Below are 55,043 nucleotides of genomic sequence, written 5' to 3'. Positions count from 1 at the left end.
TTCCTGAACTGCGATGTGGCCGAGGCAGTGCGCATCGGCCTGGAGGCCGCCGACGGCAAGAACCTCGAAGTCCTCTCCCCGACGATCGGCCGCCAACTGCTCGAACGCGGCCTGATCGACGAAATCAACCTACACATCGCACCCGTCCTGCTCGGCGACGGCATCCGGCTGTTCGACAACCCCGGCGGGCAGCCGATCCGGCTGCGCCACTCCCACGGCTCACAACCCTTCGCCGAGATCGATGTGCGGTACCACCCCGTTACGGAAGCGTAGGCGGCATGGCAGCGGCTCGTCCGGGCAGCTCAAGTTGCAGTACAGCCAGCGGCCTCGACCCGCCCTCGCTCGAACTCATCACTGAGTCCTGTCGCAGCAAATCAATCCCGTTGCGCCATTCCCGCATCGACCCGACTGTGTCTCTACGGCTGCAGCCACAGCCTGATGGTCGTTGACCTGTCGAAAGGACCTCATGTCAGCCGTTGTTGTCGTCGGTGCGGGAATCGTCGGCTCCTCAGTGGCCTACCACCTGGCACGTCGAAGTGTCCCGGTCACCCTGCTCGAGCAAGGACCTGCACCGGCCACCGGGGTCACCGGAGACTCCTTTGCCTGGATCAGCGGCTCGGGAGGCCATTGGCCCGGTGGTGCGAAGGACCTCCGCGAGTACGCCTTGGCGGACTACCGACGCCTGGAGCAGGAACTGCCCCATGTCGCCGTCCGCCGGACCGGCTCGCTGGCCTGGGCCGACACACCGGCTGAGGACTCACGGCCGGGGCCAGGCCAGTTCCGTATTGGGCGAAGTGACGTCGCAGCGCTGGAGCCCAACCTCCGGCACCCACCCGACCATGCCATCCATACCCCGAGCGACGCGGGCGTCGACCCGACAGCATTGGCCCACGCACTCGTGACAGCCGCCTGCGCTCATGGAGCAACTGTGCTCTACGAAACCGCCGTTACCTCCTTGGAGGTAACCAACGGACGCGTAGAGGGAGTGCTGACGTCGACCGGCCTCCACGCCGCCGCTACCGTCGTACTCACGGCCGGAACCAACATCCCCAAGCTCTGCAAACCGCTACCGGCCGACTTGGCTATTGCTGCCTCCCCAGCCACCCTCGCCCGGGTCACCGCACCGCCTGGCCTGGTCAAGACCATCGTGGCCAGGCCTGATTTCGAGGTACGAGAAGTTCGGGATGGCAACCTCTTGCTGGTCGTGCCACACACGGAAGGCGGAGCTGCAGCGTGTGAGCAGGCCGCGCAAGACACTCTCCAGCGCGTGAAGGCAGCCTTCCAGGGAAGCGACCAGTGCCGCCTGCTGGGCTACCGCACCGGCAGACGCCCAATGCCTGCGCACGGGCCCGTCATTGGCTACGCGACGAACGATCGATCCGTCTACGTCGCAGTCATGCACTCCGCCATCACCCTGGCGCCCACCGTCGGACGGCTCATCGCAGACGAACTCGTAACCGGCAGGCCCGCCCCCGAACTACGGCACTGCCGCCCACGCGCCCACTGACATCACTTCCCGATGGCACGGACACAGCCAACCGACGCTAGCCCGACAGCTCTTACCCCATCGCCCCACGAGGCCCGCCCGGCCTCATCGGTCAGGCGGGATTCACGGCGGACAGGGCTCCTGTTGTACGGGGGCGAAGCACCGCGCTGAGGGCCTCGCTGGACGGGGTGCTCAGACAGTGGCCAGCTGGAGTTCCCCGTACGGCCACCCTGGAGACGTAACTGACGTAGCTGTTCGTCATCGGGTTACGCAGGACCGTGCCGCACGCGATTCTTGCAGGAGCCCGGCCCCAGACGCCAGAAGGGAGCCGGGGCCCTCAGCTCAACCGTTGTTGCGCGTCCAGCCGCCGTCAGCCGACCGACGACCCCGCACAGCTCACCGCCAGACAACTGCCACACAACTCCCCACCGCTGTAGCGTCTGAAGACCATGTCGGCAGTGGAGAGCGGAGCGGGCCCATGCACAGCGCAGACGATCGGATTGACACCACGACTGCACACTCGGCGCGGGTGTACGACTACATCCTTGGAGGCAAGGACCACTACCTTGTCGACGCAGAGGCAGGCGACGCCATGTGCCGGCACTGGCCGGCGCTGCCAGTGCACATGATGGAGAACCGGCGCTTCATGCACCGTGCCGGGCGCTTCCTCGCCCAGGAGCAAGGTGTCCGGCAGTTCCTCGACATCGGCACCGGCCTGCCCACAGCCCCCAACCTGCACGAGGTGGTGCAGGAGGTGGCACCGGAGTCCCGCGTCGTCTACGTCGACAACGACCCCATCGTCCTGGCTCACGCCCGCGCCCTCCTGCAGAGCTCGTCCGAGGGGGCGACCGCCTACGTCGACGCTGACATGCACGACCCGGACGCCATCCTGGACAGTCCCGAATTCCGTGCGCTGATCGACGTGAACGAACCGGTCGGCCTGATGATCATCGGCATCCTGCACTTCATCTTGCCGCCGGACGACCGGCGTTTGGTGCAGCGACTGCTCGAACCGCTGCCGTCGGGCAGCTTCCTGGCGATGACCATCGGCACCGCCGACTTCGCGCCCGAGGAGGTCGGCCAGGTGGCCGAGGAGTACGCCCGGCAGGGCATGCCCATGGCACTGCGCGACCTGCCGACCACCACCTCCCTCTTCGACGGGATGGACCTGATCGACCCCGGAATCACCCAAGTTCACAAGTGGCGGCCGGGCCCCGAACAGGACGGCATCGACGACCGGGCCATCGCCATGTACGGGGCGGTGGCACGTAAGCACTGACAAACTGACAAGTCGCGTCACCCCGGGGGCCTCCCTCGATGCAGTTGCTTTGAGGGCGGCGACCCGGGGGGGGGTGACGGGTCGGAGAAGATTGAGTCGCAGGTTCTCGCGCACAGGGTCGCGACACAGGGCCAGGACGAAGTACACGACCAGCCGCACTGGTGGGAGGCGGCGGCGTTTGTTCGGATCGGTCGTGCTCCGAGGTCCCGGGGGCGCCCTCGTCCTGGAGCGAACTCCGGGCAACCCGCTTGGTCGTGGGTCGTCCGGCGGTGGCACTATCTGTGGGGTGCCCCCTTCCATTCAGATCGGCCCGTACACCGTCGTCGCGCTCGCCGACGGGGAGGGCCCTTTCTTCTCCCCCAGGTCGGAGGCGTTCCCCAGTGCCACCGCCGAGCAGTGGGCGGCGGCCGACCAGATCGATCCCGGCGCGCTCGATGCCGACGGGCGCTGGCGGCTCCAGTTCCGCGCGTTCGCGATCCGCAGCGACCAGGGCGTGACGCTGGTCGACGCGGGGATCGGCCCGGCCGACAGCCCGGCGGCCTCATGGGCGCCCGTGCCCGGAGCGCTGCCGGCTTCGCTGGCCGCCGCGGCTATCGATCCATCGGAAGTCGACACCGTCGTGCTCACGCACCTCCATACCGACCACGTGGGCTGGGCTGTCGTCGGCGGCGAGCAGAAGCGGCCGTTCTTCCCGAACGCCGAGTACCTGTTGCAGCAGGCCGAACTCGACGCGATCGAGGAGGTCAACCCCCAGCTGCGGTCCACCGTGATCGACCCGCTCCGCAAGACCGAGCAGCTACGGCTGCTCAACGGCGACACACCACTGCGCAGCGGCGAGCGCGTGTTCGCCACGCCCGGTCACACGCCCGGCCACCAGAGCGTGCTCGTCGCCTCCGGGCGCGAACTGGTCGCCGTCACAGGCGACTTGCTCGTGCACGCGATCCAGCTGCTCCACCCCGAACTCGCCTACGCCCACGAAATGGACCCTGAGCAGGCAAGGGCCTCAAGGGAACAGGTGCTCCACAGCCAGGCCGACAGCACCCTCTACCTCGCCACCCCGCACCTGACCGAGCCGTTCATCGCCCGCTGACCTAGCCGGCGGCGGGCGTGTCCGCACTAGCGGGGAGGCCAGACTGTGCCGGTTCAACCGGCACTAGCAGCACACGTGGCGCGGCCGCGTCACGCGACCGCGGTCCCCTCGAGCTCGACCATCTGGCCGGGGATCGCCAGCCGCGTCACCCCGAGCATCGTGGTGGTCGGCGCCACCCCCGCGGCGCCCAACCGCGCCGCAAGCACGCCGTAGTGCTGGAAAAGCAGATCGACGTCGGTCGTGTAGACGTTGAGCCGGACGAGGTTCGCGGGAGACATGCCGGCCTCGCCGAGAACGGCCTCCAGGTTGTCGATGCTCAGCGCCAACTGCGCCGCCATGTCACCGTCATGCTGGGGCTTGCCGTCGCCGTCCATCGCGGTCTGCCCCGAGATGTACAGGGTCCGGGTGTGCCCGGAGACGACCTCACCCTGGTTGAACCCCATATCCACCGACCACGTCACCGGGTTGACCGCCGTTCGTTCCATTGCCACGTCAGCTCCATTCGATTCATTTCGATTCATGGGGAGTACGTACGGCCATCGGCTCGGTAGCCGTTGGCTTCGACGTCGTGCAACCGAGCCTCGCAGCAAATCACGACACCCTTGGTCATGTATTTCGATAGCGTTCTCGTATGCGCGCCGACCGCTTGGTTTCGCTGGTACTGCTGCTGCGTCAGCGCGGTCAGTTGACCGCGGACACACTCGCCCGCGAACTGGAGGTATCCACCCGCACCGTGCTGCGCGATATCGAGGCCTTGTCCGCCGCCGGTGTCCCGGTCTACGCCGAACGCGGCCGGCACGGCGGTTTCGCGTTGTCGCCCGGTTTCCGCACCGAGCTCACCGGACTGAACCACGACGAGGCCCTTGCCTTGCTGACCGCCGGATCGGTCCGCGGCGAGCAGACATTCGGCCTCGGCCCGGCGCTCGTTTCGGCCATGCGGAAGGTGGTCGACGCGCTGCCCGAAAGCCATCGGGCCACCGCGAGCGACGCGGCCCAGCGATTTCTCGTCGATCCGGAGACCGACCTGCTCTCACGTCGGCTGGTCACCGAGGAGGTGCCCGACACCACCATGCTCGTAGTCCGGCGCGCGGTGCTCAGCGGACACAAGCTGCGCATCCACTACGCGGCCACCGACCAGCCACCACAGTGGCGCACGGTCGACCCGATCGGACTGGTCACCGCACGCGACCGGAGCTACTTGCTGGCCACGAGATCCGGCGCGGACCGCACCTACCGGCTGTCGCGGGTGTTGGCCGCCGAGGAACTCCCCGAAGCGGCACAGCGACCCAACCGGGTCGATCTGGACCGGATATGGCGGGAACGCTCCGCGCAGTTCCTCTCCGGCAGCGACCACATCACCGTGCTTGTACGGGTGAACCCGGCGCGGCGGGAGGAGTTGCTGGACACCGCGCTGGCCATCCGCGCAGAAGAACCCGACGCGGACGGCTGGTTGCGGCTGGAAGCGACCTTCCAAGATTTACGACATGCCGAATGGGCCCTGTGGCAGCTCAGCACGGACGCGGAAGCCCTGGCCCCGCAGTCGCTGCGCACCTCACTACGCAACCGCGCCACCGCGATTGCCACCCGCTACGGAGATTCGGAGGGACGGTACTGAGGAACGATGGGGAACACGACCCATCGGACAGGCCCAGGGGCATGTATCGAATGTCGGCCGCTGCCCCGGTCATGCTGCAATCGCGTCCTCACCGGCCAGGAACGGATTCAGCAGCTTGAGCAGGGCGTTGGGTCGGTGCAGCGGGATGATGTGGCCACAGTCCTCGATGACGTGGCCGGTGAGGTCGTCGGTGACGGGTCGGAGTTGGCGTTCCAGTGCCGTGCCGACAGGTTGGGCGCCCAGCGCCATGGTCGACACCGTCAGGCGGGCGGTGGTGACGGCCTGCGAGATCTGCTGTGCGCTTTCCGGCAGGGCCCGGTAGTACGAGAACGCGCGGCTCAATGCGTGGCTGCCCGTGTATGCGTGGACAAAGGCGTCCCGGATGGTCGGGGGCACTCCGTCGCCGAGCGTGCCGGTGTGCAGGAACCAGTCGATGTAGGCGGCCTCGTGGCCTTCCAGTACGGTCTCGGCGAGGCCGGGCGCGGCGGTATGGAAGCCGAACCACCACGGAGGCCCGTCGGCCAGGAAGTCCTCGGCGCCGGGTAGCCCGCCCAGCACGGACTCCATGACGACCAGGCGTCGGACGAGACCGGGGTGGCGTAGGGCGAGGAGGAAGGCCGCCGGGGTACCCGCGTCGATCCCCACTACTGCGGCAGAAGACACGCCGAGCTTGGCGAGAAGCGCTGCGGCGTCCTCGGCCAGGGTGCCGGCGTCGTACCCGGAGGCGGCCGGGCTGCTCGCGCCGAATCCGCGCAGGTCCGGCGCGATGACGCGGTAGCGGTCGGACAGGTCGGCCATGATGTCTGTCCATAGCTCCCAGGTGTGCGGAAAGCCGTGCAGCAGCAGGACGGCCGGGCCAGATCCGGCGAGGGCAACGTTGAGTTCGACACCGTTTACAGGGACGCGTCGCAGTTCGGGCATGGAGGGACTCCAGGGGTGGGGAGAGCCGGGGTGGGGTGGTGAGGAATGGTGACAGGGTCACGCTAGGGAACTAGCCTGGTCCTTCCAAGACGGCACTTTCCCATCAGGTGGTGAGCCCCGGGTGACCACGTCCATGCCCGGCGAACCCGGTCGGCGGCCCGGTGAGCCCGGCGAGCGTGGTGATCTGCTGGACCCGCTCTGCCCGACCCGCCAGTTGCTCGACCGTATCGGTACCAAGTGGACGTCGATGGTGGTCAAGGTGTTGGCCGAGACGGATCCCGGCGAGCTCCGGTTCGCGGAACTTCGGCGTCGCATTCCGGGCATCTCGCAGAAGATGCTGTCTGTCACGCTGCAGAGCCTGGTCCGCGATGGCTTGGTCGCGCGCCGTGTGGAACCCACAGTGCCGCCCGCCGTCCACTACCGACTCACCGAGCTCGGCCTGTCCCTCGAAAGGCCGCTCTCCGCCCTGCGGGTCTGGGCCGAGACACACATGCCGGAGATCGACCGCAGTAACCGGCTCGCCGAGGCCCGACAGACTTGACGGGAAGAGCGAGGGTCACAGCCATGCCACTCCGCTCTCCCCCGACCAACTACCGGGGAGAATGCGGAAGTTGCCACGCCTGCTCAGACTCGTCGCTCGACCGACCCACAGGATTCATCAGCCGCCATGAGACAACACGGAGAAAGTCAGCACATCTCAGTTGATTGCCACTGAGACTTCAGGCCTGGTTCGCTGAGCACAAGGAACGCTTGCGCTCCCGCGGAATTACCTCTGACCTCCAGCGGTCGCCCGACGATGACCGAGACAAGACCAGCGCGTGGATGGCGCTCGAAACCGATGCCCGTTTCGCCGTTCTCATCGTCTGGAGCAGCGGGGAAGCCGAACTTGAGTATGGGGACGTGGCAACCGACCTGGTTCGACAGCAGCATCGTGATCTCCGTACCTTTCCGGACCTCCTCGACGCCATCGAGACCATCTACGAATGGATCCACCCGAAGAGCGAGTAGTCCCCTGAGCCAGCCATCTCCGACAGGCGGACACGCAGACAGGCGGGCAAGCGGACGGAGATCCCGTCTCTGCGGGGCGGTGGGATGTCAAACTGCCATGCGTAGCCAGGTGTTCCCTGCTCGAAGCCAGAGGGAGCCGTCACGGCCTTGGCAGCAGCGCGCTACGACTCGGTCGGGCACCCGAATTCTGCGGCGGCTGGTCACTTGCCAGGTGGTGCCGTCGAGTTCGGCACGTGTGAGCTCGACGGATCGCTTGTTGTGGTCCCTGCGGGAGAACATCGCTCGGTTGCCTCGGACCGCGAAGCCGTCCGGAGCGGGGACAGGGCTGCGGTAGCTGACGACGTCGCCGGTGGATGGAGTGATCTGCGTCAGGTAGGTGCCGCCTCTGCTGTTGCCGGAGTACCAAACGAGCCATACCTGTTTGTTCTCGGTCGCGGCGGTGCAGCCCTGCAGTGGGTGGTCGGGCAGCCGTCCCTCGGGAGTCCAGGACGCCTGGCCCAGGGTGTTCCAGCCCGCGAGGCCCGCTCCCGACTCCGGGTGGCCGCCGTATATGCCCTCATCTCCGTAGGCCGTCCAGATTCCTCCGTCGGCATCGGTGACCAGGGCAGGTATGTCATCGCCGACACAGAACTCGGCTTCAGGCGTACCCGTTGGGGAGAACACCACAGCGTTGGGTCTCCAGAATTCCTCGGGCTCGTTCCGGAACGTACGGCCGCTCACCAGCAGGAGTCGGGAATCCGGGAGCAGGGCCAAGTGGCTGGGGCGAATCCGGATGTCCTTCACCAGGGTGCGCTGCTCCCTTTGGCCCGTGACGGTGACCAACTCACCGGTGAACGGGATTTCCGGCCGCCACCCGGGCCAACCCTTGACGTAACGGCTGCGATCAAGGTGCCGCCGGTGCACCAACAGGACCGCTAGCTCTCCGGCCGCCCCGACACTCCACCAAAGCGCCCGGCGTCCCCGAACGGCATCAGCAGTGGGAAGCCGCCACACTTCGTGCGTCTCGGCATCGGAACGAGCAGTCATACGACGGGAATTCATTGGCAGTCGCCTCTAGGACTCCGGGAGCTGAGCCGCCCGAAGAGCGCTACCTTACCGTCACGGTCGAGTTGTGCCTCGAAGTCGGCTCATGGTCGTGAGCCGTCCGCGTGGGCGAGTGCGCTGGGGGTGCGGCAGCCGACGATCGCCGGTGCCTCCTGGGCGAGTGTGTCGTCGGTGAGCGCCTCCACCATGAACAGTGCGAAGTCAACTCGGCGTGTCAGGTTGCTGGCCAGCACCGCGTCACCCACGTGCCGGCTCCACACGGGCAGGCCCTGGCTCTCGCCCTCCTCCAGGGTGCTGCCACGTACCACCGTCCACCGGGTGTCGCTGGCGAACACGCGGCGGCACGCCTCCACTTGGTCGTCCAGCTCGACGGCGCGGACGAGCTTGGCCAGCACAGCGGCGATGCGGACGGCCGCCCGGAACGTCCACGAGTACGTGTCCTTGCCGTCGCGTGTGATGTGCCAGCCGCAGGAGAAGACCAGGCTCGCGCCCGGCCGTGCGTGGTCGAGCACCGCCTGCGCCGTGCCCGACGCGTACTGCTGCACACCCCAGGGCGCCAGCACCGTCAGTACCCCGTCGCACCCGGCGACCGCTCGGCGGATCACGTCCGGGTCGTTCGTCGGCCCGGGGACGATGGTCATCCGGCCTTCGAACTCGGCCAGCTTCGGCACGCTGCGCTCCCGGCAGACGCCGACGACCTCGTAACCCCGTTCCAGGGCGTGCCGGACCATGTACTGCCCGAGCTTCCCCGAAGCTCCGACGATGCAGACCTTCTTCATTCGCTCCGTGGTCATGGCGCAGCCCCTCCGTCGGTATGCCGCCCTTATGCTGTAAGGCAAGCTAGCCTTATGCTGTAAGGCAGTCAATTGGGGCGGGAAGAAGAGGAAGCGGGAGAGGGAGATGCGGATGCGCGACGGAGGCCAGAGTCGGCGCGGGGCGTCGGCACGCACCCCGCTCAGCCGCGAGCGCGTGATCCGCACGGCGGTGGCAGTTGCGGACGAGAAGGGCTCGGCCGCGCTGACCATGCGGGCCATCGCCCAACCTCTGGGAGTCGAGGCGATGTCGCTCTACCACCACGTCACGGGCAGGGAGGACATCCTCGACGGCATGGTGGACGCGGTGTTCGGTGAGATCGACCTGCCGCCGCGCGACACGGACTGGAAGAGCGCCATGCGCCACCGAGCGGCCTCCGCCCGTGCCGTGCTCCGGCGCCATCCGTGGGCCGTCGCCCTGATGGACTCGCGCACTCGGCCCGGCCCCGCGACCCTGCGCCATCACGACGCCGTCATCGGCGCGTTGCGCACCAGCGGGTTCTCCGTACCGATGGCCGCGCACGCCTTCTCACTGATCGACAGCTACCTGTACGGCTTCGTCATCCAGGAGCTGAGCCTGCCCTTCAGCAGCTCGGCGGAGCTGGACGAGGTCGCGGGCGCCATCCTGCGCGAGATGCCCGCCGACGCCTACCCTCACCTCACCGAACTCGCCACCGAGCACGCCCTCAAGCCGGGCTACGACTACGCCGACGAGTTCACCTTCGGCCTCACCCTCATCCTCGACGCCCTGGGCCCGGACGAGGATGCGAGCGCCTAGAACTGTCACTCTGGCCGGGATGCCGCACAGCGGCTACGTTCCCGCTCGTGGCAGATTCCTATGCGGGGCTTTCTCACCACTACGACCTGATCATGACGTCCGGCTACTACGACTACGACGCGTACACCCGGACCCTCCTCGATCTCATCCAAGACCGTCGAGTGCTCCTTGAGGTCGGAGTGGGGACGGGGCTGGTCTGCGAGAAGCTCCTGCGGCGGGCGGACACGGTCCTTGTGATCACCGGCATCGACCACACCGCGAGCATGCTCGCCCAGGCCAGGTCGAGGCTGGGCAGTCGCGTCCGCCTGATCCAGCAGGACGTGCTCCACATGGCACCGACCACCCAGAACGCCCAGTACGCCCAGTACGCCCAGTACGCCCAGTACGCCCAGTACGCCCAGTACGACGTAGCCTTCTCCGTCGGCGGTGTCTGGTACCACATCCACGACCAGGGCCAGAGACAGGGCAAGGGCCACACCATGCTGGGCAGCCATCTCCTGTCGAACGACGACAACTTGCAAGCCCTGGCCCACCTGCACGCCGCCCTACGGCCCGGCGGCATTCTGCTGCTGGCCGCCCAGGGCCCCCACGTCAACCACCACCGCGAACTGCCCGGCGGACTCCTCTACTCACAGCACACCCAGGCCCTGGGCGACAACCGGTTCATCAAGGACTACTTCGTCAGAAAGCACGGCCGGACCGTCGCCCACCAGCGCTCCCCTTACCGCCTCTTCACCCAGGACGAGGCCAACTCCCTGATGGAACAGGCCGGTTTCCGGCACGAACGCGTCAGCGACGACGGGCTCTTCCACCAGTACGCCCGGCGATGAAGCCCTCGCGCGTCCCTGGCTTGGTCCGGACGTGCTCTATTTGTTCGCGGGTGAGTCGAGGAGATCGGTGACGAATTTACGCAGGCGGCCTGCGCGTACGGGCAGTACGCCGTGGATGACCTGGGCGCCGTAGGCGACGGCTACGCCGGGCCCGGCGTCGGTGATCCAGCGGCTGCGTGCCGCGTCGCGCAGCCACTCCGGTTCGCTGTCGTGCTGGTGGACGTCCGGACCTGGTGAGTGCGGCAGCTTGTGGGTGAGTGCTGTGCCCGGCTGGAAACCGTCTGCCTCACCGGCCACCGCTCCGGTCCAGACGCCGTCGTGGGAGGTGGTCTCGATGTAGAACTCTCCCCCGGTGTCCGCCTCTTCGAGTACGACACCTATACGACCGATCCGGTGCGGGATGGTGCTGAGGGCGGGGATGCCGTCGAGGTGCGTAGGGACTCGGCCGCCGGAGGTCAGTTCGGTGTAACCCCAGTCGGCGCACGCCTGGATGGAGGGCATGGCCCGTTGGATGGCGGGCAGGGCGCGTTCGGTGGCGTGCCGCAGGAGTTCCTGGGCGGATGAGGGGGCCAGGACGACTTCGGCCTGGAAACGCGGCGTCCAGCCGGTGGTGTGCTGCTCGTCGTCCATGATCTTGCGGAGCTGGGACAACTCCTCGGGGGTCAGGAAGTCCTCTACGGTCTGCAGGGCGAGCGTTTCGCTGATGTGGATCACGGGCTCTCCTTCGCAGGGGAAGCTACGGGCTTCTTCGCCCACCCTCCTGACGGACAGCGACCGGGTCCACGTATCGCGCCAGGCGCATCGGAGCACGCCTTGCCGGCTTGCGCGCCGTGCCGCGCTTGCGTACGTGGCCGCGGATCGCGCGGGAGGGGACGCCTTGCCGGCCAGAGCCAGGCCCGCACCGGCTGCCTAGTCGTGGAAGACCGTGGTCGCCGCGAGCGCGGCACGCTCGGTCGTAACCCGGTTCACCGGCGCGGTCTCGTCGGCGTAGCCGAAGGAGACGCCCACGAGCAACTTGCCCCCGCTGACGCCCAGTTCGGATCGGACGGTGTCGGCGTAGAAGCTCAACAGCCCCTGTGGGCAACTGTCCACGCCGTACGCGGTCATCGCCAGGAGCAGGGTCTGCATGTAGGCGCCGACGTCCGCCGCCAGCCGCGCCCCGCCGTCACCCGTGACGAAAACGAAAGCGGCGTGCGGCGCGCCGTAGAAACGCAAGCTCTCCGCGTCGTAAGCCGCGCGTGCCGCATGGTCGTCATGGCCGATGCCCAGCGCTCCGTACAGCTCGCTGCCGAACTCGGCCCGGCGTACCCGGTGCACCTGCGCGTACATGTCCTCGGAGTACGGAAGGTCCACCGATGTTCGCTTCTCGGCATGGTCCGCCTGCAAGGTATTCGCCAGGCGCTCACGCGCCGCGCCGCTCACCACCTCCACCTGCCACGGCTGCGCATTGGAGTTGGACGGTGCGGCACCAGCCAGCGAGAAGATCGCGCGTATGACGTCTGAAGGCACAGCCTCCGGACGGAACGCGCGTGTCGCGCGACGACCACGACGACTACGGCACCTCAACGGCGGGGACGTGGGGGCCGGGAGCGCATCCTGGCTGCCGCCGCCCAACTGTTCGCGACTCAGGGGATCAACGCGACCGGCATGGAACAGGTCGCGGAGGAAGCACCGGTGTCCAAGCGCACGCTCTACGCGCACTTCCGGACCAAGGGCGATCTGGTCATCGCCCACCTCCAGGACCTCGCGTCGTCGGGCGCCACCCTGGAGGGCGTGCTGACCCGCGAGGAACTCCCCCCACGGGAACGGATCCTGGGACTGTTCGACCAGCCCGTGGCGGTCGGTGCCCCGGTGCGCGGATGCCCCTTCATCGATGCCGCCGCGGAGTTCCCCGACCCGACCAACGCGGTCCATTCCTACGCCCGCGAACAGAAACTGCGGATGGTGGGGCTGGTCACCGCATTGGTGAAGGAACTGGGCTGCCGGGAACCCGCCGCGCTCGCCGAACAGTTGGTCACCCTCGCGGACGGCGCGGCCAGTCGTGCCATGGTTCTGGGAGAAGCGGACTACGGCCGTCACGCGCGGGCGGCAGCAGAAGTCCTCCTCGAACGCGCACTACGTGGCACGAGCTGACGGGCAGATGGTTGCGGTTGCTCACGTTTCGCTGAAGATCCGTCGGTACGCGCCCGGTGTGGTGCCCAGATGCGCCCGGAAACGGCGGCGCAGGTTGACCGCCGAGGCGAGTCCGACCCGGGTGGCGATGGCTTCGACCGGTAGGTCGGTCTGCTCCAGCAGCACTCGTGCCGCGTCGAGGCGCTGGGTGAGCAGCCACTGGCCCGGGCTGGTGCCGAGCTGTTCGGTGAACCGCCGGGCGAGGGTTCGGCTGGACAGTCCGGCGTGTTCGGCGAGGCGATCGAGGGTCAGTGGGGTGTCGAGGCGCGCGGTGGCCCACTCCAGCAGCGGCGCCAATGACTCGTCCGCCCTGGCCGGCGCGGGCTGTGCGGCGTACTGGAGTTGGCTGCCCTCGCGGTGGGGCGGCAGGACCATGTGCCGGGCGACCTGGGCGGCGTAGGCCGCACCGTGGTCGGAACGGACCAGGTGCAGGCACAGGTCGATGCCCGCGCCGGTCCCGGCGCTGGTCGCCACGTCGCCGTGGTCCACGAAGAGCACGTCCTGGTCCACCTGCACCTCGGGGAAGGCGGCGGCGAGTTGGGCGGTGTCACGCCAGTGGGTGGTGGCTCGACGGCCGTCGAGCAGTCCGGCCTGCGCGAGCACGAACGCCCCCGTACAGATGGCTACGATCCTCGCCCCGCGCTGGTGAGCGGCCCGCACTGCCTCGGTGACGGTCGTCGGCACGGGCGCGCCGGACGGTTGCCAGCCGGGGATGACCACGGTGTCCGCCTCTTGGAGGGCCGTCAGCCCGGCGTCGACGAGCATCGTGTAGCCGACGGTGGTCCGCAGGGGTCCAGGCGTCTCGGCGCAGATCCGGAAGCTGTAGCGGGCCGTCGCATCTTGCGGGGTGCGGCCGAAGCGCTCGGCGGCGCAGGCGAGCTCGAAGGGCGACTGGGGCGGGTTGAGCAGTGCCACTACCCGATGCGGGTTCATGGCAGGAATGTACCTGCCGGTGTCTTTCTGGACTCTGGGCCGGGCGGGCCGCCCCGGGTCACAGTGGTCCCATGAGCGAAACGGGAGTGCTGAGGACGGAAGTCCAGGTCGACGGCGAATCAGCGAGCTATCTGACCGTGGAGCAGGACGGCCCCGCCGTGTTGCTGCTGCACGGAACGTACTGGAGCCGGGTCTGGCTCCCTGTGATGGACCGCCTCGCTGAGGCGGGGCTGCGGCCTATTGCGGTCGACCTGCCCGGGCTGGGGCGCTCGGGAGGCGAACTCACCCTGAACACTGCCACGGTCCCGGCCGTTGCGGACTGGGTGACGCGGTTTGTGTCCGCCCTGAAGATCTCCGGGCCGATCGCCGTGGCGGGTCATGACATCGGCGGTGCCATCGCCCAGCATCTCCTCGTCCACGATCGGCTGAAGGTGTCCCGGCTGGCCTTGGTCAACTCGGTCGCCTACGACTCCTGGCCGGCGCCTCACGTGGCCCGGTTCCGGAGCCCGGGGGACGCCGCGGGGGCCACCGTCGACGACGTTCTCGACGCCCGCCGACGGGCGGTGACGGCGGCACTGGCCGGTGCCGCGACCGAGCAGCTGATCGCGGACTATCTGGAGCCGTGGACCGATGCGCGGGTACGCCGCTCCTGGATGGCCCTGGCGGGCGCGGCCGACAGCCGCTACACCCTTGATCTCGTGCCCGCGCTGCGGCGGTCCACGACACCCAAGTTGTTGATCTGGGGCGAGGAAGATGCCTTCGAGAGAGTGGAGTACGCCGAGCGGTTCGCCTCGGAGATGCCGAACACCACGCTCGTACGTGTTCCAGATGCGGGGCACATCCCCACAGAGAACGCGCCCGGCGGGATCGCCCGCGCGCTCGTCGACTTCTTCACCGCCTGAAGGCTGACGTCCCCGGGTTGGATCGTCACCCCCTCGCCAGGCCGCCGGCAGCCTCATGGATAGGGTCGGGGCCATGACATCCGAACGGCCCCAGACGCTGGCCATGGCGTTCCTGGACTCTCAGGAGATCACTACGACGGACTGCCGCCGGTGCGGCACCGAGGTATCGGGCGTCAACGGCCGCTACGCGTGCGGGGTGTGCGGGTGGGTCAACAACTGGACTGAAGGCCACAACGAACTACCCAGCGGCGACAGCGACATCTAGCGCTGTGCCGGTTCCGGCCGCGTGTACCTACGAGCTTCGACGCGGCCGAACTCGCTCTGCCCAGCGGGCCCATACGCCTTCCCGTGGCTCGCGCGGGTCCGGTCAGGGATCGTGGTGGCATGACGGAGCAGCGGTTCGACGTGTGGGCGGCCGGGAACGCCTACGAGCGGTACATGGGCCGGTGGAGTCGCCTGGTCGCGGATGAGTTCGTGGCGTGGCTCGGCTGCGAGGACGGTTTGCGGTGGCTGGATGTGGGCTGTGGCACGGGGGCGCTGACCGCGGCTGTGGCTGCGCGATGTCGGCCGCGGCTGGTGGTGGGGTTGGACCGGTCCGCCGGGTTCGTGGATGCGGCCCGTGCCGCCGCTCCCCCGCCCGCGTGCTTCGCCGTCGCCGACGGGCTGTCGCTGCCGGTGCGCCAAGCGGGGTTCGACGTAGCCGTCAGTGGCTTGGTGCTCAACTTCCTTCCCGCGCCGGGTGCGGCGGTGGCCGAAGCGGCCCGGGTCGTGCGGCCGGGCGGGCTGGTCGCCGCGTACGTGTGGGACTACGCCGAAGGCATGGCGTTCCTGCGTCACTTCTGGCGAGCCGCGGTCGCGCTGGACCCGTCGGCCGCCGAGTTGGACGAAAGCCGGCGATTCCCGCTGTGCAGCCCGGACCGCCTCCGATCGCTGTGGACGGACGCTGGACTCGTCGACGTGGCTGTCGCCCCGGTGGAAGTGGCCACCGTTTTCGCCGAATTCCCTGACCTGTGGGAGCCATTCCTGGCCGGACAAGGCCCCGCCCCTGGCTACGTGACCGCCCTCGCACCATCCGCCCGAGAACATTTGCGTGACGCACTTCGCGAGACCGTGCCTACGCGGCCGGACGGTTCGATCGTGCTAGCCGCCCGCGCATGGGCGGTCCGGGGAAGGCCGGTCCGCGCCAGCGCCTGAGAGCGCCGGCGCGTGTCCAGGAGCGGGCGAAGAGCCGGGATTCTCGAAATGCAGATCGCGTAGGGCACACAACAGGTCGCCCCCATACGGGGACTCAGCAACTCCAACTGCCGCCCCTCGTCGACAATGATTTCCCCATTTCGGCTCTAGATGCCGGGAGTTGCTCGATCTGGCGAGTGAGGCCGTGCGCAGACACCTCGGTGACGTCGGCCGGGCCCCAGCCGGAGCAGCTCCGCGCAGGCCACCATCCTCCACCAATTAGGCAAGATGTCCCCTTTGGCCAGAAAAGCGAACCTCACCCCATGTCCGTCTTGTCCATGAGGAGCGCTTTTGTGCAGCATTAGTAATGTATATAAAGCTGTGTCTGCATTGCGGGACACTCGTGCGAAATGGACGATCCGACGCGCCAGTAGGTTGCCTCCAGACCGCATCCAATTCAGTGGAATAGGTCACACCAACAGCTCGCGTCCCCCGGGGCGCCGCTGAGCGCACTTCCGTTCTGCGTAAAGAAAGTTGGGGCTATTTGATCAAAGAGGGCCAGCGGTTCTGACCGCCAAGGACTGGCCTCGCGCATTCCCTATTCGAATTCCGCTCTTGTTCCCTCCGGGCTTTCTCGCTTAACGTCACCGTCAATCCGGATGGAACGCCGAATCCTGCCGCTGTCCGGAAACCCTTCCCATCACTCACTTTCGCTCGGCAGGAGCGGGGGACCCAGGTAAGCCGCCGATCCGGATTCCGGAACGGCTCGGGGTGAAGTCGCATGCGCAGTGCGACCGGACATCTCCCGTCCGAACCCGACAGCTCACCTCGTAGGCGACGGAGAGGAATTCGTCATGCCTGCAAAGGGAAAGCACCGCCGTCCCAAGTCCAGCTCGCTCACCCGCGGCATCGCCGCCGCAGGCACGGGCGGGGCCGTGCTCGTGCTCCCGGTCCTCGGCGCGACCGCCGCCAGCGCCGCGCAGGCAGCCCCGGCCGCCAAGCCCGCCGCCGCCCCGAAGACCTACGTCGTCGCCGCGGGCGACACCCTCTCCAAGATCGTCCGCGAGCACTCGCTGAGCGGCGGCTGGAAGAAGCTGTACGAGGACAACCGCGACGCCCTCGGTGGTGACCCGGCACTGATCCACCCCGGCATCAAGCTCACCCTCGGCGAGAGGGCCGCCGCCGAGCGAGCGGACCGCTCCGAGCGCAAGGACGCCGCCGCTGCCAAGCCCGCCTCTGCCCCGGCGAAGAAGTCGTACACCAACGACCTCGACGGCTGGATCAAGGAATCGCTCGACATCATGGCCCAGCGCGGCATCCCCGGCTCCTACGAGGGCATCCACCGCAACATCATGCGCGAGTCCTCCGGCAACCCGCTGGCCATCAACAACTGGGACTCCAACGCCGTGGCCGGAACCCCCTCCAAGGGACTCCTTCAGGTCATCGCCCCCACATTCAACGCCTACCACGTGCCCGGCACCTCGCTGGACAGCTACGACCCGGTCGCCAACATCACTGCCGCCTGCAACTACGCGGCCGACCGGTACGGCTCGATCGACAACGTGAACGGCCCGTACTAGACCAGACCGCACCCCCCGTCTCGTCATCCCCTCTGAGCCCCGGCGCGCCAGACGCCCGGGGCTCAGGCCTGTCTACGGAGGCGGGCGGCCTAGCTCCGCGAGTCCTGCTTCCAGTCCTCTACGAGGAGCCCGAGCAGCACCTCGTCCATGAACTCACCCATCACCCAGGCCGAGGAGCGCAGCACCCCCTCGCGGACGAAGCCGTTGCGCTCGGCGGAGCGCAGCATCGCGGCGTTGTCCGCCAGCGTCTCGATCTGCAGCCGCTGCAGGCCACGTACGACGAAACCGTAGTGGCACAGCACCGCGACGACGTCCGTGCCGTAGCCCTTTCCGCGGGCGGACAGCAGCAGTCCGAGCCCGATGTGCGCGGACCGGTTGTGGTTGTCGATGCTCCACAGCGCCGCGGTGCCGACCAGCGTGCCGCCGTCCAGTTCCACCACGGAGAACGGGACGTGCCCCTGCTCGTCGTCGTCGACCACCAGCCGCGAGTCCTTCGAGCCGGGCGTGATCGGCCGCCACGGCCGGCCTTCGGACCGCGAGGCGTTGACCACGTCGTCGTAGAGCTCGGTCCGCAGGATCGGGATGTCGTCCTCGTGCCGGGCCCTGAGCCCGACCTTGCTGCCCTTTAGCATGCAGGCTTCCTATCCGAGACGGCTGACCGGCGGCAACCCCATATGCGTTCGTCCCGGTTGCGCGGTGGGCACTCACGCACCCTTCGTGCCGTACCAGCGCCACTCGGTGAGTCGTGGGCGATGAGGAAGGGCGGTGCGTCCCGTCGCCCACAGCAGGATCTGCCAGACGTCGAAGTCAATGGCGACGTGGGGAAAGAGCCTCCGCAGGACCCGTTCGCACAGCCCCCTCGGCGGCGACCACTCCAGATTCAGCCCCTGAGTGATGTCATGGGTGTGCACAAGGGTCTCAACGACGGCCATGGCGGCAAAGCCCTCTGGATCAGAGGGCCCAAAGACGTGGTGAGCGACGGTAGTTGAAGGTGCCGTGCGCAGCACGGACGCGAGCAGGCCTCCACACGCCTCCAGGATGGTCAGGAGCCCCTCGGGGCCCGAGGCCCGATCAACGAAGATGACGTTCTCCGGCCCACCGCTTCGGTCACTGCTCGTCCGGAACGGCAACCCTGTCGACGTCGGCGGCTCGGCGAGCCCGAACCTCGCGGCGTAGGTGAACAGATCGTCGGCCAGATGCTCGAGCGTCTCCCAGCACGTCCACTCGAGCGTTCCCGCCTTGGCCTCCCAGGCGGCGGGATCTGCGTCCCTCAGGGTGTCGATGGCCAGAGTGACGACCCGGCGCAGGTCTTCCCCGTCAACTGCGATGTCCGCGCTCTGCATGCGGAAGATCGTAACAACGGCCGACATCGTGAAAATGGCCGACGTGGTCGCCTTCGGCGTGGACACGGAGGAGTCAGTCGTCGATGCCCGAACGCTCCACCCCCGCCACGATCCACCGCTGGAAGAACAGGAACACGACGAGCAGCGGCACGATCGACACGGCGGCCGCGATGAAGAGTTCGTGCAGCCTGATCACTTGGGACGTGGTGAACGACGACAGGGCGACCTGCACCGTCCATGCGTCGCGGTCCTGACCGATGACCAGCGGCCAAAGGAACGAGTTCCACGCGCCGATGAAGACGATCGTGCCCACCGCCGCGAAGACGGGCCGGGAGTTGGGCACCACCACCCGCCAGTACGTGCGCCAGTATCCGAGCCCGTCGACGCGCGCCGCGTCCTCCAACTCCCGTGGGAATCCGAGGAAGTACTGCCGGAAGACGAAGCACGCGAAGGCGGAGAACAGCGTCGGGACGATCAGACCGCGCAGCGTCGACACCCAGCCGAGCGACGACACCAGGACGAACGTCGGGACGAAGGTGACGGAGGCCGGGACCATCAGCGTGCCGAGGATCGCGTAGAACACCTTGTTCGCGTGACGGTACGGGATGCGGGCCAGGCCGTAGCCGGCCAGCGAGGCCAGCAGCAGCGTGCCGAGCGTCGTCGCGACCGCGATGAGCGAGGAGTTGAGCAGGGAGCGCGCGAACGGCACGGAGGTGTCTTCGAAGAGCTCTTTGACGTTCCCCCAGCGCAGCGAGGAGGGGAAGAAGGTCCACTCGGGCGAGGTGATGTCGCTCTCGGACGAGAGCCCGTTGCGTACGAGGAGGTAGAAGGGGATCAGGAACAGGAGCGCGAGTGCTGTCAGCAGCGAGAGGCGTAGCGCGCGGCCGGCCCTGACCCTTGCGTCGTCCCTCGTGTGGTCTCTCATTCCGCCTCCTTCCTGCCGAGCCCGAACCACTTCGCCTGACCCACCGTCACCACCGCGATGATCAGGGCGAGCAGGACGGCGCCCGCGCTGCCGAGGCCGAGGTTCTGTCCCTGACCGAGCGCCGTGTAGTAGAGGTAGACGAGTGGTGGCCTGGCGTAGGGCGGGTAGCCGCGGGAGTCCGAGAGCAGGTTGTAGAACTCGTCGAACGCCTGGAAGGCGTTGATGACGAGCAGCAGCACCACCGCCACCGATGTGGCCTTCAGCTGCGGGAACGTGATGTGGCGGAAGACCTGCCAGCCGGGCCGCGCCCCGTCCACGGCCGCAGCCTCGTAGAGGGTGGGGCTGATGCGCTGGAGTCCGGCGAGGAAGAGCACCATGTAGAAGCCCGCCTGGAGCCAGAGCCGTACGGTGACGATCACGGCCCAGTACCAGGGCGGGTCGGTGGTCGAAAGCCACGCTATCTGGTCGCCGCCGAACCAGCCGAGGACGGTGTTGGCGAGCCCGAACCGCACGCCGTTGAAGATCGACATCTTCCAGATGAGCGCGGCCACGACGTAGGAGCAGGCCGCGGGCAGGAAGAAGACCGAGCGGAAGAACGCCTGGGCACGGCGCTGGCGGTGGACCATGAGGGCGAGCGCGAGGGAGAGCGCGTACGTCGCGGGCACGATGAAGAGCGAGAAGACCAGGAAGGTCCACAGGCTGTCGGTGAACGCCTCGTTCCGCAGCATCTCGGTGTAGTTGCCGAGGCCGACGAAGTCGTTCGGGGTGACGGTGTTGTGTGCGTCGAAGAAGCTGAGGTAGACGCTCCAGCCGAGCGGGATGTACGTGAAGACGCCCAGGCCGAGCAGGAAGGGTCCGACGAACACCCAGAACCAGAGGGTGCGGTTCTGCTGTCCCCACAACTTCCTTCGCCCGCTTGCCTGTTGTTCGCGAGGGGCTGCTGTGGTCACGACTTCTTCTTCACCCGGCCGAGCTCGGCGGACACCTTGCGCACGACCTTCTTGAGCTCGCCGTCGGGGCTCGCGCCGTCCTTGATGATCCGGCTCAAGGCATCTTGGTAAGCGCTCCTGCTGGCGGGGGTCCAGAGGAGGGGCTCGGCGTGGCCGTGGTCCGTGGTGTAGCGGACGGCGTCGGCCGCAGCGCCCTTGCTGAGTTTGTCAGCCTTCTTCGCCAGGGACATACGGGCCGGGATGTGGAATCCGTACGCGAGGGCGAAGTCCTCCTGGCGGTCGGTGCTGTCGATCCACAGCCACTTGAGGAAGTCCTTGCCGGCCTTCTGGTGCTTGCTGCGCGTGCTGACCGCGGCGGCGTACGCGCCGACCGGCACCGAGGGCTTGCCCGCCGCGCCGTCCTTCGGGAACGGCAGGACGCCGAAGTCGTCGCCGAGCTCCTTCTGCACGGTGGGCAGCGCCCACAGGCCCGACCACTGCATGGCGGTGAGCCCCTGGACGAACGCCGACGGGTCCGACCAGTCGGCGGGCGCGCCCAGGAGCAGCGACTTGTCGGCGTACAGCCGGTGGATCTTGCCGAGGGCGCGGGCGGCGGCGGGGTCGTCGAAGCCGACCTTGCCGTCGGCGGTGACGAGTTCGAGACCGGCGGCGTACAGGGGCGTGCCGCCCAGGACGCCGGCGCCTCCGTCGTTGCCCAGGAACAGGCCCTTCGTCTTCTTCGAGGTGAGCTTCTTCGCGGCGTCCACGAGCTCGTCCAGCGTCTTCGGCGGCTGAACCCCCGCGTCGGCGAGCAGGCTCTTGCGGTAGTAGAGCATCTGCATGTCGATGACTTGCGGGATGCCCCAGATCCTGCCGTCGTACGTCTTCGGGGCGAGGACGGCCGGGTTGAAGTCGCCCTTGACACCGTCGAACAGCTCGGTCAGGTCGGCGACCTGCTTGCCCTGGATCTGGTCGAGGGACGGGCCGTTGACCTCGAAGACGTCGGGGCCCGAGTCGGTGAGGAGTGCGGCCGCGGTCTGCTCGTCGTAGTTGCCGGGTCGCCACTGGACGGTGACGTTCGCCTTCTTGTAGGCGGCGGCGTACTTCTTCACGGCCTGCTCGGTGCCCTGCTCGCCGTACTGGTGGTACCACTGCGACAGCTTCGGCCCGTCGCCCGAACCACCGTCGTCCCGGCCCGTGTTGGAGCCACATGCGCTCAGCAGCCCCAACACGGCGCCCGCCCCGAGCAGTCCCCTGCGGTTGATCGTCATAGGTCGTCCCCCTGTTCGCTGTACGGCTGGTCCCGACGGCCCAACGATCAACCATGCAAGCGGATTACGACAGAGGGACTACGGCCGTGTGTCGGCTGATCCGGGGGCCTCGCGGCTCAGTCGTTGTTCTTGCCGTTGCCCGACAGCACCGGGATGTCGCTGAGGATGTGCGACAGCGGCTCGTCGCCCTTGGCCTGCGTGGAGTTTTCGGCGCACTGCTGGTTCTGCGGCGCCGACAGGATCGGGATGTCCTGGACTCCGACGTTCACCAGCGCGACGAGCGACTGGACGTTCGCCTTGACCGGGATACCGAGGCAGAGCTTGTTCAACGAGCCCTGGACCAGACTCCCCTGCGGGCTCATGTTCCCCGCGGAACTGCTGTTGCCGAACGCCGTGTCGGCGCCATTGCCGCTGAGCGAGGTGGTGCCATGGTCGTCGCCGATCGCGGCCGCGCTACCGGCACTGCCGACCAGCGCGAAAGCGGCAAGGCTCAGGGTGAGGGGGAGACTACGGGTACGCATGTCACTCCAAAACGGAACGTTGACTGTCAGGTCGGAGCCAGTACATCCGCCATTGCCCCAGTTCTGAAGCTATTCGCCCGTTAGCGGAGTGTCGGCGTAGCTGTTGACCGGATCTTGCGCACCGCTGATGCTGATCGTTCGACAGAGCTGACGGAGAGGTTTGCATGCCTGACAAGGGATCGTTCCGCAAGAGCGGGTGGAGGGGGCGCGAGGTGGAGATACCGCGTCGCGAAGGGCAACGCGGCCCCACCCTCCTGGAGTTCCGGGGAGGCGTGACCACCTCCTTCAAGGTCCGCGCGCTGAACCGCTCGTCGACCCGCAAGGCCTACGGCGAGGAGTTGCTGTACGCGTATGGGCCCAGAACCCTCAGGGTGTTGCTGCCTGCTCGGTACAACCGTGTGGAGATCGAGCGCGTGAAGCCGCGCCCCACCTCCGGTACCGGCTTCGCCCGCTGGCACCTGCGGACACTTGATGCCGCTGACCTGCCAAGGCTTACGGCCACCGTGTCCGGCAAGCGCGAGACGCTCCTGTACGTCGAGCAGCGCGCCCGCGTGTCCTTCGCCTGGCTGGGAGACACCGAATACGGAGAGCTGCACTTCGCTCCCGAGGACGGAGGCGAGGCACAGCAGCTGACTCGCACCACCGCCATCCGCGGCACGGTCGCGGTCCCGGGCGGCGGCTTCCTGGCCGTGCGCCGGTCCGAGAAGTGGACGTTGGAAAGCCAGTGACGTCGGCCAGTGACGGTGGAAGGCCAGTAATGCCCTCCTGATAAATCACCGGGGAGCGATGAGTTCCGTGTCCGGGCACGGTCTATATGTGCACACCGCCTATATGTGCACACCGCGAGCCGGAGGCGCTCATGACCCTCAAAGCACTACCGCCCGTCGTCGATGCCGAGACCTGGCAGCGCCAACTCGACGACCTGCGCGTCCGGGAGAAGGCCGCGACCCGGGAGCTCGACGCGATCGCCGCCCAGCGCCGCCGGATGCCGATGGTCGAGATGCCCGACTACACCTTGGAGGGTGAGGAGGGGCCCGCCCGGCTGGCCGACATCTTCGACGGCAAGTCACAGCTGATCGTCTACAACCACATGTGGTTCCCCGGCAAGAAGTGGCAGTGCCCGGGCTGCACGGGGTTCACGTCGCAGTTCACCCGGCTCGAGTTCCTGGAGGCCTACGACGCCAGGTTCGTCGTCGTCACGCAGGGCCCGATCGACGAGGCCCTCGCGTACAAGCGGCGGGTCGGGAACAAGATGACCTGGTACTCCACCGCGAACAGCACGTTCGGCACCGACGTGGGCGCGCCGCCCGGCGGTGGATTCGCGGTCAACGTCTTCCTGCGTGACGGCGACACCGTCCATCGCACCTGGCACACCAACGGCCGAGGCACCGAGCAGCTCAGTCACACCTTCGCGCTGATCGACGTGTTGCCCTACGGGCGGCAGGAGGAGTGGCAGGACTCCCCCGAGGAGTGGCCGCAGTCCCCCACGTACAGCCGATGGCCCGGCTCCGAGGACATCGCCGCGCGCTACGGCCCGGAGGTGTCATCGGGGGGATCATGAGGGCCCCCTCGCTCAGCCGCCCACCCCGCTACTGACCGTCGGCGGCAGCCCCGGCGGGCGTGCTCCCGCGCTCACGGCACGCCTTGCAGAACTCCAGGCACACCCAGATGCCCACGGCGCCGACGGTGGCGAGGACGGTGACGCCCACAATGAACGGGGTAATCATGCGGTGAGCGTAACCTCCCGTCCTCCCGGAGTGCCCACCGCCGTCCCATCCAGGCGTCCACCGCCAGGCCCCATGCCGCCGTTGTCCGTCAGCCGAGCCGCTCGATGGCTTCGAGGACCTGGCGGGTGCCGTCCTCCCCGGCGAGGGCCGCGGCGGTGGCGTGGGCTCGGGCGCGCAGGACGGGGCTGTGGACGGCTGTGGTGATCGCCTGGGAGAGGCGTTCGGCGGTCAGGCGCTGGAAGCGCAGCGGGCGCGGAGACAGGCCCAGGGTGTGCAGGCGGGTGGCCCAGAAGTGCTGGTCAAGCTGTACGGGGACCGGGACCGAGGGGACGCCGGCGCGCAGACCGGCGGCGGTGGTGCCGGCGCCTGCGTGGTGGATGACGGCAGCTGTCCTGGGGAACAGCCAGGCGTGTGGAACTTCCTGGACGGTGATCAGGTCGTCGTTCTCGGCGTGCAAGCCGCTCCAGCCGGCCTGAATGATGCCGCGTACCTTCGCGCGGCGCAGTGCGTCGGCCAGCAGGGTGCTCAGCCGCTGGGAGTCTGCGGTGACGAAGCTGCCGAAGCCGGCGAACACCGGCGGCGGGCCTGCGTCGAGGAAGTCGAGGAGTCGTGGCTCGGGCTGCCAGTCGGGCGTGGTCTGGGGCCACCAGTAGCCGCCCACTTCGTGCCCCGCGGGCCAGTCCGCGGGTCGGGGGACGATCCGCGGGCTGAAGCCGTGCAGGACGGTACGCCCGCGCGGCAGGCTCATCGGGCCGCTGAATCTCCGGCGCGGCAGGCCCAGTTCGCGGCGCAGGGCGCTGACCGCGGGGGCGAAGACCGGGTCGCTGCCGACCCACAGGGCCTGGGCGGCGAGGCGGTTGCCGTGGGACCCGAAGGACCGGGCGCCGGTGATGAGCGGCGGGAAGGCGCCCGTGGGGTGCACCGGCTGGAGGTAGACCCCGAGGCTCGGCAGGCGCAGTGCCTCGCCGAGCGCCGCGCACATGGGGTCGGTGACCGTGGAGCTCAGCACCACATCGGCGCCTTCTCGCACCGCATCCGCGACGCCGACCGTCAGCCGGGGCATGAACGCCCGCGCCATACGCATCAATCGCGCCATGGCCACGGGTGGGCTCACCGCTCGGGCCAGGCCCTGGCCGACCTGCGAGGCGAGTTCCTGCCGCGGGTCGACAGGCAGGGGCCTGAAGCCCAACCCGTGGACGGTCACCGCCTGTTCGAAGCGTTCATGGGTGGCGAGCACCACCTCGTGGCCCGCCGCGCGCAGTCGCACGCCCAGTCCGGTGTAGGGGGCGACGTCGCCCCAGCTTCCCGCCGTCACGATCAGTACGCGCACCGCGTCAGGATGTCAGACACGCGCCCACGCGACCACGCACCGAGCCCGTCAGGCACCGTCACCCGGCCCTCGCCCGGCCCTCGCCCTGCCGTCACCCGCCTGTCGACCGGCCGATCGCATACTGCGAGCCGACAGCGGTGAGCACCGCGTCCGCCAGTTCCTCGGGGGACCGCCCGACGTCAGCGGCGATGCGATCCAGGCCGAGCCTGTCGACGGCACCCCGCATGAGCAACTGGTAGCGCGCGGCGCGGGCCAGGAACTTCTCGATCAGGTGCCGTTCCTCGGCGGTGGCTTCCTCGTAACGGCCCGCCTCATACATCCTGGCGCGGAGAACGGAGTCCTCCGCGGTGAGCCACACGGCGGCCGTGTGCGGGACCGTCAGCCTTGCGACGTGGTCAGGCCAGAGCGCCGACCCCTCCACGACCAGGCCCCCCACTCCGACACGGCGCCCGGCCGCGTAATCCGTGATCAGTTCCTGAATGCCGGGCCACAGCCGCTCATAGTGATCCAGTACAGCTGCGATCAGCTCGTCCACCGTGAGCGATCTGTAGTGCTCCGCGACGTGCGCGGACACTTCCCATTCCGGCGTTCGCCAAGGTCGCCCCGGGTGCCGGGCCAGTCCGTCGGTGGACAGATACTCGAACCCCATTCTGTCCGCCACTACTTGGGCGACGGTCGACTTCCCCACATGCGACGTCCCCCCGATCAGCACCACCCGCACACCAAGCATGGCTGCGACCCTACTGAGCAAGCTCGTTCTCGCGCGCGAGGGAAGCTTCCTCGCCGAAGATGATGGACGATGGCGGGCCGGTGAGAGATCGGAGTGCGGGGCTGTGGCGACACGTCGGACAGTGATCAAGGCAGTGGGAGCAGGGGCGTTGGCGAGCGGTCTTTCCACGCCCGCCTCGGGCGCTCCCCGGGCGGCAGGAGCCGACGTACTGCTGGTGGTGGAGAAGAGCGGCCACGCGGTCAGCTTCTACGACGCCGAGTCGGGGCAGCGCCTGCAGACCGTCCGGCTGCCCGACTACCCGCACGAGATGGTCGTCGACTCGCGCGGACGATTCGCCTACGTCGGGCACTACGGAGTGCGCATGTCTTCCACCGTCGGCGAGGGCGGCGCCGCCGTCTTCGTCATCGACCTGGCCGAGCGGTCCCTGGCCCGGACGATCGACACGCGGCCCTTCAACCGCATCCACGGCATGGGCATAGACCGTCACGACCGGCTGTACGCCTTGAGCGAGGAGAAGGCGGTTCTGCTCGGTTTCGACGATCCGTCCACCGACCTCGCGCCGACCAGAGCGGTGCCCACCCACGGCGTGAAGACCCACTTGTTCACGCTCAGCCGTGACGGCGAACGGGCTTATGTCACCGGGCTGTTGTCCCACACGGTGAGCCTCGTGCGCCCTCATGACGCCGCCGTCCCGCCTGTGCTGGTCACACCCGGTCAGCTGCCCGAGAGCAGCTGTCTGAGCCGGGATGAGAAGACGTTGTTCGTCGGAGCCCGCAAGAGCGCCTCGCTGGTCGCCTTGGACGCCCGCACCATGAAGGTACGGCGGACCAGGAAGACGGGCGGAGACCCGCTGCGGGTCTACACGCTCGATGACGCACGGCTGTTGGTGACCGACATCGTCGCCAACACCCTCACCGTATGGAGCACCGACCTGCGGCCGATCCGTTCCCTCGGCCTCGACGGAACCCCGTCCGCGGTGACACTGCATCCGAGCAGGCCACTGGCGTATGTGTCGCTGTTGGGCACCAACCGGATCGCCGTCGTCGATCTGGACCGGTTCGCCGTCGTCGGCGGCTTCGCCACCCAGCTGGAACCAGACGCCTCGGTGCTCCTGCCTGCTCGCTGAGGCGGCCCCGCGTCCCACCCGCGTCCAGACCCCCGCGCCCCACCCGCGTCCAAAATTGCCGGGCGAACAAAGCAGCGGTTTTGCTAGCCTGATCGTTATGGCACGAGGTATCTGGTCGCAGAAGGTCCGCTCCGCCCGCTGACGGCGGCGCCTTCTCCCTGCTGAATTCGCCGCCGTTCCGGTTCCGGCCGGGCGGCCACTTCTTGCTGCCCGGCTCCACTGCGAGCTGCGGAGCATCCGTTGAACCTCTCCCCCACCCCCGAAGCCATGTCCTTGCCCGTCGAGGCGGGCGGCAACGCGCACGTCCGCGCTCAGGGCCTCACCGTCACCCGCGGGTCCCGGCGTGTCCTGAACGACGTCTCGGTCACGCTCTCCGCCCGGTCACGCATCGCCGTCGTGGGCGAGAACGGCCGGGGCAAGACGACCCTGCTGCACGTCCTGGCCGGGCTGATCACGCCCGACGAGGGCACCGTGCACCGGGCAGGCACGATCGGCCTGGCCCGCCAGGAACTGTCCGTGGGCGACGGGGAGACCGTCGGCACCCTGACGTCCCAGGCGCTGGCCGCGTCGCTCGCGGCCCTCGCCGCGCTGGACGAGGCGACCCTCGCCATGGCCGAGGGCGATGTCGCTGCCGATGACCGCTATGCCGCCGCGCTCGACGCCGCCACCCGGCTCGACGCGTGGGACGCCGAACGCCGCGTCGACGTCGCCTTGGAAGCACTTGGTGCGTGCACCGACCGTGATCGCCCCTTGTCGACGCTGTCGGTCGGGCAGCGCTACCGGGTCCGCCTCGCCTGCCTGCTCGGCGCGCGGCACGACATCCTGCTGCTCGACGAGCCGACCAACCACCTAGACGCCGACGGCCTCGACTTCCTGACCCGCAGGCTGCGCGAGCACGACGGCGGCCTCGCTGTCGTCAGCCACGACCGGGCGCTGTTGCGCGACGTCGCGAACCGGTTCCTGGACCTCGACCCGTCCCGCGACGGTAAGCCGCGCCTGTACGCGGGCGGCTATGACGCCTGGCAGGGTGCCCGGCGCCGTGAGCGGGAGCGATGGGAGCAGGACCATGAGGAGCAGCAGGCCGAGCACCGGCGGCTGCAGGGCGCCGTCTCGGCTGCCCGCGACCGGCTCTCCACCGGCTGGCGGCCGGACAAGGGGACCGGCAAGCACCAGCGCCAGTCCCGCGCACCGGGCGTCGTACAGGCCTTCAAGCGGCAGCAGGACGCTCTGGAGGCCCACCGGATCGATGTGCCGCAGCCGCCGCCCGTGTTGCGGTGGCCGGATCTGGGTGTCCGGCCCGGCGCGCCGCAGTTGCGGGCGCACGGCGTCGCGGTCGAGGGGCGTCTTGCCGGTCCGGTCGACCTCACTCTTGACGGCGGCGACCGGCTTCTTGTCACCGGGCCCAACGGTGCCGGGAAGTCCACGCTGCTCGCTGTTCTGTCCGGCGCGCTCGAGCCCACGCGCGGGCACGTCCGTACGGCGAAGGGGGCCCGGGTGGTGCAGGTGACCCAGGAAACCGCCCAGCAGGATCCCGGCCTCACCGCACGCGAGGTGCACGCCCGTCACGTGGGACGGCTGGTGGCCGCCGGCGTGATCCGCGACGCCGACGTCGTCCCGCTCAGGGGCCTCGGGCTGCTGGACTCCGACGCGCTGCGCACGCCGGTCGGGCGGATGTCGCAGGGCCAGCAGCGTCGTCTTGACGTGGCGCTGGCGCTGGCCGGGCGGCCCGGCCTGATCCTGCTCGACGAGCCGACCAACCATCTGTCGTCAACGCTGGTCGACGAGTTGACCGACGCGCTGCGCGACACGAGTGCCGCCCTCGTCGTCGCGACGCACGACCGCCAGCTTCGACGGGACCTCGCGCACTGGTCACGTCTGGAGGTGGGCGAGCCTCAGGCACCGGCCCGCCTCTAGCCGTCGTCGCTCCACGCCAGTCGTGTTCCTGCGCGTAACGCGCCGCGTCGCGAAACTTCCTGAGAGGAGGACTCTCACGATGCTCTCCATCGCTTCGGGCGAGCTCACCCAGATCCTTCGGAACGGCTGGCTCTGCTCAACAGCTTCATCATTCCCGTAGGTGGCGGGCCAGCACCGCGGCCGCGGTGTCGGCGTGGCGGGCCAGCGCCGCCTCCTCCAGCAGGGTGCGGTCACCCCGGCCCTCCTCGGCTTCGCCATGGCCGGCCACATCCTCGGCCGCGCGGTACTGACCGCAAGCGCCGAAACCCCTGCCGAATCCACCGCCTGATCCCAGAGCGGCCCGACGGTCAGTCAGACCGTCGGGCCGCATGGAGCGCGACGCTCTGCCGCGCGTCGCCGGGGACCGGCACCCGGGGCTGACGGAGAACGGGCCGTCGGCAGCCGCCGGGCAGGCCGCCCAATTCCCCACGCAGACGGCCGCGTACGCCTTCGTGGCCAGGCGCTGAGGCCGAGCGTACGTACGCGCGCACGCCCGTTGCCGTGACCTGCCTGCCCAGGCACGAGGGTGGCCCTCGTCGACCCGCGCTCAGCCGACGTGCAGGACCCGGAAGCGGTCGGGTTCCGCCGGATCTCGGTCGGCGACCTGGATCGGTGGCCCAGCCCATTGCCAAACGCTGATGCCTGGTGTGCGGGAGAACGTGATCTGCCCCCGGGTGCCGTCGACTTCGACGCGCGGCCAGGATTCGGCGGTGCGCGCACGGTCGCCGCCGTGAGAGCGCATCGCCGCGGCGAGGACGGCGACCGTGTCGTAGCCCTCGAAGGCGACGAACGATGGCGCTTCGCCCAGCCGCTCGCGGAGGGTTGTCTCGACTCGTGCCCCGAGTGGGCTGAGGCGCTCGGGCAGGTAACGCAAGAACGGGATCGCGGCGCCGTCGCCTCCCAGCAGCTTCGCCCATTCGGCGAACTCCGGTTGTCCGGCCGGAGCACCGATCAGGATCTCGGCGAGACGCTGGTCGTGACGGACGGACTTGACGATCGGCACGGCCGGTTCGGGGTGGCCTACCAGCAGAAGGAGGGCTGTCGCACCCTGGTCGACGAGCTCGTCGCACACGGCCGTGGGGGTGAGCGCGCCCATGTCGAGTTCGATGACGGTGCCACCGCGTGGAGCGAGGTAGTCCCGCAGAATGCGGGTTCCAGACGCCCAGTAGACACTCGACTGGACTGCCACGGCGATTCGGCTGTGCCCCGCGGCGAGGAGGAAGTCCGCGTAGACCTGCCAGCCGCGGGACTGCGGCGGGGAGAGGCGCGCGACCCAGTCCGTCGGCTGTTCGGCGAGCTCGTCGAGAACGGCCGACGAGCAGAGGAAGGGCAGGCCGATGGCGTCGGCCCTGCCGGCGGCGGCACGAGCGACGACGCTGTGATACTCCCCCACCACGGCAGCCACGCCGAGGCCGGCCAGTTCATCTACGGCCGCCGCGGCCCTCTGCGGATCAGCCGCGGTGTCTCGGACCACGAGCTCAAGTGGCTTTCCGTCGATGCCTCCGGCGTCATTGACTTCGCGAACGCCCAGCTCGACTCCGGCGAGCAGGTGTTGGCCCGCCTCGACCCAGCCCGGCCGGGTCAGCGGAACGAGAGCGCCGATCCGGACGGATGATCCGCCGGTCGGCTCCGCTCCGGGTATCGATGCTGGCCGTGGTGGCGGTGGTGACGTACTCATGCGTTGGCGTCTCCCGTGTGGCGATCCGGCTGCGGTTGGCCCGGATCGCTGAGTGGCAAGGCCCGCTGGCGCGCGTTCATCTCATCTCGCCGCGGCGGGCGCACCTGGGTGATCATGCCGGACATTGCATCCGCCTCCATCTCCGGGAGGCAACCGATTTCCGCACGTCCATAACTTCGCGCCGGGGCGGGGCGGCTCGGTCACCTACCGGCGGGTGAGCAGCCAGATCGCATGCGTGCCTCGAAGCTGACTGTGACGCTAAAGCTGAGGTTGAGGGTTCCGTCGGGACGACTGCACCGGATCACTCGATGTGACCATGCGTCACCACTCCAGAGCTCGACACCACACGCCCATCCGGTCGCATCCGCGCTGCTACGCCGCCTTCAGTTCAGCCGCCAGCTCATCCAGGCTCTCCACCCGCCAATCGAAGGTGTCCGCACTCCTCGGCGGATCCCCCACCGGCCGCTGAACATAGGCCGTTCGCATCCCCACCGCCTGAGCTCCCCTCAGATCCCACGCATGCGCGGCCACCATCAGCACTCGCTCGGCCGGACACCCCGCCGCGTCGATCGCCAGCCGGTAGACCTCCGGCGCGGGCTTGTAGGCCCGTACCTCCTCGCCGGACAACGCCTGATGCCAGCGCAGCCCCGCGTACGCGTTCAGCCGCAACAGCGTCCCGCGACTGGCGTGGGAGAGGCCCAGCACAGGAAACCGCCCCGCGAGACGCGCGAGACCGGCAACGGAATCACCCCAAGGCCTCAGGCGCCGCGACGCCTCGGCCAGCCGTCCGATGGCCACCGGATCACTCAACCCGGCGCACTCGGCCACGCGCTGAGCCGCCTCGCGGTCGATGACCTCACTGTTCGCATACGCCCGGTCCCCCTCCCCGATGCGCCGCTGCTCACGCTCGACGTGCCCCCGCCAGACCTCGAGCAGACGCTCCACAGCCACCCCGCCGGACGACCGGTCGCCGGACTCGGCCACCGCCTCCGCCAGGGCCGCACGCAGTCCGCCGGACTCGTCGACCATCGTCCCCAGCACGTCGAAGACGACCACATCGACCTCCACGTCGACGTCGTCAGCGACATCGACATCGACGGCGCCCGTCCCGGACATCCATCCACTCCCCTTCGCGTCACCGGTTCAACTGGTGACGAGTCTTGCCGCACATCGCGTCACCGGTCAAGATGGTGACGTGTACTTCGCCTTCGTGAGCGGTCACCCCGCCCTGGACCTGGTCGCCACCGTGGAATCCCGCCGCGACCGGCCCCGTGACCTCCTGGCCACCCCCGCCGACCTCGAACAGTGGGTCACTGCGTGCGACGAGCTCCCCGACCGGGTCACCGCCGACAGCCCGGCGCTCACTCGTACTCATCAACTCCGCGAGGCCGTCCACCAGCTCGCCCTCGACCGCATGCAAGGCCGCCTCTACGGGCCGGCGGCCCTGGACGTCCTCAACAACGCCGCCGCCGGGCCGCTCCCCGCGCTCCACCTCAGCGACGCGGGCATCCGCCGGACGGGAGACCTGTCCTCCGCACTCACCCACATCGCCCGCCGCACGATCACCCTGCTCGCCGACCCCGACACCTGCCTCAAGGAATGTGGCCGCCCGAGCTGCACCCGCCTGTACCTCGACCGCTCCCGCGGGACGCGACGCACCTGGTGCGGCATGCAGGCCTGCGGCAACCGTGTCAAAGCCGCGGCCTACCGGGCCCGCAAACACACCACTCCGTGACCCGCGGAGCGGCCGTACTACCCTTCCAGCGTGACGAACCCAACCGACGCCCCCCAAGGCCCGCGGCCGGCCAACCAGGGGCGGCGGGTCGCGGCACGCAATCGCGCCGCCCTCATCGCGGCAGCCCGCGAAGTGTTCGCCGAGCAGGGTCTGGACGCGCCGCTGTCGGCCGTCGCGCGCCGCGCCGGGGTGGGACAGGGCAGCCTCTACCGGCACTTCGCCGACCGGGTCGCGCTGGCCTCCGCCGTCCTGGACGAGAACGTCCAGCAGATCGAACAGGCCGCGGACGAACCCGAGGCGAGCCTGGCGAGCGTCCTTGGCGTGGTCACCTGGCATCTGACCCGGTCGACGGCGTTCGTCGACCTGTTGCGCATCCGCGGCGCGCGGGGTGACGGAGAGCAGGCCAGGGCGCTGGCCGCGCGCGTCCACGGCGTCCTTTCCTGGTGCCTGCCCGCGGGTCATCGACTGTCCGCCGACGACGTCATGCTCGCCGTCGCGATGGTCTCCGGGGCCGTCACCGGGCCCACCCCGGCCGAGCGGGAGCGTCGTGCTCTGGCGGCTTGGCGGCTACTCGGCATCGAGGTGGGGCCGTTGCGGCCCGTCGAGACCGCCGTGGAGGTGTGACGGGTCAGCCGCCGTGAACGTGTGACCGTCAGCCGCCGTTGGACTGGCGGATGCCCTTGCCGAGCGCGGTGAACCGGAAGACGTAGCCGCCGTCAGGGCCGCTGACGGTCATGTAGGCCTTCGTGCCGCCCGGGGTGATGGCGACGTTGGTCGCCGACTCAAGCCCCTTGGCGGCCTTCGCGGGGACTTCGACGGTGGCCAGCCGTTCCCCGGCGGGGCTGTAGACGGCCATGGCCGGTCGGCCGTGCAGCGCCTGGTAGAGGTTGCCGTCGGCGTCCACGGCTATGGAGTCGGTCTGGGCCACGCCGGCGTCGACGTGAATGGCCTCGTGCTGCGAGGTCACGGCGGTCTTGTCGGCGTCGAGGAGCAGGTAGGAGACCGTGTTCTCGGCGAGTTCACTGATCCACAAGCCGTGCAGCTCGGGGTCGAACATCACCCCGTTGGGGTGGGCGAGTCCGTCGGCCAGGACCGTGGTCCTTCCGCCGTCGCGGTCGATGCGTACGATGCGGCCCTCGGCCTTGCCCGGCTTCATGCCGTGCAGGTCGCTGACGTACAGGTTGCCCTCGTCGTCGAACGCGATGTCGTCGAGGTTCATGGCGGAACCGTCGACCTCTCCGGAGAAGAATGTGCGCGGGGCCGAGCCGTCCGGCTCCATGCTGACCACGGATCCGGTGTAGTCGGTGAGGTAGAGGCGGCCGTCGTACGGGCTGATCTGCGCGGAGGTGTAGGCACCGGTCTTGTCGGTGTAGACGCCCTTGTGCTCTCCGGTGGTCAAGTCGACGGAAATCACCTTGGGTTCGCCTGCCGGCGCGGTGACGTCCACGACGTACAGGTCGTCGCCGTTCTCGTCCAGGACCGGCCCCTCGAGCAGGGTCCTGCCGGTGGCCTCGTGCGGGTCGGTCACGTGCGCGATCTGTGTGGCGCGGATGGTCCTTCCCTCGCCGGACGGCGCGGGGCGCGAGACCGGCGCGGCGGAGGTCTGGGTGCCGCATCCGGTCAGGACCAGCAGGCCGCAGGCGGCCAGAGCCGCCAGGGTGGCGCGGGGGCGGCGGTGGGCTGTGCGGTGGGCGGTCATGCGGTGGTGCTCCTTCCTGTCGTCCGGGCGGCCCGGACGTGGTGGCGTGCTGACGGCGTACGTTCGGGCCGAGGGGCATGGGGCCGGAGTGAGCGGCGGGCTAGGGCGGGCCGGACCGTCGTTCAGGCGGCCGACCATCACTGCCGGCCGCGGGCCTCAGGCCCGGCGTGAGCGGCAGGCGCACCCTGAGAACTTTGGTTCAGGCAGCCCACCAGCACTGCCGACAGTGGACATGAAGCCCGGGGCGCACCCCGACCAGACAGTGGTTCAGGCGGCCGACCAGCACTACCGACCGTGGGCCTCAGGCCCGGCGTGAGCAGCGGGCGCACCCCGACCAAACCGTGGTCAGGCAGCCGACCAGCACTGCCGACCTGAGCACGAAGCCCGGCGTGCCCAGCAGACGCACCCGACCAAACCGTGGTCAAGCGGCGACCAGCGCTGCCGACAGTGGACATGAAGCCCGGTGCGCCCGGGCGCACCCCGACCGGACAGTGGTCAAGCAGCCGACCAGCACTGCCGACCGTGAGCCTGAGGCCCGGCATGAGCAGCGGGCGCACCTCGACCAAACCGTGGTCAAGCAGCCGACCAGCACTGCTGACCGTGGGCACGAAACCCGGCGTGCCCAGCGGGCCAAGGCCCGCCAGTGGTCAGGCGGCCGACCAGCCGCCGTCGGAGGGCAGGATGGCGCCGTTGATGTTCACCGCGTCCTTGCTGAGCAGGAACGTGATCGACGCAGCCAGTTCCTCGGCCATGGCGAGGCGCGGGATCGCCACGCGCATCTTCGCCGTGCGGGACGAGCCGTAGGGGGCGGCGGCAGGCATCGCTATGCCGGTGGCGACCGCGCCGGGGGCAACGGCGTTGATCTGCACGCCCGTTCCCGCGTACTGATAGGCCGACGACACCGTCAGGCCGACCAGCGCGTGCTTCGAGGTCGTGTACGCGGCGCCTGCCGCCGAGCCGCGCAGGGCCGCCTCGGAGACGACGTTGACGATCCGGCCGCCGCCCGCGGCGAGCATGCCGGGCACGACGGCGCGCATCAGGCGCATCGGTCCTTCGACGTTGATGCGCAGGACTCGTTCCCAGGTCGCGTCGTCGACTTCGTGTACGGCGGCGTCGTTGTCCATCACGCCCGCGACGTTCGCCAGGGCGTCCACGCGGCCGGCCGCGGCGGCCAGGACCGCGTCGGCGGACGCGGGTTCGGTGATGTCCGCGGATACGGGCACGAGTGCCTCACCCAGGTCGGCGGCCAGGGCAGCAAGGCCTTCGGCGGAGATGTCGACGGCGACCACGCGGCCGCCCTCGCGCACGATGCGGGAAGCGACGGCCCTGCCGATGCCGGATGCGGCTCCGGTGACGATGACGCTCTGCCCGCCGAAGCGGCCGGGCGTGACCTGCTCGGTCCATGGCTCGGGGGCGCCGATCTCGACGCCCGGGTCAGTCTCCGCGACCGCGACCGTGGCGGCCTCGGTGTCGGCCCGCGGGGCAGTCGGCAGGCCGTCGGGGATCTGCCCGGTCTCGGCCGCGGTGACCAGGGTGTCCATGAGCTCCGCAGGGAACTTCCCGCCGGACATCTGCACGAGCTGCTCCAGCGGCAGGCCGAGAGCGGGGGTCAGAGCCGCTTCGCTCTGCCCCTGGGAGGCGAGGAGTCCGCGCAGGACCTGTCCGGCGGTGGGTTCCGCCAGCCAGTCGCGCAGCGGGGAGGCGGGGGTGATGTTCGGCATCGCTGACCTTTCAAGTAGCCGTCAAGTCGGGGCGCTCGGGCGGCCCGTGAGGGGCCGACCCCAACCGGACAACACTGTCCGGTTCCTGGGTTACGGTACCTCTGCCCGCTCGGAGCGCCCCGGCGAGGGCACTGATCACACCTGCGCGGCGCCCGACACGTTTCCCCCCCACGCACACACGAAAGGACCCCGCACCATGCCCCTGCCGCAGCGCGCCACGGAGCAGCCCACCCCGCAGGAGATCGTCGCCCTGCGCGAGCGCTACCGACTCGAGCGGGAACGTCGCGTACGCCCCGAGGGAACGGGCCAGTACCGGTCCACGGAGGCGGAGTTCGGATACTTCGCCGACGACCCGTACACCGGCGAGGTGGCGGAGCGCGAGCCGTTGCACGACGTGGTCGACGTCGCGATCGTCGGTGGCGGGTTCGGCGGGATCCTGGCGGGCGCGCGCCTGCGCCGGCAGGGCGTGGCGAAGGTGCGCGTCGTCGAGAAAGGCGGCGACTTCGGCGGCACCTGGTACTGGAACCGCTACCCCGGCATCCACTGCGACATCGAGTCGCACGTCTACCTGCCGCTGCTTGACGAGACCGGCCACGTACCCGAGTGGAAGTACGCCCCTGGCGAGGAGATCCGCCGCCACGCGGTGCGTATCGCCGAGCAGTTCGGCCTCTACGAGCACGCCCTGTTCTCCACCGCCGCCACCTCCCTGACCTGGGACGAGACGGTCGAGCAGTGGGTGGTCAGCACTGACCGGGGCGACGAGTTCCGGGCCACCTATGTCATCACCGCCACCGGCACGCTCTCGGAGCCCAAGCTGCCGGGCATACCCGGCATCGAGGACTACCGGGGCCACACCTTCCACACCTCGCGCTGGGACTACGCGTACACCGGCGGCAGTCCCGACGGCGGCATGGAGGGCCTGGCCGGCAAGAGCGTCGGGGTCGTCGGCACCGGTGCCACCGGCGTGCAGGTCATCCCGATGCTGGCCGAGGACGCCGGTCACTTGTACGTCTTCCAGCGCACCCCCTCCGCCGTGGACGTGCGCGGCCAGCGCCGCATGACGCCGCGACAGGTCGGAGCGGACCGGGCGGGCTGGGCTGCCGAGCGCCGCGAGAACTTCCTGCGCATCTGCTCCGGAGAAGATGCCGAGCAGGACCTGGTCACCGATCGCTGGACGGAGTCGGCCGGGCTCCTCGAAAAGCTCCTGCCCAGCTTCCGCCGCCATGGCGAGCCGGACTTCGAGGCCGCCTACGAGCTCGCCGACCACGCGACGATGAACCAGATCCGCGCACGCGTGGCCGCCGAAGTCACCGATGCCGCCACCGCCGCGGCCCTCACGCCCTGGTACCGGTACGCGTGCAAGCGCCCCACGTTCTCCGACACGTACCTGCCCGCGTTCAACCGCGACAACGTCACCCTGGTGGACACGGCCGACACCCACGGCATCGAGCGCATGACCGAGCACGGCGTCGTCGTGGGCGGTGTGGAGTACGAGGTCGACTGTCTGGTGTTCGCCACCGGGTTCTCCGTGGGCGTCTCCGGCATCACCTCCGGGAAGCTGCCGGTGACCGGCCGGGGCGGCATCCAGCTCCTGAGCACGCTGAAGGAGCGGGGTCCGCGCACTCTGCACGGTTTCACCAGCAACGGGTTCCCGAACTTGATCCGGATGGGCTCACTGCAGAACGCCAGCAGCGTGAACTTCACGCACATTCTGGACGAGCAGGCCGTGCACGCCGCCGCCCTGGTCGCCGCGGCGGAGGAGAAGGGCGCCGTCGTGGAGCCCGCCCCCGAGGCCGAGGACGCCTGGACCGATGTCTGCGCGCAGGGCCCCGACCACGCGTGGTTCCACGCCGAGTGCACCCCCGGCTACTACAACGGCGAGGGTCGCGGCCGCCCGAACGGCCCCACGGCCTACCCGCACGGCGCCGTCGCCTTCCACGAACTTCTGCGGCGCTGGCGCGAGGAGAGCATGGGCGAGGTTCTCCGGGCCAGGGCCGCCGCCTCGGTCACCCGGGTCTGATTCTCTGCGTTTGCCGGTCTCTCTTGATCAGCCTAATTTTGCGGCGACACGGCTTTTTCTCAGGCAAGAGGAGAAAAGCTTCATGGTGAAAGGCCTTCCGCACAGAACGCCCCGGCGGCCCCGGGGGCCGGAGGCGGAACCGACGCGCTCATCGCGGTCGGCGACCGACCGTATGGCGCGCACGCTGCTGCGTCGCCGGAAGAAGGCGCTCAGTGCCGAGGACGTGATGGTCTCGGACCGCCCGAAGGTGCGGCGCGCGGTGACGGCCGCCGCCCTCGGGAACACCATGGAGTGGTTCGACTTCGGCGTCTACGCCTATTTGGCGGGCACGATCGGAAAGGTCTTCTTTCCGTCCAGCTCGCCCGGGGCCCAGGTCGTCGCCACCTTCGCCACGTTCGCCGCGGCCTTTCTCGTCCGTCCTCTGGGCGGCCTCGTGTTCGGGCCGCTGGGCGACCGCATCGGCCGCCAGAAGGTGCTCGCGGCAACCATGATCATGATGGCTGCGAGCACCTTCGCCGTCGGCCTGCTGCCCTCGTACGCCTCCATCGGATTCGCCGCCCCCTTGCTGCTCCTCGTATGCCGACTGGTCCAGGGCTTCTCCACGGGCGGCGAGTACGCAGGTGCCACCACCTACATCGCCGAGTACGCCCCCGACCAGCGCCGCGGCTTCCTGGGCAGCTGGCTCGACTTCGGGACCTTCGTGGGCTACTCCCTGGGCTCGGGCCTGGTCACGGTCCTCACGCTGACCCTCGGGACGGACGGCCTGGAGAGCTGGGGCTGGCGCATCCCCTTCTTCATCGCAGGACCGCTCGGGCTCATCGGCCTCTACATGCGGCTGAAACTGGAGGAGACGCCCGCCTTCCAGCAGGAGGCGGCCTCCGCAGCGGCAGAGCGCGAGGCGGGTCCCGCGAGCGGCGAGGACGATCCCGTCGAGCAGGCTCGCCAGTCCGGCAAGGGACGGCTCAAGGAGATCTTCACCCGCCACTGGCAGGCGGTGCTGATCTGCATGGGTCTCGTGCTGCTCTACAACGTCACGAACTACATGGTGACGTCGTACCTCCCCACGTTCATGACGGTGACCTTGGGCGAGAGCGACACGACGGCTCAGTTGCTGGTGCTCGGCACCATGCTGCTGGTCGCTCTCGCCATCACCACAGTGGGCCGCAGCTCCGACAGGTGGGGCAGACGCCCGATGTTCATGGGCGGCAGCATCGCGCTGATCGCACTCGCCATCCCGGCGTTCCTGTTGATCCGGGAGGGCGGCATCCTCCTGCCCGCGTTCGGCTGTGCCGTCCTCGGCCTGCTTCTGGTCTGCTTCGCGGGCACGGCCGCGGCGACACTGCCGGCCCTGTTCCCCACCCGTCTGCGGTACGGCGCGCTGTCGATCGCCTACAACATCTCCGTCTCCCTCTTCGGCGGCACCACCCCCTTGCTCGCCTCCTTCCTGGTCGAGAAGACCGGCAACACGCTGGTGCCGGCCTTCTACTTGATGGTGGCCGGAGTGATCGGCCTGATCTCGACGTTCTTCCTGCACGAGACGGCAGGCCGGCCGCTGCGCGGCTCCGGCCCCATGGTCGAGACGCACGACGAGGCCCGCGAGATGGTGGCGCGCAGCCGCTCGGAGGCGGGGCGCCACGCACGCGACGTGTGGCTGCGGTTGTGGCATCCACGCGGCGGCGGACGCGACAACTCCACGAAACCCCGCAAGCGCGGAGACTGACGCGCGACCTTTCGGGTGCGGCGCGAGGGGGGTTCCCCTCTCCAAGTCGTGGGCACTCGGCGACGTATGACGACTCGTGATGAGCATCGTGACTCGCCCGGCCTCGGCGAGATGGAACGAGGTACTCCACAACGTCTCGCGGCGCGCAACCAGATGTGGACGCTGGCATGGACCGCCTTGTGTGTCCTGCTCGCCGTCTGGTCGCTGGCCTGGGGCGTGGGTGCGGCCAGGGGCAGCGCCCACGCGTGGGTGTACTGCTTCGCCGGTCTCGTGCTGCTCGGCTGCGCGCTGTGGGCCCGCCGCTCGGCCATCCGCAACAATCCGCCGCGCTACCTGTGACTAGGACGGTCGAGAGCAAGTCCGGCGGGCGGTGATGGTGGGTCAGGGCCGTTGTCAGTGCCTCCCCATAGAGTGGAAATCACTCGGGGAACAGCTCGGGCAGCAGCCTTGGAGAAGGAGCAGAGACATGTCCGCCAACAGGATTCAGCACAAGGTGAATCACGTCGCGCTGGTAGTGGACTGTTCGGGTTCCATGCGTCCGCATCAGAGTCAACTCATCCGTGTCGTGGATGAGTTCGTGGCGGGTTTGAAGGCCGAGTCGGACAGCCTCGGTCACGAAACCCGGATCAGCCTCTATTCCTTCGACCACAGGGTGGAGAATCTCGTCTGGGACATGGATGTGAAGCACCTGCCGTCCATGCGGGGGCTCTACCAAGTCAACAATGGCGCTACGGCCCTCATCGAGGCTTCACTGAAGTCCCTGGACGACCTGGGAAACATCTGGGAGGAATACGGCGAGCACAGCTTCCTCCAGATCGTGGTGACGGACGGCGAGGAGAACGCCTCCGGCGGCGACAGGCGGCACGACGGCGACATGACGATCCTCGGGCCCTGGCTCGACAAGATCGCGGCGAAGATGGGAGGGCTTCCGGGCCACTGGACCTCCGCCATCCTGGTGCCGAACTCCCTGGCCAAGCGGACGGCCCAGAACTACGGCTTCCCGGCGGGGAACATAGCCATCTGGGACGCGGATTCCCAGGAAGGCGTCGAGGAGGCCATCGGCACCGTGCGCGCCGCCGCCACCAGCTTCCTCCGGGCCCGCGAGAAGGGCGTACGCGGCACGAAGAACCTGTTCGCCGTCGGTCAGGACATATCGATCGACGAAGTGCGCGCCAATCTCGAACCGATTCCGGCGGACAAATACCGGCTCCTGAAGGTCGACAAGGAAGTCGAGATCCGACCCTTCGTCGATTCGCATCCGGGCGTGGCCTACGAACGCGGTTCCTGTTACTACCAGTTGGGCGCCCGGGCTCAGGTCCAGCCCAACAAGGAAGTCATCGTGGTCGAGAAGGACACCGATCGCGCTTATACGGGAGACGCGGCGCGCAGTCTTCTCTTCGGGTCCGGTATTCAGGGGACGGTCTCGGTGAAGGCGGGGAACAATCCCAAGCTTGAGGTCTACGTACAGAGCCGTTCGGTGAACAGGAAGCTCAAGCCGAAGACGCGTCTGCTCATCATGCTCTGAAACCCAATTGAGCTTGGCACAACACACACTGCGGTGTGAAGCACCCTCCGGCATTGCTTCAGCACTCAGCAGGGCGCCGGGCCGGGGCGAAAAGTGTCACCCCGGCCCGGTGCCCCGCGAAGTCAGTGGCCGACCACCGGCAGCAGAGAGACGATCTCGCCGCCCTTCCGTACGACCAACGCGTCCTTGTAGAGCAGGAGTTGTGCCGTCCTCCAGAAGCCGGAACCCGGCTTCGGCTCGCCGAAGTCCACGTGTTCACGCCAGACCCGCTCGCCCGTGCTCAGGTCGAGGCCGACCAGGTCCCCGCGCTCGCCGAGGAAGTACACGACCCCTTGCGCCATCGACACCACGGGAGACGCGACATCGTGCATGGTGTCCTCGTCGGGCAGCTCGACGCCGACGGGGCCCGTCCACAGAGTCTTTCCCGTGGTCAGCGAATAGGCCGAGGCCTTGCCCTTCCAGTTCACGGTGATCAGGCGGTCACCGATGACATCCAGGGAGGCCAACGCCCCTCCGACCCGGTAGGAATGCGAGGTCTGCTTCCCGGTGCCGCTGATGGTGGTCAGCCGCAGGTCCTTGCGGGCGTTCGTGTCCAAGCCGACTGCCGGGTCGTGCGCCGCGGTCAGGACCATGCCGCCTCCGGAGGTACCGACGAGCTGCTGCCCGCCGGGGAGCGTGGCGACCTTCCTGGCATCTCCGGTGGCGGGATCGAGTCGCAGGATGTCGGTGCCTTCCGGCTTCTCGACGTCCGGCGTGCACGCCAGATGGGGCACGCCACCCAGCACCGCACGTTGACACGCGACCCCCTTGTCCCAGGTGTGGCGCCACTTCTCCTTGCCCGTCAGCGGGTCGAGGGCCGACATCGTACGAAGATTCGGGGTGTTCGCGAGGACCGCGCCGTCGATGAGCATGGCGGCCTGGTCGGTGCGGTCGTCCTGCGGCATCTCGACCGTCCACAGCACGTCGCCATTGTCGACGTCCACCGCCATCAGATCGGTGCCGCCGGCGTAGTCGCCGTTCGGTTCGTTCTTCGCGGTGTGGTTGCGGTAGGCGTAGACCACGCCGTCGCGCACGGCGAACGGATGGTCGATCCCGTCGCCTTCGCGCTTGACCTTAACCGTCCACAGGCGCTCGCCGGTATTGGCGTCGAACTTGGCGGCGTCGTACTTGGACCCGGCGCAGTACAGCGCGGATCCGTCCACCAGGCAGCCCCGCTCGCCGGCGCCCGCCGCGTCCTTCTCCCACGGCTTCCAGCCCTCCGGCGACGCCGCGGGCCGCACAGGCCGGTCCTCCCCGCCCGCTCCACCCCCGAAGCCGAGAACCGCCCCCACGGTGATCGCGGCGACAGCCACCGCCGCCCCCGCGACCTGCGAGAAACGGCGCCGGCTGCGCCGCCGCACCACCTGCTCGACCAGGTCCCCGGGCGCCCGCACCTGATCCAGGGCGACCGCGTGAAGCGTCTCCCGGACCTTCTCCTCCACCCGCTCCGTCGTCATCCCTGCATCTCCTTCGGCGTGTAGCTGAGCGACTGCGCCTGTTCCGCGGGCCGTTCCGCTGGCTTCTCGGGCCCGAGCTCCGGTACGAGCGCGCGGAGCTTGGCGAGCGATCGGTGCGCGGTACTGCGCACCGTGCCCACCGGGCACCTCAGCAGCGCCGCGACCTCGCCCTCCGGCAGATCCTCGAAGTAGCGCAGCACGACCACGGCCCGCTGCCGCTTCGTCAGACGGCGGAGCGCCGCCCACAGCGCGATGCGCAGCTCGGAGTCCGGTTCGGCTCCGGCTTCCCTGCCGGACTCGGGCAGTACGGGCACCGTCGTCTCCGCACGGTGTCTGCGCAGCCGCCAGCGACTGACCTGCTGGCGGTACAGGACTTGGCGCACATACGCCTCGGGCTGCTCGATGTGCGCCCAGCGTCCGTAGGCCTTCATCAGCGCAATCTGCAGCAGATCCTCCGCCGCATGCCGGTCCCCGCCGGTGAGCAGCACCGCGAGCCGCAGCAGCGCGGTGGAGCGCATCGCTACGAACTCCCGGAACTCGTCGTGACTTGAGGCCTCCATCGACCCTCCCCTTCTTGGCAACCATCACGACGCGATGGGCCGCCCCCAGCTATCCCTCAGCGGGGGAAATTGTGCGTGAGGGCGTTTTCGGCCATGCCGTGGGCCGTGCTGAGGCCGGTCACTGGCCGGAGATCTTGTACACGGTGGTGTCGTCGGGGTCCAGACGTCGCCCGTCCGCGGACAGTACTTCCAGCGGACGAAGGCTCTGCCCCTGTCGGCGGTCGACCAGCTGTGAGTGCGGTTCGCCGGGGGCGAAGAAGTTCTGTTCGCCCCACTGCCGCAGCGCCACGATGACGGGGAAGAGCGCCTCGCCCTTCGGCGTGAGTACGTACTCGCGGTAGGCGCTGCCGTCTGAGGCGGGGACCGATTCGAGGACACCGCCTGCGACCAGGTTGCGCAGTCGCGCGGTGAGGATGTTCTTCGCCACCCCGAGGCTGCGCTGGAACTCCCCGAAGCGTCGGCTTCCGTCGAAGGCGTCCCGCACGATCAGCAGGGACCACCAGTCGCCGATCGCGTCCACCGACCGGGCGACGGGGCATTCGCTGTCGTCGAAGCGCGTCCTGGTCACCATGGCGTCCACGTCCCTCAGTCACTCTCACGATGGTTGCAACATGCTACCAAGAAGCGCTACCTTCACCCTTCGTCATTGGTAGCAAGTTGCAACCAGAATGCGGAGGGGTGCCGATGCCCGGCAACGATGAGGCTTTGACACGACGGACCGAGGCCCGCGGCAGGGGGGATTCCTCAGTTGAACTGTCCCGCGGCATCGTCATGCTGTTCGCCGTCGCCTGCGGGGCTTCGGTGGCCAACGTCTACTTCTCCCAGCCGCTACTGGTGACCATGGGCCACGACCTCGCCATGAGCCCGGCACTCGTCGGCAGCGTGGTCACCCTCACGCATGTCGGATACGGGCTCGGCCTCTTCTTCCTCGTACCGCTGGGTGACGTGGCCGACCGCCGACGGCTCGTCGTGGCCCAATTGCTGCTCCTGGTGGTGGCGTTGGCCGTGGTGGCCGCCGCACCCACGGCGGCGATCCTGCTGGCGGGCATGGCCGCGACGGGGCTTCTCGCCGTCGTCACGCAGACGCTGGTGGCCTTCGCGGCCTCACTGGCGCCTGCCGCCCAGCGCGGACGGGTCGTCGGTCTGGTCACCAGCGGCGTGGTCATCGGAATCCTGCTCGCCCGCACCGCATCCGGACTCATGGCCGATCTCGCGGGCTGGCGCTCCGTCTACCTCGCCTCGGCAGCGCTCACCGCCCTGCTCGCCTTGACCCTGTACCGAGTTCTGCCACACCACCTCGACGCGCCGCCGACAACCCTGCGCTACGGACAGCTCCTGCGCTCCACCATCACCCTGTTCGCACGGGAGCGGCTGCTACGGCTCCGGGCCCTGTTCGGCCTGCTGATCTTCGCGGCCTTCAGCACCCTGTGGAGCAGCGTCGCGCTGCCGCTCAGCGAGGCCCCGTACTTCCTGTCCCACAGCGCGATCGGGGCGCTGGGTCTCATCGGCGTCGTCGGCGCCCTGGCCGCGACCGTGGCCGGTCGTCTGAACGACCGTGGACTCTCCCGGCACACCACCGGCACCGCCCTGGCACTGCTCGCCGCGTCGTGGCTGCCCCTGGCCTTCACCCGCAGCTCGTTCTGGGCTCTAGCCGTCGGGGTGATCCTGCTCGACCTCGCCGTGCAGGCGGTCCATGTCACCAACCAGACCCTGATCTACGCGCTGCACCCGGACGCGGGCAGCCGGCTGATCGGCGGATACATGGTCTTCTACTCGATCGGCAGCGCCACCGGCGCCATTGCCGCGACCTCCCTCTACTCGGTGGCCGGCTGGGGCGCGGTATGCGCGCTGGGGGCCGCGTTCAGCTGCCTCGGGCTCCTGCTGTGGGCGATCACAGCCCGGCGGCACAACTACCAGACCCCGTCTATCAGTTGAGCCTCCGCTTCACCGCGTCCTTGACGCCGTAGACCGCTCCGATCACTGAGCCTCGGGTCTGGTGCGCGACGGCTTTCAGAGCGCCGTTCGTGCCACGCTGCCTCGTCAGTTGAGCGCAGGTGTCGGCGAAGCGTGCCGCGATGAGGGCCGGTTCGTATCGCGCCGAGGAGATGCGCGCCGCCTCGGCCATCCGCTGACGGAGCTCATCGCTGTTGATGAGCTCCAGGAGGTTCTGAGCGAGGGCCTCCTCATCACCCATGGGCACGAGACGCCCGTCGATTCCATCGGAAATGATCTCCCTCGGACCCAAGGGGCAGTCGGTGGAGACAACGGGCACTCCACACCGCATCGCTTCGACGATCGTCATGCCGAAGGACTCGTGGTCCGAAGCGCTCGCGGCGAGGCCCGCTTTGAGCCACTCGGTTTCCAGGGGTGAAACCGCGCCCATGAGAGAAGCGTGCTTTTCCAGGCCCAATTCCTCGATGAGCTGCTGGAGTTGCGCTCCGTGACCTGCTCCGATCCCTGGGCCGAAGATACGGAGAACCCAGTCAGGGCGATCGGCGCGGACTCTGTCGAATGCCCGGATGAGGAGGTCGTACCGTTTGGTCGGAACGAGTCTCCCGGCAGCGACAACTGCCTTGTCCCTGCTGCCCGGCAGGGCACTGAGTGGCGCCGGGACAGGATTGGGAAATGCCTCGATGCGCACTCCCGGAAGTGTCATGTGCTTGCGGTAGGTGTCCGCGTCGGCCCGGGTCGTGGTGGTCAGCATGTCAAGGCGTGGATACAGCCGACGCAATGCACGCCGCAGCGGTCTCGGGTGGTTGTGGAATGTCAGGTGCTCTTGCCCGACGCGCAGCGGCCCCCGCCTGGCCTGCAGACAGATATGTGCGTTCAGGCCTGGTCGGGTGCCCACGATGACGTCGCTCGTCAGCGTGCTCAAGTACTGAGCGATCCGCTGATCGGTCAGGGCGCTGTAGTGCGGGTACTGCGTCTCGCTTCTGGGAAACACAGCAGCTGGGCTGCGGTATTCGGGCAGGTCCCCCTCATACCCCGGGGTCCCCTTTCGCAGATCGACCAGGTGTCGGAGCCCGACGTGAGGATGCACGGGGAACACGGGCGAATCCCTGTGCCGGTGGACCGACACGATCTCCACATCATGCTGCTCGGCAAGCGCGTTGGCGAGGTTGATGGTGGTGCGGATCGTGCCGCCGAAACCGAAGGAATTGTGGATGAGGAATGAGATGTGCAAGGTGCCGTAGCTCCCGGAGCCGCACTCCATACGGAGTCACCAAGGCCCCGGCACGACAGAAATCGCGGAATCGGAGCCACTCGCCCATCCAACGACGGGACCCACCGAAGGTTCCGAGCCGCACAAGGCGCGCCTACCGTCGGCGCACCACCCCTCGGATGAGTGAAATTATCCGGCAATATGGCGGGACTCGTGCGCATGTACCGCATTGACCGCGTGCGCGGTGCTGTCGTCCCTTCATGCGCAGCAGCAACCGGCAGTACCTCGTATCCGTTGATCACTTGCGTGCCTACGCTGCCGTGCTGGTGCTCCTCTGTCACGGAACGCACATGGTCTCTCCGTATCTCAGAGAGACCCCGAACAGTGACGCGCACGGCTGGCTCTATTCGGAGAACCCTCTGGCCACTCTGGTATTTGAAGGCCATTCCGGCGTTGCCCTCTTCATGGTGCTCTCCGGATTCATCTTCACCATCGGCACGCTGGGCAAGGACGTCCACTACGGACGGTTCCTCGGCAACCGGGTGCTGCGGATCTTCCCGCTCTACATCGCGTTGATCATCCTGGGTATCGGCGCACACAAGCAGGGCGCGGACCTGTCCGCGGTGCTCCAGTCTCTGGTCGGCCTGGGAAACCTGCCCGGGTCCCTCGACCTGGGGGCCGTGTCGAGCATGTGGTGGGCCATCGCGGTCGAGCTGCAGTTCTACCTGCTCTTCCCGCTGTTCAGCAGGCTTCTCACCAAACGCGGACCGGTGGCTCTGTTCAAGCTCCTGGCCGCCATTGCCGTGCTCCGGGCCCTGGTGTGGGCCTCGGCCAACGGCACCATCAGTGTGAACTCGATGCTCTACTACAGCCTCGCCGGCAGGATCGACCAATTCCTGCTGGGCATGGTGGCCGCCTGGTTCTTCGTGCACCACCGGGAACGGTTTCAGGGACTGCTGAAGGTGGCCGTCCCAACAGCCTTGGCCACAGGCGCGATCTGGGCCTTCAACCAGACCCACGCCTTCCACGAACGCCAGGCCACACGGCTGCTCTGGGTCGACGTCGAAGGAGTTCTCTGGGCTCTGGTGGTGCTGACCTATGTGGCCACCATCTCCTCAACGGGGATCGTGTCGAGAGGCATCGCCAAAGTCGGCGAGATGAGCTTCTCCGTCTACCTGCTCCACTACATGGTCATCACCGCGATCGTCTCCCGCCGCTGGTGGTTCGAGCTGACGGGGCGCCCGGTGGTGGATGCCTTCATCACCGCGGCGGCGGCCGTTCTGCCCATCACCCTGGCCGCTGCCGTGGTCACGTTCCATGGCATCGAACGGCCATTCCTCCGATGGCGTCGCGCCTACCTCCTCACGGACCCACCCAAGCCCGCCGCGCTCCCCCCTGCTCCCAAGGCCGCGGTCGTCTCGCCCAGGTAGACGAGGGTCCTGGTGCCGGAACTGACCAGCCATCAAAGTGCGGAAAATACCCGCCGGAACAGATCCAAGGCCTCATCGGCCCAGCCCATGACGCTCAGGGCCGAGCCCAGATTCGCCGGCGGGCGGTTGACCAGTGTGTCGTGGCGGATCAGCCGGTCGAAGTCGACGAGCACCGGGTCCTGGCGGGGGGTGCTTGCGTCGGGGCGGAAGAACCGGACGCCCGCAAGACGCATCACATTGATCACCTCCTGGGCGAGGATCCCGTACCCGACCGTCGTCGGGTGCACACCGTCCAGCGAGAACAGGCCGCCGTCCGTGCGCCGTTCGCCCTCGCCCGCGAGGAAGTGGGAGTTCGGCGGCGGCGACAGCGCCTGCAAGGCCGACGGCAACGGATACGGCTGCCACCATTTCGGTCGCGCCAGCGGGTCCTCGGCGTACCGGCGCGACGCGAGGCGGTCCATCAGGCCGCACGTCTCCAGCAGGTACCAGTCCTTTCCCTTCATGCGGGCGGCCCGGACCGTCTCGGTGATCGCGTCGTTGTACGCGTCGATCGCCTCGTCGACCTGTCGTGCCTGCTCCGCGGTGATGCTGGGGTCCCTGCCCGCGTCGAAGTCCCTGTCCTTGATCCACGGGCGCGTGTAGTAGGGGAAGTACCGCGAGCCGGGCTGGGTCTTGCCGGCCACACCGCGCGCCATCGGCGCGATCGTGACGTGCGGAACCGTGCACCAGATGACGTGACGCGCCTTGATGTCAAAGACTTCCGCGGCCACTTTGCGCAGTTCGGACGCGAAGTGCTTCGGCCGCCAGACCGTGAACCGCCGCTTGTCGTCCAAGTCGTCGAAGCCTGAATCCTCGCTCCACACCACGCGGAGATCGGTCACCGCCCGCAGGGCGTTGTTCGCACCCAGGAAGACGACCAGCGTCTCGATGCCGTGCTTCGACCCTGTGCCGTCGGTGTCCTTGCCGAGCTCGGCCGCCGCGCTCAACTGCGTCAGGGCGCCTGCGGCCTGGGGTCGGCCGGGCAGCACGCGCAGGGCGGCTCGCTCTCCGGCGTTCTGCACGACCTGGTTCACCAGGTCGTCCTTCGGCGTGTCGATCCGCTTGCGGCACTCGTCCGCCGACTTGGACAGCGCGTCGCGCAGGTCCCACCCGAACACCGCGAGGTTGTGCATGATCGCCGTGGTCGATGGCACGTTGCGGCCCGGACCCCGCTCCCAGTAGTCCTCCACCCTGTCCATCACGTTGCGAGCCCGGAACAGCGCCAGCGGCGCCTCCCACCAGTCCACGTTCCGCCCGTAACGGGCCTCCAGGTCACGCAGGAAGAGCTCGAGGTTGAACGGCAGCCCGCCGAAGCCCTCGTAGAGGGGGAAACGGAAGCGTGGGAAGCAGCCAAGCTCGTAAGCGACGATCGCCGGATACGACAGAGACGTGTTGAAGACCGCCGCGCTCTGGAAACCCTGCGTCAGCGAATCCCCTATCGCCACCAGGCGGTGCCGGGGATCGCCCGTCCACCTCGTACCGACATCGACCCCCACCTTGGGATCGAACTCCGGCACCCGCGGGCCCTGACGACGTACGGAGTCGGCCATGATTCCCCCTTGGCACACCACGGCGCACCGGCTGCGCCCTTGCGCGAGGCCTCTTTCTGCGTACCAGAGCCCGGCGTGTGCGGCACTGTCCCTGACGGGAAATACGCGGAACTCGGTGGGCGGAGCCCGGCTATGTGGTGTGGATCACGGTGGAGGACTGTCACGGTTCGCCGACGCGAGGTGTCTCGATGGGCGTCCGAAGAGAGGAGCCGGGTGTGGTCGTGCCACTGGCGAGGAATGGGAGTCCATCATGACTGAGGACGCCTTCACCGAGCATCGTCCGCTGCTGTTCACCATCGCCTACGAGATGCTGGGCAGCGCCGCCGATGCCGAAGACGTGCTGCAGGAGAGCTATCTGCGATGGAGCGCGGTCGACCAGGGGACGGTCGAACATCCGCGGGCCTACCTGGTCCGCGTCGTGACCCGGCAGGCCCTCAACCATCTGCGCACGGTCAAGGCACGCCGTGAGGACTACGTCGGCCCGTGGCTGCCCGAGCCGATCCGCACCGCGCCCGAGGTGAGCGAAGACGCGATCCTGGCCGAGTCGGTGTCGATGGCCATGATGCTCGTCCTGGAGACACTGAACCCGACCGAGCGCGCGGTGTTCGTACTGCACGACGTCTTCGGCTACACCCACGGCGAGATCGCCGCCTCGGTCGGCAAGAACGAGGGCACCGTCCGGCAGATCGCCCACCGCGCACGCAAGCACGTCCACGCACGCCGTCGCCGCTTCGAACCCGACTCCGAGGCCACCCGAGCCATCGTCCAGCGGTTCCTGCTCGCGGCGACGACCGGTGAGATCCAGGGCCTGATGGACCTTTTGGCCCCCGACGTCGTGGAGATCTCCGACGGCGGCGGAAAAGCGACCGCCGCCCGCCGCCCGATCACCGGCCGCGAAGAAGTCGCCCGCTTCACCCTCGGTGTGGCCCGCACCAGCATCACCCCGACGACCCGCATCGAGCACGCCATCTACAACGGCATGCCCGCGGCACGCTGCCTCACCGACGGCGAACTCGACTGGCTGCTCGCCTTCGAGATCCACGACGGACAGATCACCGGCCTCTACGCCATGCGCAACCCCGACAAGCTGCACCGCGCCCAGACGGTGCGCCCACTCGACCGAGGAGAACACCAGCCATGGAAACCATGACCGTCGAGCGCACCGTCCACGCCCCGATCGACGACGTGTTCGCCTGGCTCACCACGACGACCAACTACACGCGTTCGCCCCTCGTACTGCGCTGCCGCCTGACCCGCCACGGCGAATCCGCGCCGTACGGCGTCGGCGCGGTCCGCAGCCACCTCTGGCTGATCGGCTGGCTCCGCGAACGCATCACCCACTACGACCCGCCCTACGCCACGGAGTACGTCGTCGACCGCAGTGTCCCGCCGTCCCGGCATGAACTCGGGCGCATGACGTTCACCGAGACCGAAGAGGGCACCCTGGTCAGCTGGACCACACGCGCCGAAATGCGGGCCCCGCTCGTCGGCGCCTTCCTCACCCGGCACCTCGTACGACCGATGATCACCCGCAGCTTCCTCAGCATCCTCGACGCCGCCGACACCGCCCTGAGCCAGCACCCCAGCCCCAGCCGGTCCTGACGCCCGCGTATCCCCCGCCATTGACTGCCCTAAAGGGCAGCAGTACAAGTCCCCTACGGCAAGGGGGACATCATGGGTCTACGCATCACTGTGGACATTTTCTCGGGGCGACCCAATCCCACGTGGGAAATCCAGGACCAGGAACAGGTGCTTGAGCTGATCCAGCTCATCGCGCACCATCAGGAGGCGGTGGCCGACGTTTCCGGCGGGTTCACCGGACTCGGGTTCCGTGGAATCCAAGTGGAGATCACCGACGACCTGGACACCGCGGGCCTGCCCCCGGTGTTCAAGGTCGCTGGAGGCGGGGACCGGGACCCCTACACCGGTGCCGATGTCGCCGAGCACCTGCTGGAGACCATGCCGGTCGGCGGGCTCGACGAGAGCGGTGAGGGCGGTAAGCGGCGTCCGGCCGAGGACGAAGGCGAAGGCGAAGGCGAAGGCGAAGGCTCAGGCGACACGGCGGCGCTCGACGAGAGTTACCCCGAGGACTTCCGCGAGTCGGTCCGCGCGGAGATCCGGCGCACGGCCCGCGAGGGCGCGGGCGGGGCGACCACCATCGAGCCCACCGAGTCGGGCGGCATCACCGAGGCGGACGCCGCGGAGGTCGAGAAGCAGTTACAGACCCTCGTGCACCGGGCCGCGCTGGCCTGCGCGTACGACGTGACGCCCTTCAACCCGGCCTTCTGGAACCGCCCCGACACCCAGCCCTACAACAACTGCTACAACTTCGCGGTCAACCGGCGCACCAACACCTTCGCCCAGCCCGGCCACGCACACGGCTACACCATCCCCCGCACGGTGCGCTGCGGCGAGGTGTCCATCGGGGCACAGCGCGACGGTCTGCGGCTCTGGGGCAACTGCCAGCCCGCGGGATCGCTGCGTTACGTGGTGGCGCTCGTCACCGGCACTTTCCCCGGCAATCTCCGGGACTACCACTGGTACCGCCTGCACCCGGGCGGCCTCTGGGCCCACAAGCCGGGCGGAACTCCGGCCCGCAACACCGACAACTCCGGTCGCCTCATCACCAACCCGTATACGTGCGACCGACGCCCCTACAACGAATGGTGCGGTCTTTTCCAGACGCACAATTCGCTCGTCATTCGCTGACCACCCTCTGTCATTAGCTCACCCGAAAGGTCGGAGGAGTGAGCGCCATGTCCACACCCTTTGGCGATCCCACAGCCGAAACCACGGAATCCGTTACGCCCGAACTGCTCGACGTCGACCTCTCCGATATGCCGGTCGACGAACCGTCGCCGGCCACTGATGGTGAATCCGCCCCTTCGGCCGCCACGCCTGCGTACCTCCTCCTCCGAGGCAGTTACCGCAGCGTCGGCACCCACGTCCTGGAATTGCGGGTCGACGTCGACGGCCCCCGTACGCTCCGGAAGGTCAGCGGGGACTTCTTCAACTCCGGTGGCGGCACCACGAGTTACGCGGGGTCCTTCGTCGTGCACGCCCCGGCCGTCACCTGGTCGCCCACTCAAGTGGTGATCACCGGTCAGGGCCGTTTCACCGGAACGACCAGTTTCCCGATCGTGCGGGTGACCATCGCGCGCCGCAGGGTCGGCCAGCAACAGGCCGCCGCCACCGTGCAGTTCGTCAGGACGTCCGGCCAGGTCGGCGCCGCGTACACCTGCGCCTTCACGTCTCCGTACTTCCGCACCGTGCAGTGGGAGCAGGACTCCGTAGCCGGCAAGGTGCCCTTCGTGTCGTACGACACGGGTTCGCTGCCCGGGCCACCGGGCAGCCCGGCGCGGAAGCTGACCGTGCCGCGGGCGTACGCCGAGGCGGGCATCGACGTGCTGGTGTCCAGCGCGGCCAACATCCTCGGCGACAGTTCGGCCGGCTGGAACAACGCCGAGCTGCACGCCGCGATGCAGACCAACTTCTCCCTGTGGCGGGACGTACCGCAGTGGCGCGTGTGGCTGCTGGTCGCCAGCCGCTACGAGGGCAACGATGGTGTCCGCGGCATCATGTTCGATGCGCAGGACGCCTACCAGCGGCAGGGCTGCGCCGTCTTCTACGACATCATCCAGGGCACCGACCCCGAATCGGTGCGCGCCCAGTTGCGTACGTACGTGCATGAGCTCGGCCACGCCTTCAACCTGCTGCACTCGTGGCAGAAGGGGCTCGCCACACCCCCGGCGCCGCTCGGCCCGAACAACGGCTTCGGGGATCTGTCGTGGATGAACTATCCCCAGAACTTCAATCCCGGCGGCGGCGCTCCGACCGGGACGGCGGCGTACTGGAGGTCGTTCCCCTTCGAGTTCACCGCCAACGAGATCACGCATCTGCGGCACGGCTTCTACCGTGACGTGATCATGGGCGCCAACGCCTTCGGCAGGGGCGCCGCCGACATCGACCCCGACCTGTTCGACCAGCCCGTGGTGGATGATTCCGGGCTGCGGCTCGACCTGCGCGGAAAGAAGAACTTCGCGTTCGGTGAACCGGTCGTCGTGGAGCTGAAGTTGGACACGACCGACCTGCGCGGGCGGGACACGCACGGATTCCTGCACCCGGACTACGACTTGGTCAGCATCGCGATCCGGCAGCCGTCCGGCCGCACGGTGCTCTACCGGCCTCTGCTGCGGCGGTGCGTCGAAGCGGATGCCACGGTCCACCTGGCCGTGGACGGGCCGCCGGTCTACGCGAGCGCCTACGTGGGATACGGCCAGGACGGGCACTACTTCGAGCAGCCCGGTACCTACCTGCTGCGTGCCGCTTACGTCGCGTCGGACGGTTCCCGCATCGTCTCGCCGGTGCTGCGCACGACCGTCCGCAGCCCTCACAACGAGACCGACGAGCAGGTCGGCGAGCTGATGCTGGGCGAGGAGCAGGGCACCCTCTTCGCTCTGCGCGGGTCCGACTCGCCGTCGCTCCAGGCGGGCAACGACGCACTCCAGGAGGTCGCGCAGCACTACGAGAAGCACCCGCTCGCCCTCTACGCCCGCATGGTCGAAGGGCTCAACGCGGAGCGGGACTTCAAGTACCTGGCGCCGGACAAGAGTGCGCTGATGGTGCGCCCCGCCGCCCCTGAGCAGGCCGTCGGACTGCTGTCACCCGTGGTCGAGGCGTCCTTGCACGGCAACGGCGTCGACAACATCACCCTGAACATGGTGATGCGCCGCCTGGCCCGGGCGCACGCCAAGGAGGGCGACACCGAGCAGGCGAACGGTGTGCTCGACCAGCTGGTGCACTACGCCGAATCGAAGTTCAGGCCGCACGTCGTCGACGCCGTGCGTCACCAGGTGGACGAGACCCGACGGAACATCAACGCGGAGCCCGGCACCTGACCGGGCCCGGGGAGAGAGCTGGGGTCGCGGGCGGGGGTGCCGGTTGTCGGACCACCTGGATGCGGTACGAAGTCTTCTGTGAACGAGAAGTCTTCTGTGGACGACCAGAACCCGCCCGCGACCGTCCGTGTGTTCATCGCTCTCGCCCCGCCCGACGAGGCGAAGAAGGAACTGGAACGGGAGCTCGACCCCGCCTATCAGGCTCATCCTCGGATGCGGTGGAACCGCATCGAGGACTGGCACATCACTCTGGCGTTCCTCGGCGAGGTCCCCGTCACGGCGGTTTCGGTGCTGAGTGCTCCGCTCGCGCGCCTCGCAGCCTCCCGCAAGC

General features: G+C 68.6%; 57 protein-coding genes, 1 pseudogene and 1 riboswitch (2 of these 59 only partly in view). Of the genes and pseudogenes, 33 read left to right on the top strand and 25 right to left on the bottom strand.

The features are described 5' to 3' along the window. The 4 genes from ACWGI2_RS34395 to ACWGI2_RS34380 form a co-directional block, all read left to right on the top strand. Positions 1–273: the end of a dihydrofolate reductase family protein gene (locus tag ACWGI2_RS34395; protein WP_453699729.1), read on the top strand. Its footprint begins 288 nt before the window's first position; the window shows 273 of its 561 coding nt (coding positions 289–561); its start codon lies off the left edge, out of view; the stop codon is at positions 271–273. Between the two features lie 193 nt (positions 274–466). Next, the gene (locus tag ACWGI2_RS34390; RefSeq protein WP_453699728.1) at positions 467–1,507 is read left to right on the top strand and encodes an NAD(P)/FAD-dependent oxidoreductase; all 1,041 of its coding nucleotides are present in this window, start codon (positions 467–469) and stop codon (positions 1,505–1,507) included. 457 nt (positions 1,508–1,964) lie between these two features. After that, on the top strand, positions 1,965–2,765 hold the full coding sequence (locus ACWGI2_RS34385; RefSeq protein ID WP_453699727.1) for an SAM-dependent methyltransferase: 801 nt from the start codon (positions 1,965–1,967) through the stop codon (positions 2,763–2,765). A gap of 286 nt (positions 2,766–3,051) precedes the next feature. Then, positions 3,052–3,855 (top strand): MBL fold metallo-hydrolase, encoded by an 804-nt coding sequence (locus ACWGI2_RS34380; RefSeq protein WP_453699726.1) that lies wholly within the window; start codon positions 3,052–3,054, stop codon positions 3,853–3,855. An 89-nt stretch (positions 3,856–3,944) separates the two neighbouring features. On the opposite strand, the gene ACWGI2_RS34375 is transcribed toward ACWGI2_RS34380, so the two are convergent. Beyond that, on the bottom strand, positions 3,945–4,340 hold the full coding sequence (locus ACWGI2_RS34375) for a RidA family protein (protein ID WP_453699815.1): 396 nt from the start codon (positions 4,338–4,340) through the stop codon (positions 3,945–3,947). A gap of 146 nt (positions 4,341–4,486) precedes the next feature. Between ACWGI2_RS34375 and ACWGI2_RS34370 the strand changes: the two genes are divergently transcribed. Continuing rightward, complete coding sequence (locus ACWGI2_RS34370) at positions 4,487–5,470, top strand: helix-turn-helix transcriptional regulator (RefSeq protein WP_453699725.1); 984 nt, start codon at positions 4,487–4,489, stop codon at positions 5,468–5,470. A 69-nt stretch (positions 5,471–5,539) separates the two neighbouring features. On the opposite strand, the gene ACWGI2_RS34365 is transcribed toward ACWGI2_RS34370, so the two are convergent. Then, positions 5,540–6,391 carry an alpha/beta hydrolase gene (locus tag ACWGI2_RS34365; RefSeq protein ID WP_453699723.1) on the bottom strand — a complete coding sequence of 284 codons (852 nt, stop codon included), beginning with the start codon at positions 6,389–6,391 and terminating at the stop codon, positions 5,540–5,542. 121 nt (positions 6,392–6,512) lie between these two features. Here ACWGI2_RS34365 and ACWGI2_RS34360 point away from each other — a divergent pair, with 121 nt between their 5' ends. Together ACWGI2_RS34360 and ACWGI2_RS34355 are read left to right on the top strand one after the other, a co-directional pair. Continuing rightward, the gene (locus tag ACWGI2_RS34360) at positions 6,513–6,932 is read left to right on the top strand and encodes a winged helix-turn-helix transcriptional regulator (protein ID WP_453699721.1); all 420 of its coding nucleotides are present in this window, start codon (positions 6,513–6,515) and stop codon (positions 6,930–6,932) included. Positions 6,933–7,096: 164 nt separating this feature from the next. Further along, a complete protein-coding gene (locus ACWGI2_RS34355; RefSeq protein ID WP_453699720.1) occupies positions 7,097–7,399 on the top strand; it encodes an immunity protein TriTu family protein in 303 nt (100 codons plus the stop codon). A gap of 87 nt (positions 7,400–7,486) precedes the next feature. Here ACWGI2_RS34355 and ACWGI2_RS34350 read toward each other — a convergent pair whose 3' ends face one another. Then, positions 7,487–8,182: a hypothetical protein gene (locus ACWGI2_RS34350; RefSeq protein WP_453699718.1), complete on the bottom strand. Its 696-nt coding sequence runs from the start codon at positions 8,180–8,182 to the stop codon at positions 7,487–7,489. Positions 8,183–8,526: 344 nt separating this feature from the next. Beyond that, positions 8,527–9,237 carry an NAD(P)-dependent oxidoreductase gene (locus ACWGI2_RS34345; protein WP_453699717.1) on the bottom strand — a complete coding sequence of 237 codons (711 nt, stop codon included), beginning with the start codon at positions 9,235–9,237 and terminating at the stop codon, positions 8,527–8,529. Positions 9,238–9,349: 112 nt separating this feature from the next. On the opposite strand from ACWGI2_RS34345, the gene ACWGI2_RS34340 reads away from it, so the two are divergent. Then, positions 9,350–10,033, top strand: a complete 684-nt coding sequence (locus ACWGI2_RS34340) for a TetR/AcrR family transcriptional regulator (RefSeq protein ID WP_453398375.1) — start codon at positions 9,350–9,352, stop codon at positions 10,031–10,033. A gap of 47 nt (positions 10,034–10,080) precedes the next feature. Next, entirely contained in the window at positions 10,081–10,863 is a 783-nt protein-coding gene (locus tag ACWGI2_RS34335; RefSeq protein ID WP_453699715.1) for a class I SAM-dependent methyltransferase, read from the top strand. 36 nt (positions 10,864–10,899) lie between these two features. Here the strand turns inward: ACWGI2_RS34335 and ACWGI2_RS34330 are convergent, their stop codons facing one another. Together ACWGI2_RS34330 and ACWGI2_RS34325 are read right to left on the bottom strand one after the other, a co-directional pair. Next, the gene (locus ACWGI2_RS34330) at positions 10,900–11,577 is read right to left on the bottom strand and encodes a hypothetical protein (protein WP_453699713.1); all 678 of its coding nucleotides are present in this window, start codon (positions 11,575–11,577) and stop codon (positions 10,900–10,902) included. Between the two features lie 195 nt (positions 11,578–11,772). Further along, entirely contained in the window at positions 11,773–12,372 is a 600-nt protein-coding gene (locus tag ACWGI2_RS34325) for a nitroreductase (protein ID WP_453699712.1), read from the bottom strand. Between the two features lie 165 nt (positions 12,373–12,537). Between ACWGI2_RS34325 and ACWGI2_RS34320 the strand changes: the two genes are divergently transcribed. After that, entirely contained in the window at positions 12,538–12,996 is a 459-nt protein-coding gene (locus ACWGI2_RS34320; RefSeq protein ID WP_453699822.1) for a TetR family transcriptional regulator, read from the top strand. Between the two features lie 21 nt (positions 12,997–13,017). Here the strand turns inward: ACWGI2_RS34320 and ACWGI2_RS34315 are convergent, their stop codons facing one another. After that, positions 13,018–13,968: a GlxA family transcriptional regulator gene (locus ACWGI2_RS34315; RefSeq protein WP_453699710.1), complete on the bottom strand. Its 951-nt coding sequence runs from the start codon at positions 13,966–13,968 to the stop codon at positions 13,018–13,020. Between the two features lie 71 nt (positions 13,969–14,039). On the opposite strand from ACWGI2_RS34315, the gene ACWGI2_RS34310 reads away from it, so the two are divergent. The 4 genes from ACWGI2_RS34310 (at position 14,040) to ACWGI2_RS34295 (ending at position 17,623) form a co-directional block, all read left to right on the top strand. Continuing rightward, positions 14,040–14,870, top strand: coding sequence for an alpha/beta fold hydrolase (locus tag ACWGI2_RS34310; protein ID WP_453699709.1), 831 nt, complete (start codon positions 14,040–14,042; stop codon positions 14,868–14,870). Between the two features lie 73 nt (positions 14,871–14,943). Continuing rightward, on the top strand, positions 14,944–15,135 hold the full coding sequence (locus tag ACWGI2_RS34305) for a hypothetical protein (RefSeq protein WP_453398382.1): 192 nt from the start codon (positions 14,944–14,946) through the stop codon (positions 15,133–15,135). Positions 15,136–15,254: 119 nt separating this feature from the next. Further along, on the top strand, positions 15,255–16,064 hold the full coding sequence (locus ACWGI2_RS34300) for a class I SAM-dependent methyltransferase (protein WP_453699708.1): 810 nt from the start codon (positions 15,255–15,257) through the stop codon (positions 16,062–16,064). A 674-nt stretch (positions 16,065–16,738) separates the two neighbouring features. Continuing rightward, a riboswitch (cyclic di-AMP (ydaO/yuaA leader) is annotated at positions 16,739–16,895 on the top strand. 2 nt (positions 16,896–16,897) lie between these two features. Next, positions 16,898–17,623 carry a LysM peptidoglycan-binding domain-containing protein gene (locus ACWGI2_RS34295; RefSeq protein WP_453699706.1) on the top strand — a complete coding sequence of 242 codons (726 nt, stop codon included), beginning with the start codon at positions 16,898–16,900 and terminating at the stop codon, positions 17,621–17,623. Between the two features lie 89 nt (positions 17,624–17,712). On the opposite strand, the gene ACWGI2_RS34290 is transcribed toward ACWGI2_RS34295, so the two are convergent. The 6 genes from ACWGI2_RS34290 to ACWGI2_RS34265 form a co-directional block, all read right to left on the bottom strand. After that, entirely contained in the window at positions 17,713–18,255 is a 543-nt protein-coding gene (locus tag ACWGI2_RS34290; RefSeq protein WP_453699705.1) for a GNAT family N-acetyltransferase, read from the bottom strand. Positions 18,256–18,327: 72 nt separating this feature from the next. Further along, a complete protein-coding gene (locus ACWGI2_RS34285) occupies positions 18,328–19,032 on the bottom strand; it encodes a maleylpyruvate isomerase N-terminal domain-containing protein (protein ID WP_453699703.1) in 705 nt (234 codons plus the stop codon). 7 nt (positions 19,033–19,039) lie between these two features. Beyond that, positions 19,040–19,891 (bottom strand): carbohydrate ABC transporter permease, encoded by an 852-nt coding sequence (locus ACWGI2_RS34280; protein WP_453699701.1) that lies wholly within the window; start codon positions 19,889–19,891, stop codon positions 19,040–19,042. Next, on the bottom strand, positions 19,888–20,841 hold the full coding sequence (locus ACWGI2_RS34275) for a carbohydrate ABC transporter permease (RefSeq protein ID WP_453398388.1): 954 nt from the start codon (positions 20,839–20,841) through the stop codon (positions 19,888–19,890). The genes ACWGI2_RS34280 and ACWGI2_RS34275 overlap by 4 nt, the downstream gene beginning before the upstream one ends. Further along, entirely contained in the window at positions 20,838–22,091 is a 1,254-nt protein-coding gene (locus tag ACWGI2_RS34270) for an ABC transporter substrate-binding protein (RefSeq protein ID WP_453699700.1), read from the bottom strand. Before ACWGI2_RS34270 ends, ACWGI2_RS34275 begins: the two co-directional genes overlap by 4 nt. 116 nt (positions 22,092–22,207) lie before the next feature. Continuing rightward, a complete protein-coding gene (locus ACWGI2_RS34265; protein WP_453398390.1) occupies positions 22,208–22,612 on the bottom strand; it encodes a rodlin in 405 nt (134 codons plus the stop codon). Between the two features lie 164 nt (positions 22,613–22,776). Here ACWGI2_RS34265 and ACWGI2_RS34260 point away from each other — a divergent pair, with 164 nt between their 5' ends. Then, positions 22,777–23,340: a hypothetical protein gene (locus ACWGI2_RS34260; protein WP_453398391.1), complete on the top strand. Its 564-nt coding sequence runs from the start codon at positions 22,777–22,779 to the stop codon at positions 23,338–23,340. A gap of 131 nt (positions 23,341–23,471) precedes the next feature. Then, entirely contained in the window at positions 23,472–24,173 is a 702-nt protein-coding gene (locus ACWGI2_RS34255; RefSeq protein ID WP_453699698.1) for a DUF899 domain-containing protein, read from the top strand. 28 nt (positions 24,174–24,201) lie between these two features. Here ACWGI2_RS34255 and ACWGI2_RS34250 read toward each other — a convergent pair whose 3' ends face one another. The 3 genes from ACWGI2_RS34250 to ACWGI2_RS34240 all read right to left on the bottom strand — a co-directional run bounded on the left by ACWGI2_RS34250 (position 24,202) and on the right by ACWGI2_RS34240 (position 26,399). Continuing rightward, entirely contained in the window at positions 24,202–24,339 is a 138-nt protein-coding gene (locus ACWGI2_RS34250) for a hypothetical protein (protein ID WP_453398393.1), read from the bottom strand. An 88-nt stretch (positions 24,340–24,427) separates the two neighbouring features. Then, a complete protein-coding gene (locus ACWGI2_RS34245) occupies positions 24,428–25,669 on the bottom strand; it encodes a glycosyltransferase (protein ID WP_453699696.1) in 1,242 nt (413 codons plus the stop codon). Between the two features lie 91 nt (positions 25,670–25,760). After that, positions 25,761–26,399 carry a hypothetical protein gene (locus tag ACWGI2_RS34240; protein ID WP_453699695.1) on the bottom strand — a complete coding sequence of 213 codons (639 nt, stop codon included), beginning with the start codon at positions 26,397–26,399 and terminating at the stop codon, positions 25,761–25,763. A gap of 121 nt (positions 26,400–26,520) precedes the next feature. On the opposite strand from ACWGI2_RS34240, the gene ACWGI2_RS34235 reads away from it, so the two are divergent. The 4 genes and pseudogenes from ACWGI2_RS34235 (at position 26,521) to ACWGI2_RS34220 (ending at position 29,945) form a co-directional block, all read left to right on the top strand. Beyond that, the gene (locus tag ACWGI2_RS34235; RefSeq protein WP_453699694.1) at positions 26,521–27,525 is read left to right on the top strand and encodes a YncE family protein; all 1,005 of its coding nucleotides are present in this window, start codon (positions 26,521–26,523) and stop codon (positions 27,523–27,525) included. A 240-nt stretch (positions 27,526–27,765) separates the two neighbouring features. After that, positions 27,766–29,439 (top strand): ABC-F family ATP-binding cassette domain-containing protein, encoded by a 1,674-nt coding sequence (locus ACWGI2_RS34230; protein WP_453699692.1) that lies wholly within the window; start codon positions 27,766–27,768, stop codon positions 29,437–29,439. A gap of 232 nt (positions 29,440–29,671) precedes the next feature. Beyond that, positions 29,672–29,767 (top strand): annotated as a pseudogene (locus ACWGI2_RS34225) (YbhB/YbcL family Raf kinase inhibitor-like protein); the annotation flags it as partial. A 40-nt stretch (positions 29,768–29,807) separates the two neighbouring features. Beyond that, the gene (locus ACWGI2_RS34220; protein ID WP_453699690.1) at positions 29,808–29,945 is read left to right on the top strand and encodes a hypothetical protein; all 138 of its coding nucleotides are present in this window, start codon (positions 29,808–29,810) and stop codon (positions 29,943–29,945) included. Positions 29,946–30,025: 80 nt separating this feature from the next. Here ACWGI2_RS34220 and ACWGI2_RS34215 read toward each other — a convergent pair whose 3' ends face one another. Further along, positions 30,026–31,156: an ABC transporter substrate-binding protein gene (locus tag ACWGI2_RS34215; RefSeq protein WP_453699689.1), complete on the bottom strand. Its 1,131-nt coding sequence runs from the start codon at positions 31,154–31,156 to the stop codon at positions 30,026–30,028. Between the two features lie 372 nt (positions 31,157–31,528). Further along, positions 31,529–32,272, bottom strand: a complete 744-nt coding sequence (locus ACWGI2_RS34210) for a haloacid dehalogenase type II (protein WP_453699688.1) — start codon at positions 32,270–32,272, stop codon at positions 31,529–31,531. A 79-nt stretch (positions 32,273–32,351) separates the two neighbouring features. Here ACWGI2_RS34210 and ACWGI2_RS34205 point away from each other — a divergent pair, with 79 nt between their 5' ends. Both ACWGI2_RS34205 and ACWGI2_RS34200 read left to right on the top strand, forming a co-directional pair. Then, positions 32,352–32,891 (top strand): CGNR zinc finger domain-containing protein, encoded by a 540-nt coding sequence (locus ACWGI2_RS34205; RefSeq protein ID WP_453699687.1) that lies wholly within the window; start codon positions 32,352–32,354, stop codon positions 32,889–32,891. 30 nt (positions 32,892–32,921) lie between these two features. Further along, positions 32,922–33,515: a TetR/AcrR family transcriptional regulator gene (locus ACWGI2_RS34200; protein ID WP_453398402.1), complete on the top strand. Its 594-nt coding sequence runs from the start codon at positions 32,922–32,924 to the stop codon at positions 33,513–33,515. 28 nt (positions 33,516–33,543) lie between these two features. On the opposite strand, the gene ACWGI2_RS34195 is transcribed toward ACWGI2_RS34200, so the two are convergent. Both ACWGI2_RS34195 and ACWGI2_RS34190 read right to left on the bottom strand, forming a co-directional pair. Then, complete coding sequence (locus ACWGI2_RS34195) at positions 33,544–34,590, bottom strand: SMP-30/gluconolactonase/LRE family protein (RefSeq protein WP_453699686.1); 1,047 nt, start codon at positions 34,588–34,590, stop codon at positions 33,544–33,546. Positions 34,591–35,237: 647 nt separating this feature from the next. Next, entirely contained in the window at positions 35,238–36,311 is a 1,074-nt protein-coding gene (locus ACWGI2_RS34190) for an SDR family NAD(P)-dependent oxidoreductase (protein WP_453699685.1), read from the bottom strand. A 196-nt stretch (positions 36,312–36,507) separates the two neighbouring features. Between ACWGI2_RS34190 and ACWGI2_RS34185 the strand changes: the two genes are divergently transcribed. From ACWGI2_RS34185 to ACWGI2_RS34170, 4 genes are all read left to right on the top strand, one after another. Next, entirely contained in the window at positions 36,508–38,331 is a 1,824-nt protein-coding gene (locus ACWGI2_RS34185; RefSeq protein WP_453699684.1) for a flavin-containing monooxygenase, read from the top strand. Between the two features lie 172 nt (positions 38,332–38,503). After that, the gene (proP, locus tag ACWGI2_RS34180; RefSeq protein ID WP_453699682.1) at positions 38,504–40,051 is read left to right on the top strand and encodes a glycine betaine/L-proline transporter ProP; all 1,548 of its coding nucleotides are present in this window, start codon (positions 38,504–38,506) and stop codon (positions 40,049–40,051) included. Positions 40,052–40,117: 66 nt separating this feature from the next. Next, positions 40,118–40,390 carry a hypothetical protein gene (locus ACWGI2_RS34175; protein WP_453699681.1) on the top strand — a complete coding sequence of 91 codons (273 nt, stop codon included), beginning with the start codon at positions 40,118–40,120 and terminating at the stop codon, positions 40,388–40,390. Positions 40,391–40,517: 127 nt separating this feature from the next. Then, a complete protein-coding gene (locus ACWGI2_RS34170) occupies positions 40,518–41,576 on the top strand; it encodes a vWA domain-containing protein (protein WP_160502627.1) in 1,059 nt (352 codons plus the stop codon). Between the two features lie 122 nt (positions 41,577–41,698). Here ACWGI2_RS34170 and ACWGI2_RS34165 read toward each other — a convergent pair whose 3' ends face one another. From ACWGI2_RS34165 to ACWGI2_RS34155, 3 genes are all read right to left on the bottom strand, one after another. Next, entirely contained in the window at positions 41,699–43,072 is a 1,374-nt protein-coding gene (locus ACWGI2_RS34165; RefSeq protein ID WP_453699680.1) for an outer membrane protein assembly factor BamB family protein, read from the bottom strand. Continuing rightward, positions 43,069–43,632 carry a SigE family RNA polymerase sigma factor gene (locus ACWGI2_RS34160; RefSeq protein ID WP_453398409.1) on the bottom strand — a complete coding sequence of 188 codons (564 nt, stop codon included), beginning with the start codon at positions 43,630–43,632 and terminating at the stop codon, positions 43,069–43,071. The genes ACWGI2_RS34165 and ACWGI2_RS34160 overlap by 4 nt, the downstream gene beginning before the upstream one ends. A 118-nt stretch (positions 43,633–43,750) precedes the next feature. Then, entirely contained in the window at positions 43,751–44,203 is a 453-nt protein-coding gene (locus ACWGI2_RS34155; RefSeq protein ID WP_453699679.1) for a winged helix-turn-helix transcriptional regulator, read from the bottom strand. Between the two features lie 113 nt (positions 44,204–44,316). Between ACWGI2_RS34155 and ACWGI2_RS34150 the strand changes: the two genes are divergently transcribed. After that, positions 44,317–45,567 carry an MFS transporter gene (locus ACWGI2_RS34150; protein WP_453699677.1) on the top strand — a complete coding sequence of 417 codons (1,251 nt, stop codon included), beginning with the start codon at positions 44,317–44,319 and terminating at the stop codon, positions 45,565–45,567. Here the strand turns inward: ACWGI2_RS34150 and ACWGI2_RS34145 are convergent. Next, complete coding sequence (locus ACWGI2_RS34145; protein WP_453699675.1) at positions 45,560–46,816, bottom strand: glycosyltransferase; 1,257 nt, start codon at positions 46,814–46,816, stop codon at positions 45,560–45,562. The two genes, ACWGI2_RS34150 and ACWGI2_RS34145, sit on opposite strands and share 8 nt — an antisense overlap. Positions 46,817–47,055: 239 nt before the next feature. Here ACWGI2_RS34145 and ACWGI2_RS34140 point away from each other — a divergent pair, with 239 nt between their 5' ends. After that, positions 47,056–48,225 (top strand): acyltransferase family protein, encoded by a 1,170-nt coding sequence (locus ACWGI2_RS34140; RefSeq protein ID WP_453699674.1) that lies wholly within the window; start codon positions 47,056–47,058, stop codon positions 48,223–48,225. A gap of 32 nt (positions 48,226–48,257) precedes the next feature. On the opposite strand, the gene ACWGI2_RS34135 is transcribed toward ACWGI2_RS34140, so the two are convergent. Continuing rightward, positions 48,258–49,814, bottom strand: coding sequence for a hypothetical protein (locus ACWGI2_RS34135; RefSeq protein WP_453699672.1), 1,557 nt, complete (start codon positions 49,812–49,814; stop codon positions 48,258–48,260). 250 nt (positions 49,815–50,064) lie between these two features. Here ACWGI2_RS34135 and ACWGI2_RS34130 point away from each other — a divergent pair, with 250 nt between their 5' ends. From ACWGI2_RS34130 to thpR, 5 genes are all read left to right on the top strand, one after another. Then, positions 50,065–50,964 (top strand): RNA polymerase sigma-70 factor, encoded by a 900-nt coding sequence (locus ACWGI2_RS34130; protein ID WP_453699671.1) that lies wholly within the window; start codon positions 50,065–50,067, stop codon positions 50,962–50,964. Further along, complete coding sequence (locus tag ACWGI2_RS34125) at positions 50,952–51,416, top strand: SRPBCC family protein (protein WP_453699669.1); 465 nt, start codon at positions 50,952–50,954, stop codon at positions 51,414–51,416. The genes ACWGI2_RS34130 and ACWGI2_RS34125 overlap by 13 nt, the downstream gene beginning before the upstream one ends. 72 nt (positions 51,417–51,488) lie before the next feature. After that, complete coding sequence (locus tag ACWGI2_RS34120) at positions 51,489–52,523, top strand: hypothetical protein (RefSeq protein ID WP_453699668.1); 1,035 nt, start codon at positions 51,489–51,491, stop codon at positions 52,521–52,523. A gap of 47 nt (positions 52,524–52,570) precedes the next feature. After that, the gene (locus ACWGI2_RS34115; protein ID WP_453699666.1) at positions 52,571–54,712 is read left to right on the top strand and encodes a hypothetical protein; all 2,142 of its coding nucleotides are present in this window, start codon (positions 52,571–52,573) and stop codon (positions 54,710–54,712) included. Positions 54,713–54,790: 78 nt separating this feature from the next. Further along, a protein-coding gene (gene thpR / locus ACWGI2_RS34110) for an RNA 2',3'-cyclic phosphodiesterase (protein WP_453398418.1) crosses the window boundary here: on the top strand, positions 54,791–55,043 show its 5' portion. It continues 365 nt past the right edge of the window; 253 of the gene's 618 nt are visible here — the first part of the coding sequence; its start codon is at positions 54,791–54,793; its stop codon lies beyond the right edge, outside the window.

Source organism: Streptomyces sp. NPDC054866 (genome assembly GCF_053610745.1).
This window is presented reverse-complemented; position numbering and strand designations above follow the sequence as displayed.

Excerpts from the sequence above, each read along its gene's own strand:
- ACWGI2_RS34390 (WP_453699728.1), top strand. The coding sequence starts at position 467 with ATGTCAGCCGTTGTTGTCGTCGGTGCGGGAATCGTCGGCTCCTCAGTG.
- ACWGI2_RS34385 (WP_453699727.1), top strand. The coding sequence starts at position 1,965 with ATGCACAGCGCAGACGATCGGATTGACACCACGACTGCACACTCGGCG.
- ACWGI2_RS34375 (WP_453699815.1), bottom strand. The coding sequence starts at position 4,340 with ATGGAACGAACGGCGGTCAACCCGGTGACGTGGTCGGTGGATATGGGG.
- ACWGI2_RS34370 (WP_453699725.1), top strand. The coding sequence starts at position 4,487 with ATGCGCGCCGACCGCTTGGTTTCGCTGGTACTGCTGCTGCGTCAGCGC.
- ACWGI2_RS34365 (WP_453699723.1), bottom strand. The coding sequence starts at position 6,391 with ATGCCCGAACTGCGACGCGTCCCTGTAAACGGTGTCGAACTCAACGTT.
- ACWGI2_RS34345 (WP_453699717.1), bottom strand. The coding sequence starts at position 9,237 with ATGACCACGGAGCGAATGAAGAAGGTCTGCATCGTCGGAGCTTCGGGG.
- ACWGI2_RS34340 (WP_453398375.1), top strand. The coding sequence starts at position 9,350 with ATGCGCGACGGAGGCCAGAGTCGGCGCGGGGCGTCGGCACGCACCCCG.
- ACWGI2_RS34315 (WP_453699710.1), bottom strand. The coding sequence starts at position 13,968 with ATGAACCCGCATCGGGTAGTGGCACTGCTCAACCCGCCCCAGTCGCCC.
- ACWGI2_RS34310 (WP_453699709.1), top strand. The coding sequence starts at position 14,040 with ATGAGCGAAACGGGAGTGCTGAGGACGGAAGTCCAGGTCGACGGCGAA.
- ACWGI2_RS34305 (WP_453398382.1), top strand. The coding sequence starts at position 14,944 with ATGACATCCGAACGGCCCCAGACGCTGGCCATGGCGTTCCTGGACTCT.
- ACWGI2_RS34300 (WP_453699708.1), top strand. The coding sequence starts at position 15,255 with ATGACGGAGCAGCGGTTCGACGTGTGGGCGGCCGGGAACGCCTACGAG.
- ACWGI2_RS34295 (WP_453699706.1), top strand. The coding sequence starts at position 16,898 with ATGCCTGCAAAGGGAAAGCACCGCCGTCCCAAGTCCAGCTCGCTCACC.
- ACWGI2_RS34290 (WP_453699705.1), bottom strand. The coding sequence starts at position 18,255 with ATGCTAAAGGGCAGCAAGGTCGGGCTCAGGGCCCGGCACGAGGACGAC.
- ACWGI2_RS34280 (WP_453699701.1), bottom strand. The coding sequence starts at position 19,891 with ATGAGAGACCACACGAGGGACGACGCAAGGGTCAGGGCCGGCCGCGCG.
- ACWGI2_RS34270 (WP_453699700.1), bottom strand. The coding sequence starts at position 22,091 with ATGACGATCAACCGCAGGGGACTGCTCGGGGCGGGCGCCGTGTTGGGG.
- ACWGI2_RS34265 (WP_453398390.1), bottom strand. The coding sequence starts at position 22,612 with ATGCGTACCCGTAGTCTCCCCCTCACCCTGAGCCTTGCCGCTTTCGCG.
- ACWGI2_RS34260 (WP_453398391.1), top strand. The coding sequence starts at position 22,777 with ATGCCTGACAAGGGATCGTTCCGCAAGAGCGGGTGGAGGGGGCGCGAG.
- ACWGI2_RS34255 (WP_453699698.1), top strand. The coding sequence starts at position 23,472 with ATGACCCTCAAAGCACTACCGCCCGTCGTCGATGCCGAGACCTGGCAG.
- ACWGI2_RS34250 (WP_453398393.1), bottom strand. The coding sequence starts at position 24,339 with ATGATTACCCCGTTCATTGTGGGCGTCACCGTCCTCGCCACCGTCGGC.
- ACWGI2_RS34240 (WP_453699695.1), bottom strand. The coding sequence starts at position 26,399 with ATGCTTGGTGTGCGGGTGGTGCTGATCGGGGGGACGTCGCATGTGGGG.
- ACWGI2_RS34220 (WP_453699690.1), top strand. The coding sequence starts at position 29,808 with ATGGAGCGCGACGCTCTGCCGCGCGTCGCCGGGGACCGGCACCCGGGG.
- ACWGI2_RS34215 (WP_453699689.1), bottom strand. The coding sequence starts at position 31,156 with ATGAGTACGTCACCACCGCCACCACGGCCAGCATCGATACCCGGAGCG.
- ACWGI2_RS34210 (WP_453699688.1), bottom strand. The coding sequence starts at position 32,272 with ATGTCCGGGACGGGCGCCGTCGATGTCGATGTCGCTGACGACGTCGAC.
- ACWGI2_RS34195 (WP_453699686.1), bottom strand. The coding sequence starts at position 34,590 with ATGACCGCCCACCGCACAGCCCACCGCCGCCCCCGCGCCACCCTGGCG.
- ACWGI2_RS34190 (WP_453699685.1), bottom strand. The coding sequence starts at position 36,311 with ATGCCGAACATCACCCCCGCCTCCCCGCTGCGCGACTGGCTGGCGGAA.
- ACWGI2_RS34185 (WP_453699684.1), top strand. The coding sequence starts at position 36,508 with ATGCCCCTGCCGCAGCGCGCCACGGAGCAGCCCACCCCGCAGGAGATC.
- proP (WP_453699682.1), top strand. The coding sequence starts at position 38,504 with ATGGCGCGCACGCTGCTGCGTCGCCGGAAGAAGGCGCTCAGTGCCGAG.
- ACWGI2_RS34175 (WP_453699681.1), top strand. The coding sequence starts at position 40,118 with ATGACGACTCGTGATGAGCATCGTGACTCGCCCGGCCTCGGCGAGATG.
- ACWGI2_RS34170 (WP_160502627.1), top strand. The coding sequence starts at position 40,518 with ATGTCCGCCAACAGGATTCAGCACAAGGTGAATCACGTCGCGCTGGTA.
- ACWGI2_RS34165 (WP_453699680.1), bottom strand. The coding sequence starts at position 43,072 with ATGACGACGGAGCGGGTGGAGGAGAAGGTCCGGGAGACGCTTCACGCG.
- ACWGI2_RS34160 (WP_453398409.1), bottom strand. The coding sequence starts at position 43,632 with ATGGAGGCCTCAAGTCACGACGAGTTCCGGGAGTTCGTAGCGATGCGC.
- ACWGI2_RS34155 (WP_453699679.1), bottom strand. The coding sequence starts at position 44,203 with ATGGTGACCAGGACGCGCTTCGACGACAGCGAATGCCCCGTCGCCCGG.
- ACWGI2_RS34150 (WP_453699677.1), top strand. The coding sequence starts at position 44,317 with ATGCCCGGCAACGATGAGGCTTTGACACGACGGACCGAGGCCCGCGGC.
- ACWGI2_RS34140 (WP_453699674.1), top strand. The coding sequence starts at position 47,056 with ATGCGCAGCAGCAACCGGCAGTACCTCGTATCCGTTGATCACTTGCGT.
- ACWGI2_RS34135 (WP_453699672.1), bottom strand. The coding sequence starts at position 49,814 with ATGGCCGACTCCGTACGTCGTCAGGGCCCGCGGGTGCCGGAGTTCGAT.
- ACWGI2_RS34130 (WP_453699671.1), top strand. The coding sequence starts at position 50,065 with ATGACTGAGGACGCCTTCACCGAGCATCGTCCGCTGCTGTTCACCATC.
- ACWGI2_RS34125 (WP_453699669.1), top strand. The coding sequence starts at position 50,952 with ATGGAAACCATGACCGTCGAGCGCACCGTCCACGCCCCGATCGACGAC.
- ACWGI2_RS34120 (WP_453699668.1), top strand. The coding sequence starts at position 51,489 with ATGGGTCTACGCATCACTGTGGACATTTTCTCGGGGCGACCCAATCCC.
- ACWGI2_RS34115 (WP_453699666.1), top strand. The coding sequence starts at position 52,571 with ATGTCCACACCCTTTGGCGATCCCACAGCCGAAACCACGGAATCCGTT.